This window comes from Enterobacter sp. ENT03 (assembly GCF_019218745.1).
In the GTDB taxonomy this organism is placed as follows: Bacteria; Pseudomonadota; Gammaproteobacteria; order Enterobacterales; family Enterobacteriaceae; genus Enterobacter_D.
In genome coordinates this window covers 223,722-281,392 of the sequence record NZ_JAHUXA010000003.1, presented here as the reverse complement: position 1 = coordinate 281,392, position 57,671 = coordinate 223,722, and the positions used below count along the sequence as shown (strand labels likewise).

44 protein-coding genes and 1 riboswitch (2 of these 45 cut by a window edge) are annotated in these 57,671 nt (G+C 57.8%); of the genes, 20 read left to right on the top strand and 24 right to left on the bottom strand.

Translation table 11 applies throughout. The features are described from left to right. On the bottom strand, positions 1–585 hold the 5' end (the start) of the coding sequence (gene hemA / locus KW828_RS08030; RefSeq protein ID WP_218335889.1) for a glutamyl-tRNA reductase. 672 nt of this gene lie to the left of the window's left edge; the window shows 585 of its 1,257 coding nt (coding positions 1–585); the start codon lies at positions 583–585; the stop codon falls past the left edge of the window. Positions 586–785: 200 nt separating this feature from the next. Between hemA and lolB the strand changes: the two genes are divergently transcribed. From lolB to dauA, 4 genes are all read left to right on the top strand, one after another. After that, on the top strand, positions 786–1,409 hold the full coding sequence (gene lolB, locus KW828_RS08025; RefSeq protein WP_218335888.1) for a lipoprotein insertase outer membrane protein LolB: 624 nt from the start codon (positions 786–788) through the stop codon (positions 1,407–1,409). Continuing rightward, positions 1,406–2,275: a 4-(cytidine 5'-diphospho)-2-C-methyl-D-erythritol kinase gene (ispE, locus tag KW828_RS08020; protein ID WP_218335887.1), complete on the top strand. Its 870-nt coding sequence runs from the start codon at positions 1,406–1,408 to the stop codon at positions 2,273–2,275. Before lolB ends, ispE begins: the two co-directional genes overlap by 4 nt. A gap of 124 nt (positions 2,276–2,399) precedes the next feature. Further along, the gene (prs, locus tag KW828_RS08015; RefSeq protein ID WP_088218684.1) at positions 2,400–3,347 is read left to right on the top strand and encodes a ribose-phosphate diphosphokinase; all 948 of its coding nucleotides are present in this window, start codon (positions 2,400–2,402) and stop codon (positions 3,345–3,347) included. A 125-nt stretch (positions 3,348–3,472) separates the two neighbouring features. Then, positions 3,473–5,152 carry a C4-dicarboxylic acid transporter DauA gene (gene dauA / locus KW828_RS08010; protein ID WP_371316096.1) on the top strand — a complete coding sequence of 560 codons (1,680 nt, stop codon included), beginning with the start codon at positions 3,473–3,475 and terminating at the stop codon, positions 5,150–5,152. A gap of 84 nt (positions 5,153–5,236) precedes the next feature. Here the strand turns inward: dauA and ychH are convergent, their stop codons facing one another. Further along, complete coding sequence (gene ychH, locus KW828_RS08005) at positions 5,237–5,515, bottom strand: stress-induced protein YchH (protein ID WP_218335885.1); 279 nt, start codon at positions 5,513–5,515, stop codon at positions 5,237–5,239. A gap of 272 nt (positions 5,516–5,787) precedes the next feature. Here ychH and pth point away from each other — a divergent pair, with 272 nt between their 5' ends. The 3 genes from pth (at position 5,788) to KW828_RS07990 (ending at position 10,136) form a co-directional block, all read left to right on the top strand. Further along, the gene (gene pth, locus KW828_RS08000; protein WP_218335884.1) at positions 5,788–6,372 is read left to right on the top strand and encodes an aminoacyl-tRNA hydrolase; all 585 of its coding nucleotides are present in this window, start codon (positions 5,788–5,790) and stop codon (positions 6,370–6,372) included. A gap of 126 nt (positions 6,373–6,498) precedes the next feature. Beyond that, positions 6,499–7,590, top strand: coding sequence for a redox-regulated ATPase YchF (ychF, locus tag KW828_RS07995; protein ID WP_218335883.1), 1,092 nt, complete (start codon positions 6,499–6,501; stop codon positions 7,588–7,590). Between the two features lie 152 nt (positions 7,591–7,742). Continuing rightward, positions 7,743–10,136, top strand: a complete 2,394-nt coding sequence (locus KW828_RS07990) for a phosphoketolase (protein ID WP_218335882.1) — start codon at positions 7,743–7,745, stop codon at positions 10,134–10,136. Between the two features lie 48 nt (positions 10,137–10,184). Here the strand turns inward: KW828_RS07990 and KW828_RS07985 are convergent, their stop codons facing one another. From KW828_RS07985 to KW828_RS07965, 5 genes are all read right to left on the bottom strand, one after another. Continuing rightward, positions 10,185–10,931 carry a phage antirepressor KilAC domain-containing protein gene (locus KW828_RS07985; protein ID WP_218335881.1) on the bottom strand — a complete coding sequence of 249 codons (747 nt, stop codon included), beginning with the start codon at positions 10,929–10,931 and terminating at the stop codon, positions 10,185–10,187. A gap of 184 nt (positions 10,932–11,115) precedes the next feature. Beyond that, positions 11,116–12,654, bottom strand: coding sequence for a methyl-accepting chemotaxis protein (locus tag KW828_RS07980; protein WP_218335880.1), 1,539 nt, complete (start codon positions 12,652–12,654; stop codon positions 11,116–11,118). Positions 12,655–12,808: 154 nt separating this feature from the next. Then, on the bottom strand, positions 12,809–13,165 hold the full coding sequence (locus KW828_RS07975) for a DUF1971 domain-containing protein (protein WP_218335879.1): 357 nt from the start codon (positions 13,163–13,165) through the stop codon (positions 12,809–12,811). Between the two features lie 26 nt (positions 13,166–13,191). Continuing rightward, positions 13,192–13,530: a DUF1869 domain-containing protein gene (locus KW828_RS07970; RefSeq protein WP_218335878.1), complete on the bottom strand. Its 339-nt coding sequence runs from the start codon at positions 13,528–13,530 to the stop codon at positions 13,192–13,194. A gap of 10 nt (positions 13,531–13,540) precedes the next feature. After that, a complete protein-coding gene (locus KW828_RS07965; protein WP_218335877.1) occupies positions 13,541–13,873 on the bottom strand; it encodes a DUF1971 domain-containing protein in 333 nt (110 codons plus the stop codon). A gap of 919 nt (positions 13,874–14,792) precedes the next feature. On the opposite strand from KW828_RS07965, the gene KW828_RS07960 reads away from it, so the two are divergent. The 3 genes from KW828_RS07960 to gap all read left to right on the top strand — a co-directional run bounded on the left by KW828_RS07960 (position 14,793) and on the right by gap (position 17,141). Continuing rightward, complete coding sequence (locus KW828_RS07960) at positions 14,793–14,945, top strand: Hok/Gef family protein (RefSeq protein WP_218335876.1); 153 nt, start codon at positions 14,793–14,795, stop codon at positions 14,943–14,945. A 126-nt stretch (positions 14,946–15,071) separates the two neighbouring features. Further along, a complete protein-coding gene (locus KW828_RS07955) occupies positions 15,072–16,052 on the top strand; it encodes a GlxA family transcriptional regulator (RefSeq protein WP_218335875.1) in 981 nt (326 codons plus the stop codon). A gap of 78 nt (positions 16,053–16,130) precedes the next feature. After that, positions 16,131–17,141, top strand: coding sequence for a type I glyceraldehyde-3-phosphate dehydrogenase (gene gap, locus KW828_RS07950; protein ID WP_218335874.1), 1,011 nt, complete (start codon positions 16,131–16,133; stop codon positions 17,139–17,141). Between the two features lie 137 nt (positions 17,142–17,278). On the opposite strand, the gene KW828_RS07945 is transcribed toward gap, so the two are convergent. Continuing rightward, positions 17,279–18,799, bottom strand: coding sequence for an aldehyde dehydrogenase family protein (locus KW828_RS07945; RefSeq protein WP_218335873.1), 1,521 nt, complete (start codon positions 18,797–18,799; stop codon positions 17,279–17,281). Between the two features lie 271 nt (positions 18,800–19,070). Between KW828_RS07945 and KW828_RS07940 the strand changes: the two genes are divergently transcribed. Further along, positions 19,071–20,783 carry a sigma-54-dependent Fis family transcriptional regulator gene (locus KW828_RS07940; RefSeq protein WP_218335872.1) on the top strand — a complete coding sequence of 571 codons (1,713 nt, stop codon included), beginning with the start codon at positions 19,071–19,073 and terminating at the stop codon, positions 20,781–20,783. Between the two features lie 124 nt (positions 20,784–20,907). Here the strand turns inward: KW828_RS07940 and pgaD are convergent, their stop codons facing one another. From pgaD to KW828_RS07880, 12 genes are all read right to left on the bottom strand, one after another. Continuing rightward, entirely contained in the window at positions 20,908–21,357 is a 450-nt protein-coding gene (gene pgaD, locus KW828_RS07935; protein WP_218335871.1) for a poly-beta-1,6-N-acetyl-D-glucosamine biosynthesis protein PgaD, read from the bottom strand. Further along, the gene (pgaC, locus tag KW828_RS07930) at positions 21,354–22,688 is read right to left on the bottom strand and encodes a poly-beta-1,6-N-acetyl-D-glucosamine synthase (protein ID WP_218335870.1); all 1,335 of its coding nucleotides are present in this window, start codon (positions 22,686–22,688) and stop codon (positions 21,354–21,356) included. Before pgaC ends, pgaD begins: the two co-directional genes overlap by 4 nt. After that, on the bottom strand, positions 22,685–24,700 hold the full coding sequence (pgaB, locus tag KW828_RS07925; RefSeq protein ID WP_218335869.1) for a poly-beta-1,6-N-acetyl-D-glucosamine N-deacetylase PgaB: 2,016 nt from the start codon (positions 24,698–24,700) through the stop codon (positions 22,685–22,687). Before pgaB ends, pgaC begins: the two co-directional genes overlap by 4 nt. A gap of 9 nt (positions 24,701–24,709) precedes the next feature. Next, positions 24,710–27,172: a poly-beta-1,6 N-acetyl-D-glucosamine export porin PgaA gene (pgaA, locus tag KW828_RS07920; RefSeq protein WP_218335868.1), complete on the bottom strand. Its 2,463-nt coding sequence runs from the start codon at positions 27,170–27,172 to the stop codon at positions 24,710–24,712. A 288-nt stretch (positions 27,173–27,460) separates the two neighbouring features. Next, positions 27,461–28,879: a hypothetical protein gene (locus KW828_RS07915; RefSeq protein ID WP_218335867.1), complete on the bottom strand. Its 1,419-nt coding sequence runs from the start codon at positions 28,877–28,879 to the stop codon at positions 27,461–27,463. 793 nt (positions 28,880–29,672) lie between these two features. Then, positions 29,673–31,613, bottom strand: a complete 1,941-nt coding sequence (locus tag KW828_RS07910) for a methyl-accepting chemotaxis protein (RefSeq protein ID WP_218335866.1) — start codon at positions 31,611–31,613, stop codon at positions 29,673–29,675. Between the two features lie 154 nt (positions 31,614–31,767). Continuing rightward, entirely contained in the window at positions 31,768–35,367 is a 3,600-nt protein-coding gene (gene uca, locus KW828_RS07905; protein ID WP_218335865.1) for an urea carboxylase, read from the bottom strand. 283 nt (positions 35,368–35,650) lie between these two features. Next, positions 35,651–36,286 (bottom strand): urea amidolyase associated protein UAAP2, encoded by a 636-nt coding sequence (locus KW828_RS07900; protein ID WP_218335864.1) that lies wholly within the window; start codon positions 36,284–36,286, stop codon positions 35,651–35,653. Positions 36,287–36,297: 11 nt separating this feature from the next. Next, positions 36,298–37,026, bottom strand: a complete 729-nt coding sequence (locus KW828_RS07895) for an urea amidolyase associated protein UAAP1 (RefSeq protein ID WP_218335863.1) — start codon at positions 37,024–37,026, stop codon at positions 36,298–36,300. Next, positions 37,026–37,808 (bottom strand): ABC transporter ATP-binding protein, encoded by a 783-nt coding sequence (locus KW828_RS07890; RefSeq protein ID WP_218335862.1) that lies wholly within the window; start codon positions 37,806–37,808, stop codon positions 37,026–37,028. The genes KW828_RS07895 and KW828_RS07890 overlap by 1 nt, the downstream gene beginning before the upstream one ends. After that, complete coding sequence (locus KW828_RS07885; protein ID WP_218335861.1) at positions 37,805–38,620, bottom strand: ABC transporter permease; 816 nt, start codon at positions 38,618–38,620, stop codon at positions 37,805–37,807. Before KW828_RS07885 ends, KW828_RS07890 begins: the two co-directional genes overlap by 4 nt. Continuing rightward, positions 38,620–39,678 (bottom strand): putative urea ABC transporter substrate-binding protein, encoded by a 1,059-nt coding sequence (locus tag KW828_RS07880; RefSeq protein ID WP_218335860.1) that lies wholly within the window; start codon positions 39,676–39,678, stop codon positions 38,620–38,622. The genes KW828_RS07885 and KW828_RS07880 overlap by 1 nt, the downstream gene beginning before the upstream one ends. 55 nt (positions 39,679–39,733) lie before the next feature. Beyond that, positions 39,734–39,831: riboswitch (guanidine-I (ykkC/yxkD leader) on the bottom strand. Between the two features lie 550 nt (positions 39,832–40,381). Between KW828_RS07880 and KW828_RS07875 the strand changes: the two genes are divergently transcribed. The 5 genes from KW828_RS07875 to KW828_RS07855 all read left to right on the top strand — a co-directional run bounded on the left by KW828_RS07875 (position 40,382) and on the right by KW828_RS07855 (position 48,381). Further along, positions 40,382–40,876, top strand: coding sequence for an SH3 domain-containing protein (locus KW828_RS07875; RefSeq protein WP_218335859.1), 495 nt, complete (start codon positions 40,382–40,384; stop codon positions 40,874–40,876). A gap of 120 nt (positions 40,877–40,996) precedes the next feature. Continuing rightward, on the top strand, positions 40,997–41,953 hold the full coding sequence (locus KW828_RS07870; RefSeq protein ID WP_218335858.1) for a hypothetical protein: 957 nt from the start codon (positions 40,997–40,999) through the stop codon (positions 41,951–41,953). Between the two features lie 31 nt (positions 41,954–41,984). Then, the gene (locus KW828_RS07865) at positions 41,985–43,346 is read left to right on the top strand and encodes a serine/threonine-protein kinase (RefSeq protein ID WP_218335857.1); all 1,362 of its coding nucleotides are present in this window, start codon (positions 41,985–41,987) and stop codon (positions 43,344–43,346) included. Between the two features lie 895 nt (positions 43,347–44,241). Continuing rightward, on the top strand, positions 44,242–46,011 hold the full coding sequence (locus tag KW828_RS07860) for an alpha,alpha-trehalase (protein ID WP_218335856.1): 1,770 nt from the start codon (positions 44,242–44,244) through the stop codon (positions 46,009–46,011). Positions 46,012–46,260: 249 nt separating this feature from the next. Beyond that, positions 46,261–48,381 carry a TonB-dependent siderophore receptor gene (locus tag KW828_RS07855; RefSeq protein ID WP_218335855.1) on the top strand — a complete coding sequence of 707 codons (2,121 nt, stop codon included), beginning with the start codon at positions 46,261–46,263 and terminating at the stop codon, positions 48,379–48,381. A gap of 681 nt (positions 48,382–49,062) precedes the next feature. Here the strand turns inward: KW828_RS07855 and KW828_RS07850 are convergent. After that, a complete protein-coding gene (locus KW828_RS07850; RefSeq protein WP_088218718.1) occupies positions 49,063–49,317 on the bottom strand; it encodes a GlsB/YeaQ/YmgE family stress response membrane protein in 255 nt (84 codons plus the stop codon). A 210-nt stretch (positions 49,318–49,527) separates the two neighbouring features. Between KW828_RS07850 and KW828_RS07845 the strand changes: the two genes are divergently transcribed. Further along, entirely contained in the window at positions 49,528–50,259 is a 732-nt protein-coding gene (locus KW828_RS07845) for a flagellar brake protein (protein ID WP_218335854.1), read from the top strand. Between the two features lie 3 nt (positions 50,260–50,262). Here the strand turns inward: KW828_RS07845 and emtA are convergent, their stop codons facing one another. After that, a complete protein-coding gene (emtA, locus tag KW828_RS07840; protein ID WP_129362734.1) occupies positions 50,263–50,874 on the bottom strand; it encodes a membrane-bound lytic murein transglycosylase EmtA in 612 nt (203 codons plus the stop codon). Positions 50,875–50,998: 124 nt separating this feature from the next. Between emtA and ldcA the strand changes: the two genes are divergently transcribed. Together ldcA and KW828_RS07830 are read left to right on the top strand one after the other, a co-directional pair. Further along, complete coding sequence (gene ldcA / locus KW828_RS07835) at positions 50,999–51,910, top strand: muramoyltetrapeptide carboxypeptidase (RefSeq protein WP_218335853.1); 912 nt, start codon at positions 50,999–51,001, stop codon at positions 51,908–51,910. A gap of 127 nt (positions 51,911–52,037) precedes the next feature. Next, positions 52,038–53,771: a potassium/proton antiporter gene (locus tag KW828_RS07830; RefSeq protein ID WP_218335852.1), complete on the top strand. Its 1,734-nt coding sequence runs from the start codon at positions 52,038–52,040 to the stop codon at positions 53,769–53,771. A 15-nt stretch (positions 53,772–53,786) separates the two neighbouring features. On the opposite strand, the gene dadX is transcribed toward KW828_RS07830, so the two are convergent. Further along, positions 53,787–54,857: a catabolic alanine racemase DadX gene (gene dadX, locus KW828_RS07825; protein ID WP_218335851.1), complete on the bottom strand. Its 1,071-nt coding sequence runs from the start codon at positions 54,855–54,857 to the stop codon at positions 53,787–53,789. Between the two features lie 11 nt (positions 54,858–54,868). Then, entirely contained in the window at positions 54,869–56,167 is a 1,299-nt protein-coding gene (locus KW828_RS07820) for a D-amino acid dehydrogenase (protein ID WP_218335850.1), read from the bottom strand. Between the two features lie 319 nt (positions 56,168–56,486). Between KW828_RS07820 and KW828_RS07815 the strand changes: the two genes are divergently transcribed. Next, positions 56,487–57,671, top strand: partial view of a SpoVR family protein gene (locus tag KW828_RS07815; RefSeq protein WP_218335849.1) — the 5' portion only. The gene runs 348 nt beyond the window's last position; the window shows 1,185 of its 1,533 coding nt (coding positions 1–1,185); its start codon is at positions 56,487–56,489; the stop codon falls past the right edge of the window.

Genomic DNA, 57,671 nt, shown 5'->3' with positions numbered 1-57,671 from the left:
TTCGATGGTTTCGCCCGCGCCGACCAGCAGCACCGTGACGGTGGATAACGATTCGAAGATTTGACGCGCCAGCGTACAGGCGGCGAAAGCCACAGAGACGGCGCTGGCGCCGATGTCAGTTTCCGTGCGTACGCGTTTTGCAACCGAGAAAGATTTCTGGAACATGCGCTCCAGTTCGGTGGCATTCAGATGGCCACGGCTGGAATCGGCGAAGGCTTTTTTCACCTGTCCCAGGATCTGCGGCTCGCCCAGCACCAGCGAATCAAGACCACTGGCGACGCGCATCAGATGGCTGACGGCATCGTTGTCCTGGTGCCAGTAGAGGCTTTTACGCAGCTCTTCTTCATTCAGATGATGGTAATCGCACAGCCAGCGGATCAACGCTTCCTGCAAATCATCACGCTCTTCTACACTGAGGTAAAGCTCGGTGCGGTTACACGTCGACAGCACCACCCCGCCCTGCACCATTGGCTGTGCCAGCAGGCTTTCCAGCGCCTCGTCGAGCGTATCCGGCGAAAACGAAACACGTTCTCGCAACGCAACAGGCGCAGTTTTGTGGTTGATGCCGAGCGCTAAAAGAGTCATGTCAGCGGGAGTAGTACCAGTGTTGATAAGGTTAGTCTGTGCGCATCATACAGGATGCGTGAGGTCAATAAAAGAGAGCGCCCCCTTTTGGAGTAATCGATAATATAATGATTTAAGACAAGTTGAACGTAGACGCTGTGCCGCCGCGGCGCTAGCATTAACGATATAACTGCAACGTATTACAAGGATTTTTCCTCATTATGATGTCAGCGACTACCCGTCTGTTCCGCCTTCTGCCGCTCGCCAGCCTTGTGCTGACCGCCTGTACGCTCACCGCGCCAAAAGGACCGGGTAAAAGCCCTGACTCCCCGCAGTGGCGGCAGCACCAGCAGGATGTGCGTAATCTGAACCAGTATCAGACCCGCGGTGCCTTTGCCTATATTTCGCCGCAGCAAAAAGTGTATGCCCGCTATTTCTGGCAGCAAACTGGTCAGGATAACTATCGCCTGCTGCTGACTAACCCGCTGGGCAGCACTGAGCTTGAGCTGACTGCCCGTCCGGGCAATGTGCAGATCGTCGACAATAAAGGCCAGCGCTATACCGCCACCGATGCTGAAGAAACCATCAGCAAGCTGACCGGTATGCCTATCCCACTCAACAGCCTGCGCCAGTGGATCCTCGGCTTGCCGGGGGACGCCACCGACTACAAACTCGACAGCCAGTATCGCCTTAGCGAGCTGAACTATTCCGAGGGCGGTAAAACCTGGAAAGTGGTATATGGCGATTACGATGAGAAGACCAAACCGAGTATGCCCGCCAGCATGGAGCTGACCCAGGACGACCAGCGCATCAAGCTGAAAATGGATAACTGGATTGTGAAATGATGACCCAGTGGCCCTCTCCGGCAAAGCTTAATCTGTTTTTATACATCACCGGCCAGCGCAGCGACGGCTATCACGAGCTTCAGACGCTGTTTCAGTTTCTGGATTATGGTGACACTATCGGCATTGCGCCGCGTCACGACGGCGCTATCCGCCTGCTGACGCCGGTGGCTGGCGTGGCTGATGACGAAAACCTGATTATGCGCGCCGCCCGTTTATTGATGAATGCGGCCCGCCAGCGTGACTGCCTGCCTGCCGGCAGCGGCGCTGACATTGGCATTGAAAAACGGCTGCCGATGGGTGGCGGGCTGGGCGGCGGTTCATCCAATGCCGCCACCGTGCTGGTAGCCCTGAACCATCTTTGGGGCTGCGGCTTATCCATCGATGAACTGGCGGCGCTGGGCCTGCAACTGGGGGCGGATGTACCGGTGTTTGTGCGGGGTCATGCGGCCTTCGCGGAAGGCGTTGGCGAGCAGCTTACGCCCGTCGATCCGCCGGAAAAATGGTATCTGGTGATGCATCCGGGCGTCAGCATCCCTACGCCGGTCATTTTCAAAGATCCTGATTTGCCAAGAGACACGCCGAAAAGGTCAATTAATACGTTGCTAAATTGTGAATTCAGCAACGATTGCGAGGTTATCGCAAGAAAACGTTTTCGCGAGGTTGATGCCGCGCTTTCCTGGCTGTTAGAATACGCGCCGTCGCGCCTGACTGGCACAGGAGCTTGTGTCTTTGCTGAATTTGACACCGAGTCCTCTGCACGTCAGGTGCTGGAGCAAGCCCCGGACTGGCTACATGGTTTTGTCGCGAAAGGTGTAAACCTTTCTCCGCTCCACCAGGCTATGTTTGGGCAACCTGAGCTCTGGTGACAACGTCACCCTGTTCCAGACGTTGCATCGCGCTCTTTAATACACCGCTGGATAGCGTTTTGCCTGGCCCGCACAGTTTTCGGCGACGCTATCCACCACTGGACGCATGCCTGAGGTTCTTCTCGTGCCTGATATGAAGCTTTTTGCTGGTAACGCCACCCCGGAACTAGCACAACGTATTGCCAACCGCCTGTACACTTCCCTCGGCGACGCCGCTGTAGGTCGCTTTAGCGACGGCGAAGTCAGCGTACAAATTAATGAAAATGTACGCGGTGGTGATATTTTCATCATCCAGTCCACTTGTGCTCCCACCAATGACAACCTGATGGAGTTGGTTGTTATGGTTGATGCGCTGCGTCGTGCTTCTGCAGGTCGTATCACCGCTGTTATCCCTTACTTTGGTTATGCCCGTCAGGATCGCCGTGTGCGTTCTGCGCGTGTGCCTATTACCGCAAAAGTTGTCGCCGATTTCCTGTCAAGCGTTGGCGTTGACCGTGTACTGACCGTTGACCTGCATGCTGAACAGATCCAGGGCTTCTTTGACGTGCCGGTTGATAACGTGTTTGGTAGCCCCATCCTGCTCGAAGACATGTTGCAGCTGAATTTGGATAACCCGATCGTGGTTTCTCCGGACATCGGCGGCGTGGTACGTGCTCGCGCGATTGCCAAGCTGCTCAACGATACCGACATGGCCATCATCGACAAACGTCGTCCGCGCGCGAACGTCTCCCAGGTCATGCACATTATTGGTGACGTGGCGGGTCGTGACTGTGTACTGGTTGACGACATGATCGACACCGGTGGTACGCTGTGTAAAGCGGCTGAGGCCCTGAAAGAACGTGGCGCGAAACGTGTATTTGCTTACGCGACTCACCCGATCTTCTCCGGCAATGCGGCAAATAACCTGCGTCATTCCGTCATCGACGAAGTGGTGGTTTGTGACACCATTCCGCTGACTGACGAAATTAAATCTCTGCCGAACGTCCGTACCCTGACCCTGTCAGGTATGCTGGCCGAAGCGATTCGTCGTATCAGCAACGAAGAATCCATTTCTGCTATGTTCGAGCACTAATCGGACACAGCATAAAAACCCGCCGCGGCGGGTTTTTTTGTCTGTGAATTCCATTTGTATGATTTATGCATTCCATATCTGGTATATAACAAACAGATGGTTTGCTCAGCGATGAAATGAAAAAAGTGAAAAAATTGACGTCTTTTGATGCTCTTCCTTTTCGCGCCCTTATCGACGCCTGCTGGAAAGAAAAATACTCTCTGTCGCGCTTTACCCGCGACCTGATTGCCGGGATCACCGTCGGCATCATTGCGATCCCGCTGGCGATGGCGCTGGCGATTGGCAGCGGTGTAGCTCCGCAATATGGCCTGTACACGTCGGCGGTTGCCGGGATTGTCATCGCCCTGACCGGTGGCTCGCGCTTTAGTGTTTCCGGTCCTACCGCCGCCTTTGTGGTGATCCTCTACCCGGTATCACAGCAGTTCGGGCTGGCGGGATTGCTCGTCGCCACCCTGATGTCCGGCGTGTTCCTGATCCTGTTTGGCCTCGCCCGATTTGGCCGCCTCATTGAATACATTCCGCTGTCGGTCACGCTCGGGTTTACCTCCGGGATCGGCATCACCATCGGCACCATGCAGATCAAAGATTTTCTCGGTTTGCATCTCACCCAGGTGCCCGAACATTATCTGCAAAAAGTGGGCGCGCTGGCGGGCGCTCTGCCGACCTTTAACCCCGGTGATGCCGCCATTGGTGTGGTCACTCTCGGTACATTGATTTTATGGCCACGGCTCGGTATACGCTTGCCAGGCCATTTACCGGCACTGCTGGCCGGTTGCGCGGTGATGATGGTGGTCAATCTCGCCGGTGGTCACGTAGCAACCATCGGTTCGCAGTTCCATTATGTGCTGGCGGATGGCACCCAGGGTAACGGCATTCCGCAACTGCTGCCGCAACTGGTGCTGCCGTGGGATATGCCGGGTTCAGACTTCACCCTGAGCTGGGCTTCTCTTCAGGCACTGTTACCGGCGGCGTTCTCCATGGCGATGCTCGGTGCCATCGAATCGCTGTTGTGCGCGGTGGTGCTCGACGGCATGACGGGTACGCGGCATAAAGCCAACGGCGAACTGATTGGTCAGGGGCTGGGTAACCTGGTTGCGCCGTTCTTCGGCGGCATTACCGCTACCGCCGCTATTGCCCGCTCAGCGGCCAACGTGCGTGCGGGGGCAACGTCGCCCGTTTCGGCGGTGGTCCACGCCTTGCTGGTGATCCTCGCCCTGCTGATCTTAGCCCCGCTGCTCTCCTGGCTGCCGCTGTCGGCCATGGCCGCCCTGCTGCTGATGGTGGCATGGAACATGAGCGAAGCGCATAAAGTGGTGAACCTGCTGCGTACCGGCCCGAAAGACGACATCATCGTCATGCTGCTGTGCATGTCGCTGACCGTCCTGTTCGATATGGTGATCGCCATCAGCGTCGGCATCGTTCTGGCCTCACTGCTGTTTATGCGCCGTATCGCACGCATGACGCGCCTTGCGCCGGTCAATGTTGAGGTGCCGGACGATGTGCTGGTACTGCGGGTGATCGGCCCGTTATTCTTCGCGGCGGCAGACAGTTTATTTACCGATCTCGCGGCGCGCTGCGCAGGCAAACGCATTGTCGTGCTGAAATGTGACGCGGTACCGGTGCTGGACGCGGGCGGGCTGGATGCGTTTAAGCGCTTTGTGGAACGTCTGCCAGAAGGCTGTGAGTTACGGGTGAGTAATCTGGAGTTTCAGCCGCTGCGCACCATGGCCCGTGCGGGTATTAAGCCAATAGCAGGACGGTTGTCTTTTTATCCGGATAAAAACGCAGCGCTGGCTGACGTTTAATGGGAATGCCCGGCGGCGTAAGCAGGCCGGGCCAGGGAATGACTCGTGCAGGCCGGGTGAACGATGCATCACCCGGCAAGGAGATTAGCTGTGGCGATGATTCTGATCGCGGCGGCAACGTTTATCGTAGTGACGCACCCACCAGTACTTATCGCACACCTGTTCATGCCCGCCGACGCGCGCCCCCGCCAGCCACAGGACGGCGCCAACGAAAATACTTAAAATGGCTCCATGGGCGAAGTACTGTGGCAGGTTAAGCTGTGGAAGCTGGTTCAGAATGGAATACCCCACACCGACCACCATCACCACCAGCCCCAGGACCATTAATACGTTACCGAGCAACGACGCGTTTTTGCGTTTCATCTGTCACCTCCGGATGCCAGACTGCAAGGGAAAAGCCCTTGCTCCTTGTGTGTAAAGTATAGGCAACACCCCACGGATCGGTTGCGGCGGCGATCACAGTTATTAACATCGGTTAAACACAACTTTACATATAAGCCCCTGAACTGGATGATTTTCTAATAGTTCGCAAGTTGAATTATTAGGATTTTCTCATGTTCTCAGCAGAACTTTGTCAACCGACGCCACACAACGTAAACTACGCGCCAGAATGTGATCCCTTCAGGAACGAAGACGTGACGATTAAACTCATTGTCGGCCTGGCTAATCCAGGCGCTGAGTACGCAGCCACCCGACATAATGCGGGTGCATGGTATGTTGATTTACTGGCCGAACGTTTCCGCGCGCCTCTGCGTGAAGAGCCGAAATTCTTCGGTTTTACCTCACGTATTAACGTCGCAGGTGCGGATGTGCGTCTGCTGGTGCCCACCACCTTTATGAACCTGAGTGGCAAAGCGGTGGCGGCAATGGCGACGTTTTACCGTATCAATCCCGATGAAATTCTGGTGGCGCATGATGAGCTGGATCTGCCGCCGGGCGTGGCGAAATTCAAACTTGGCGGCGGTCATGGTGGACATAACGGCCTGAAAGACATCATCAGTAAACAGGGTAATAACCCGAATTTTCACCGCTTACGTGTGGGAATTGGCCATCCGGGCGATAAAAACAAAGTTGTCGGCTTTGTACTCGGGAAACCACCCGTTTCAGAACAGAAGCTTATCGACGATGCCGTAGACGAAGCGGCGCGCTGCACGGAAATCTGGCTGTCGGACGGCTTAACAAAAGCAACCAACCGACTTCACGCCTTTAAAGCGCAGTAGCTGCCGCGAACGGCTTTTTTGCCCCGCGCGCGAGCGGTTACGTGTATAATAGGCAGAGTTACTAACTTTTCTACAATCTGTCATCTCTAACAGGTTGAATATCAAGACATTAAGGTGATTTAAACCATGGGATTCAAATGCGGTATCGTCGGCTTGCCGAACGTCGGTAAATCTACCCTGTTCAATGCGCTCACCAAAGCGGGCATCGAAGCGGCGAACTTCCCGTTCTGTACCATTGAGCCGAATACCGGCGTTGTGCCGATGCCCGATCCGCGTCTGGATCAGCTGGCTGAAATCGTTAAGCCGCAGCGTATTCTGCCGACCACCATGGAGTTCGTGGACATCGCAGGTCTGGTAAAAGGCGCGTCCAAAGGTGAAGGCCTGGGTAACCAGTTCCTGACCAACATCCGTGAAACCGAAGCCATTGGTCACGTGGTGCGCTGCTTTGAAAACGACAACATTATCCACGTGAATAATAAAGTCGATCCGGCTGACGACATCGACGTTATCAACACCGAGCTGGCGCTATCCGATCTGGACACCTGCGAGCGCGCCCTGCACCGCGTGCAGAAAAAAGCCAAAGGCGGCGATAAAGACGCGAAAGCTGAACAGGCCGCGCTGGAAAAATGTCTGCCTCATCTGGCCGAAGCGGGCATGCTGCGTTCCCTGAATCTGACGGATGAAGACAAAGCGGCGATCCGCTACCTGAGCTTCCTGACGCTGAAACCAACCATGTATATCGCCAACGTTAACGAAGACGGTTATGAAAATAACCCGTACCTCGATAAAGTGCGCGAGATCGCCGCCAAAGAGGGTTCTGTGGTGGTGGCCGTCTGTGCCGCGGTTGAAGCTGACATCGCTGAGCTGGACGATGCGGACCGCGCAGAATTTATGGCGGAAATGGGTCTGGAAGAGCCGGGGCTGAACCGTGTGATCCGTGCCGGTTATGAACTGCTGAACCTGCAAACCTATTTCACCGCGGGCGTCAAAGAAGTGCGCGCATGGACCATTCCGGTTGGCGCGACGGCACCGCAGGCTGCCGGTAAAATCCATACCGACTTTGAGAAAGGCTTCATCCGCGCGCAGACTATCGCGTTTGAAGACTTCATCGCTTACAAAGGCGAACAGGGTGCAAAAGAAGCCGGTAAGATGCGTGCTGAAGGCAAAGACTACATCGTGAAAGATGGCGACGTGATGAACTTCCTGTTCAACGTCTGATCTGCGTCCTGCCCCGACATTTAATCCACGCCCCGGCGTGGATTTTTCTTTTCAGACGATCCTCGGCTGTACCCGCCTCCCCCTCTGCCTGATCTATGCCAGGCTTGAAGTCTCTGCCGTTATAACGGCGCCGCTCACCATTCGGGTAACGCATGACACAGACACCGTCTCTTTCTGATCACGACATTGCACTCATCGACCGTTACTGGCGAGCCGCCAACTATCTCTCGGTCGGGCAAATTTATCTGATGGATAACCCCCTGCTGCGCGAGCCGCTTCGCCCGGAACACATTAAACCGCGTTTGCTGGGACACTGGGGGACCACGCCGGGCCTGAATTTTATTTATGCCCACCTCAACCGGGCGATCCGCCTGCGCGATCTCAACATGATCTATATTTGTGGTCCCGGTCATGGCGGCCCAGGCATGGTGGCGAACACCTGGCTGGAAGGCAGCTACAGCGACATCTATCCGGACATCAGCCAGAACGCCGAGGGGATGCAAAAGCTGTTTAAGCAATTCTCCTTCCCCGGCGGTATTCCGAGCCACGCCGCCCCGGAAACGCCGGGATCGATTAACGAGGGTGGCGAACTCGGCTATTCCCTTTCGCATGCCTTCGGCGCGGTGTTTGACAATCCTTCTTTGATTGCCGCATGTGTGATCGGCGACGGCGAGGCGGAAACCGGCCCGCTCGCCTCCAGCTGGTTCGGCAATAAATTCATTAACGCGGCACGCGATGGCGCGGTGCTGCCGATCCTGCATCTCAATGGCTATAAAATTGCTAATCCGACGATCCTCGGGCGCGCCAGCGATGAGGATTTGCAGGATCTGTTCCGCGGTTACGGCTATGAACCGCTGCTGGTGAGCGGACATGAGCCAGAGAAAATGCACCGTCAGATGGCGGAAACTCTCGATAACGCGCTCAACAAAATCCGCGACTATCAGTCGCAGGCGCGCAGCGGCTCGCCCTCTTCGACGCTTCCCCGCTGGCCGATGATCATCCTGCGCAGTCCGAAAGGCTGGACGGGTCCACAGACGGTGGATGACAAAAAAGTTGAAGATTTCTGGCGCGCGCATCAGGTGCCGGTTTCCGCCTGTCGGGAGAATGACGAGCATCGTCAAATACTCGAAAGCTGGATGCGCAGCTACCAGCCGGACGATCTCTTTGACCCGAACGGTCAGCTGAAAGAGGAGCTGCGCGCCCTCGCCCCTGAGGGTGAGAAACGCATGGGCGCATCACCCTGGGCGAACGGTGGCCTGTTGCGCCGCGAACTGAACACTCCGCCACTGCGCGAATACGCGGTTGCCATCACCTCTCCCGGCGAGACGCAAACCGGCACCACTGCCGCACTGGGCGCGTATCTGGCGGGCATATTTCAGCAAAACCCGGATAATTTCCGCCTGTTCGGGCCGGATGAAACCGAATCGAACCGGCTGGGAAAAGTGTTTGACGTCACCAGCCGCACCTGGCTGTTACCGAAAAAATCCTATGACGAACAGCTGGCTGCCGATGGCCGGGTGATGGAAATCCTTAGCGAGCATCAGTGCCAGGGCTGGCTGGAGGGGTATTTGCTCACCGGTCGTCATGGGCTGTTCAACTGCTATGAAGCCTTTATTCATATTATCGATTCCATGTTCAACCAGCATGCGAAGTGGCTGAAAGTGACGCGCAAGCTTCCATGGCGTAAGCCTGTTTCCTCGCTTAACTATCTGCTGTCGTCGCACGTCTGGCGTCAGGATCATAACGGCTACAGCCATCAGGATCCGGGTTTTATCGATCATGTGGCGAACAAAAAAGCCGATATTGTCCGCATCTATCTGCCGCCAGACGCGAACACCCTGCTGTGCGTTGCCGATCACTGCCTGAAAACCTGGGATCGCATCAATGTGATTGTCGCCGGTAAACAGCCCTCGCCCCAGTGGTTAACGCTGGATGAGGCAGAGAAACACTGCGCGGCTGGCATGGGGATCTGGCACTGGGCCGGGACCGTGCGGGAAGGGGAAAAACCGGATGTGGTGATCGCCTGTGCGGGGGATGTGCCGACCATGGAAGCGCTGGCGGCGGTCGATCTGCTGCGTGGCTACCTGCCGGCGTTACGCATTCAGGTGGTCAACGTGGTGGATCTGATGGCGCTACAGACGCAGGATCAGCACCCCCACGGTATTGACGATGAGACTTTCGAAGCACTCTTCCCTGCTGATACGCCGGTGATATTCGCTTTCCACGGCTATCCGGGTCTGATCCATCGTCTGACCTATAAACGGAATAATCATCAGCATTTTCATGTACACGGGTTTATCGAAGAAGGCACCACTACCACGCCGTTTGACATGACCGTGTTAAACGAGCTGGACCGTTTCCATCTGGCGCAGGACGCTATTTTGAATATCCCTTCGCTGGCGGGAAAAGCGGATGCGATCCTCGATGCGCTGGCGGAAAAGATCGCCGACCATCACCGTTATGTGCGGGAATACGGAGAGGATCTGCCAGAAGTACAGGGATGGAAATGGCCGTCACAACAGGATCACGCCACTATTCCTGAATAACACAAAAACGGCTGCGCCAGATAACTGAGGCAGCCGTTTTTTGCGTGATTAAAACCAGCCCGGTCCCTGCGCCAGCTCTTTACGCTCAGGCGGCCGGGTTTCAATCGGACGGGCGGCGAGATGCTTCGCCCACAGATCCGCGACCCACTTCACCCCTTTTTGCGTAAAGCGCGCCTGAGACCAGGTGTGACGGTTCTCGCCAGTGCCTCTATGCACGGTAAAATAACCTGCCTGAATATGATGCAGCGCGGGAGTCATGGTGCCGTTATTGCGGATCATGATATTGCGCTCCAGCAGGAACTTACGGAATTCCACTTCTTTCGCCTTCAGCATTTTGCACAGCTGACGGAAGCCCAGCGATTCGCTGACCTGAATAAATTCGTCAAAGAAAGCGGCCTTTGGGGCGAAAAGCTCAAGTTGCTCTTCCGCGCGCTGACAGCGCTCATACTGCTCAGCCCAGGCGCGCGCCGCCGCAGCCGGGTTGGTGAAATCCGGCAGGCTAATGTCTTTTTCGCGCTCCTGCCAGCGGTCAAGCATCTCTGCGGTATAGGCTGGAGAAATACGTGCCACCGTCAGTAGCGAGTCCCGTTTATTCAACAAAAACTCTTCCCGCACCTCACCGTCGGATTCGTACTGACTGCCCGTCACGGGCGATGAGAGGCGTTGCGCCGTTTCGAGGCTTTTGACCATGCGCTTCACCTCAGTGTGGGCAACGCCCATCAGCGTAGCCAGTTCACGGCTGCTCATGGTCACGGCCCGATTCTGCGCAGGGAGAGTATTTACAGAAATCATCATAGGGTTCACCACTCACTTCATTGACACAAAAATCACCAAACTGAAGAAATAATAAACAATAGCTGTGTATTTATCCAGTATTATTTTATGCAGAGAATAAGTGATACAACGCGACGGATCCCCGCCGCGCAGTGGTTCAGACAAAAAAAATCCACGCCGTAGCGTGGACAGGTCGTTTGCTGGATTAGCGGAGTTTAAATACCGCCACCGTTTCTTCCAGAACTTTAGACTGTTCCTGCAGCGACTGGGCTGCCGCCGAGGCTTCTTCCACCAGCGCGGCGTTTTGCTGCGTGACGGTATCCATCTGCGCCACCGCCTGATTAATCTGCTCAATGCCACGGCTCTGCTCGCCGGTGGACAGCGCAATTTCCGACATCAGCTCGGAAACCTGTCTGACCGACGTAATGATGCGTTGCATACTTGCGCCCGCGCTGGTCACGCGTTCGCTGCCCATCTGCACCTGTTTACCGGACTGCTCGATAAGCTCTTTAATTTCTTTCGCTGCCACGGACGAGCGCTGTGCCAGGTTACGCACTTCGCTTGCCACAACCGCAAAACCACGCCCCTGTTCGCCTGCACGGGCCGCTTCCACCGCCGCGTTAAGCGCCAGAATATTCGTCTGGAAAGCAATGTCTTCGATGATGCCAATGATAGTGTCGATTTTGCCGGAGCTGGACTCGATTTCCTTCATCGACACCACCGCCTCTTCCACAATGGCATTCCCTTCCTGCGCAGCACTGCGCATAGTGCTGGCCAGCGTGTTGGCCTGGAGGGTGTTTTCTGAGGTGTGCTTCACGGTAGAGGTGAGCTGTTCCATGCTGGCCGCGGTTTGCCCCAGCGAGGCCGCCTGCTCTTCGGTACGCGCTGAAAGATCGGTATTGCCGGCGGCAATCTCTTCAGCCGCATGCGCCACGCTCTGACTGGAGTTACGCACCTGAGCAATGATCTCCACCAGCGAAAGACGCATCTGATCCAGCGAGGAGAGCATGTCGCCAATTTCATCCCGCGCATGGGACACCACCGGGATATGCAGCTCCCCCGCCGCCATTTTCTGGCAGTGCAGACGCGCCTGATCGAGCGGCGACAACACGCGGCGGCGCAGCAAGACATAAATAGTCGCAATGATCAGCGTAAACAGCAGCGCAAACAGACCAATGGTCAGCATACTGTTCATAAAACGGTTTTGCGCTTCGTTGTTCAGGCGCTGGGCATATTTCTCGCGGAAGGCGAGCAGATTATCCAGCGTGATTTCAAACTGGCGGTCGAGCTGCGGGATGGAGGTGCTGACAAGCTCATTAAAGCGCGCAGTATCGTTGCGGCTGGCGGCATCCATTAACGGGCGCAGCCCCTCATCGACATACGTCTGCCAGGCCTGGCGGTACGGCGCGGCCAGCGCTTCTTCGCCCGCCACATGCGGGGCCGACTGATAGTTATTAAAGGCAGCGGTCGCTTTTTCTATCGTCTCGCCGGCACTGGTCAACGACGCCTGGGCTTTCTGGGTATCACCCAGCGAAGCGTTAATCATCGCCTCCATCAGACGTACCCGCAGCGTGCGACTGTGGTTAATCGGATCGATAACCGAGAGCACGACGCGAATTTCTTTGTTTACATTATCAAGCGACTGGTTACTTCGGGTGAGAGACCACAGGCTGGACGCTGCGCTTGCGAGAAAAATACAGAGTAAAAAAGTGAAAACGAGAACTGAAAAACGCCTTACTGACATGATATACCCTTGCATGATAGTGCTGTGAAAACGAACGCCTCGGAATGAAGAGCGTCTTAAGCAGTTATCGGCAAATGGTATGGTTAACTTAATTTAAATAAGGATATTTACAGACCAGTCAGCGCTAACCGATCTGTAACGGGCCGCAGGGGATCTATCCGCGATGCGTATTCACGACCTGACCGATACCCTTACCTTCCAGCGTTTCTTGCGGATCGGCAAAGAAATCAATGTTGAAGTACGTATCCTCGGTCAGTAACTCGACGTGATGCCAGTATTGCGGCGGGCTGATGCCAAAATGTCCGGCCTCAATAACCACTTCGATTTCCGGCGTGGTGTCATGTTCGCTGGCGAAGCCGATGTATTTCACGGCGCCCTGCATAACGGACAACCGGCCATATACGCCTTTCTTCGTGTTGTGATGCGTCAACAGCGCCTGGGGAACCGTGTCTTTAGTCCAGAATGGTGTTGAGCGAGTGTGACGAAAGTGAATGGGGATTTGTAAAGCCATAACGTGAACCTCCGGTTTGAGTCGTGCTACCAGCCACAAACATTGGTTTCTTCATCTGACTCGTAGCCACGAACGATATTAATCAGGTCTTTCACGGCATCAGCGGCAATCAGGGGATCCCTGAGTTCGGCAATACTGTTAAAATCTTTATCCACGGATACACCGTTATTATTATTGGTGACGCTCAGAACAATATCATTCTCGTTTTGTTGACTCTCTGGCAATCCTGCCACTAAATCAGCTACCGCCTGAACGGCAATATCCGGGACATAAAGCGCCATGGGTTTCAGGTAAATTTTTTCCTGTACATCTTGCGTGCGGCGATTTGTTACTGCCAGAGAATAGCCTTTGTTTTCGGTGGTCATGGTATTTCCTTTAACCTGCAATCAAAATTTCTGGGTCTACATAAAAATCCACGCAGAATACCGTGTCATCGGTAAGCGCTTCGATATTGTGCCATTTTTCTGGCGGGAACACGCCGAACTCACCGGCATTAATGGTCAGCGTTTCAAGAATTTCCGGACTTGTTTCATCGGCATAGCCGTAATAGCGAATAACGCCTCGCATCACACTCAAACGAGGATAGACGCCCTGCCGCGTGCCGGCATCAAGATGGCGACGCCAGATCGAGGCGGGGGCCGTTTCTTTCGTCCAGAATGGCGTGCTGCGGGTGTGAATATAATTAGGGGGGATAATAATATGCTGCATGTTTCAACCTCATTGTTCTCGTTAAGTCTGACTTAACGGGAGGGGAAAACTTATGTGGCATATCATATACCTGTTTAATAATTTTTGGACTACTTTTTTTGGCAGGCTTTTACTGGTTAATTATTATAAGCATTCTATTAATATGAAATAGTGAAATATACCACTTAATAACTAGTGTAAATGACAAAATTAATATTTTTAAAAATAAATACTCTCTTATGATTACTATTACAGGGTGGAAGGCAAACGAGTAAAAAGCCGCCCGTAAGCGGCTTTATTTTTCGCGATTATGGCCCATTGAATCTTTCTGGCGCATATCGTGACTGGTCTAAACCGGGTTCCACAGGATCATCGTCATCATCGTCGAGTGGTAACCCTTCAGGATCGTCTAATGGTCTTGAGGGGACCGGATCATCATAATCTGGGCGTTCGGACATAAACCTCCCTGCGAGCTTAGTGGGTGAATACTATTATCAGGACTTCAGGTAATTAATTACCGTCCCGCTTTACCTGCAACGCATTGCAATTCACAAATCACTCCTCAGGGCTTGTAGCGCATTGCCACTTTATAATTATAGTGCCTGACACCCGCACCACCAGCGAGCCGGGACGGTTTTTATTACCAGGCAACATGCAGGGAGACATTATTTTTTATATTCCAATAAAATACGGTGTGGGGATTTTATATACCGGACGGGAATAACCTTGATGAATTCCTAAAAGCGAACCGGGTCGATAAGAGGTAACAAATTACACGCGATGAGCAGGTAAAATCCCGGCGGGTGCTTGAGGCTTTTTGGCTTCGGGCAGGTGCTGAAGTCCAGAAAGACGAAAGCCCCAGGAGATGTTAATCAACCTGAGGCCAACGTATGAACTTCGCAATTCAGATGTTAGTCTCTTCTTCGCACGGAGGCAAGACATGCTGACAAAGTACGCCCTGGTGGCAATCATCGTGCTGTGTTTGACGGCACTGGGATTCACGCTGATGGTACGCGATTCACTTTGTGAACTGAGTATCCGCGAGCGTGGTATGGAGTTTAAGGCCGTTCTCGCTTACGAAACGAAGAAGTAGCCTGAACGCGGGGAGCGATCCCCGCGTATCTGGTTGCCGGATTCAGTTCTCAACGCACCCGTTCTTTTCTCGCCAGATTCACTCGCACATATTGACTTATTTTGTTATCAGCGTACTTTTCAGGACATGAAAACCTTTCTGATTATTGTCCCGGATGGCGGCATGCTATTTGAAGCCGCCGGTATCGCCGATATTCTGATGCAGGCCAACCGTCTGCAGGCAGAGCAGCATGCGCCGCCGCGCTATCACATCACCATTGCCACCACGCAGCCGCATCAGGTCATCCATGGTCTGTCCGGGCTGAACCTGCTGGCGGATTATCGCCTGCCCCAGCTCGATCCACGCGAACCGCGCGACACCATCATGATCACCGGGCGCGGCATCAATGAAGATGAAGGCGTGGCGGTGGTCGACTGGCTGCGTCTCGCCGCGCCACATGCCCGTCGGGTGGTATCCATTTGCGGCGGTGCCATGCTGCTGGCTCAGGCGGGCCTGCTCAATGGCCGCCGTGCCACCACGCACTGGAGGCTGCTTGATACACTGCAAACCGACTTTCCCGGGGTGAAGGTGGAGAGCGGGCCGCTGTACGTTCAGGACGGGCCGATCTGGACCTCCGGTGGCGTCAGTTCCGGCTTCGATCTCACCCTCGCGCTGGTGGAGGACGATTACGGATTCACCCTCGCCCGTGAAGTGGCTCAGGATCTGGTGATGTATTTACGCCGTCCCGGTGGACAGATGCAGTTCAGCCGCTTTCAACTGCAAAACAGTGACATCCCCGGTCCGATAGGCGAGCTGCAACGCTGGATCCTGGTCAATCTGGCCGCCGATTTATCGGTAGAAAAACTGGCGGATCGGGTGGCGATGAGCCCGCGTAATTTCACCCGCGTCTTTACGCGCGAAACCGGCGTCTCCCCGGCACGCTTTGTGGCAGAAGCCAGGCTCGCCGCCGCACGGCACCAGCTGGAACAGACCCGCGAAACATTGGATCGCGTGGCCAGCGCCACCGGCTTCGGCTCCAGCATCAATCTGCGCCGCATCTTTGAGAAGCAACTTAAGCTCACCCCCGGCGAGTATCGCCAGCGTTTCCACAGTCGCAATCTGGCGTAAAGTGATCCATTTTTGTCATTTACGCCATTCCTGGCCCAGCCTACTCTGGATGCAGAAACCGCATAACAGGAGGCTATCATGGTTAAGATTGGTATTAATGGCTTTGGCAGGATCGGACGCAATATGTTGCGTGCCGCACTGGGCAGCGACGACATTCAGATCGTGGCGATTAACGACCTCACCGACAGCAAAACCCTTGCCCATCTGCTGAAATATGACACCCTGCTAGGCACGCTTGCCGCGCCGGTGGAAGCCAGCGAAGGCGAACTCCACGTTGACGGGCAGACCATCCGCGTCTTCTCGGAGCGCGATCCGGCGAATATCCCGTGGAGCAGCGTGGGAGTGGAGATCGTCATCGAAGCCACCGGCTTCTTTACCGAGCGTGAAAAAGCCGAAGTACACATCACCCGCGGCGGCGCAAAACGTGTGATCATCTCTGCACCGGCCAAAAACGACGACCTGACCGTGGTGCTGGGCGTTAACCACGACAATTACGATCCGGCAAAACACTTCGTGGTCAGTAACGGCAGCTGCACCACCAACGGCCTCGCGCCTGCCGCGCAGGTTCTGCATCAGCATTTTGGTATTGAGCACGGGCTGATGAACACCACGCATGCCTATACCAACAGCCAGGCGCTGCACGACCAGCCGGAAAAAGATCTGCGCGGTGCGCGCGCGGCGGCGCAGTCGATTGTGCCGTACTCCAGCGGCGCGGCAAAAGCGCTCGGCAAGGTGATCCCGGAACTGGATGGGCGTCTGACCGGCTATTCGTTGCGAGTCCCGGTACCGGTCGTCTCAATTGTCGATCTCACAGTAACCCTGAAACGTGACGTCACCGTCGATGAGGTGAACGCGGCTTTCCGCGAGGCCGCCGCGTCCGGCCCGCTCCAGGGCATTCTGGGCTACAGCGACGAACCGCTGGTGTCGAGTGATTACCGTGGCGATCCCCGTTCATCCATTATCGACGGGTTATCCACGCTGGTGATTGGCGGCAATCTGGTGAAAATTCTCGCCTGGTATGACAACGAATGGGGCTTCTCGAACCGGCTGGTGGATCTGGCACGGTTGATGGCGAAACGCGGTTTGTGACTGGTTGCCCGGCGGCGCTGCGCTTGCACGGGCCTACGGGAGCATTCGCTTTGATGTAGGCCGGGTAAGCCGCAGCCGCCACCCGGCTGATAAACATTGTAGGCCCGGCAAGCGTAGCGCCGCCGGGCATTTCAATCTTAATAAAGACCCAACGGCTTACCGCTGTAACTCACCAGCAGGTTTTTGGTCTGCTGGTACTGGTTAAGCGCCATCTTGTGCGTCTCACGTCCGACGCCGGAATTTTTATACCCACCAAACGCGGCATGCGCCGGATAGAGATGGTAGCAGTTGGTCCACACGCGACCGGCTTTAATCGCCCGCCCCATACGCCATGCGCGATTAATATCCAGCGTCCATAGTCCCGCGCCCAGACCATACTCCGTATCGTTGGCGATGCGCAGCGCTTCCTCTTCGTCTTTAAACGTCGTGATGCCCAGCACCGGTCCAAAAATCTCCTCCTGGAAACAACGCATCCCGTTATGGCCTTTGATCAGCGTCGGCTGGATATAGAAGCCATTTTGCAGCGTATCGCCATGATCGATATGCGCCCCGCCGGTGATGATCTCGCCGCCCTCTTCCCGCGCAATATCAATGTATGACAGGATCTTGTCGTACTGCTCGCGGGACGCCTGCGCACCAATCATCGTGTCGGTATCAAAGGGGTCGCCCTTGCGGATCGTTTCCATGCGGGCGATGACCTTCTCCACAAACTGCGGATAGATCGACTCCTGCACCAGCACACGTGACGGACAGGTACACACCTCGCCCTGATTAAAGAAGCCGAGCACCGCGCCCTCAATCGCTTTATCGATAAAATCAGCATCACCATTCATCACATCCTCAAAGAAGATGTTCGGGGATTTGCCGCCCAGCTCAACGGTACTCGGAATAATGTTTTCTGCCGCACAGGACAATATGTGCCGCCCGATGGAGGTGGAGCCGGTAAAGGCGATTTTCTCGATACGTTTGCTGCGTGCCAGCGGTTCACCCGCTTCGGTGCCGAAACCGTGCACCACGTTGAGCACGCCTTTCGGCAGCAGATCGCCAATCAGCTCCATCAGCACGCTGATGCCGAGCGGCGTTTGTTCCGCCGGTTTGAGCACCACGCAGTTGCCTGCCGCCAGCGCCGGACCCAGTTTCCAGGCCGCCATCAGCAACGGGAAGTTCCACGGAATAATCTGCCCGACCACGCCGAGCGGCTCATAAATATGATAGGCCACGGTGGTGCTGTCGATCTCCGCCGCCGTGCCCTCCTGGGCGCGGATACAACCGGCAAAATAACGGAAGTGATCCACCGCCAGCGGCAGATCGGCTCCCAGCGTTTCACGGATCGGTTTACCGTTATCCCAGGTTTCCGTCAGCGCCAGCAGTTCCAGATTTTGTTCAATGCGATCGGCGATCGCCAGCAGCACGTTTGCACGCTCCTGCGCACTGGTTTTTCCCCACTCCTCTGCGGCGGCATGGGCGGCATCCAGCGCCTTTTCAATATCTGCCGCGCCCGAACGCGGGAACTGTGCGATCACCTCACCGGTCACTGGCGTGGTGTTGTCAAACCAGCGCCCTTCAACGGGATCGACAAATTCGCCGCCAATATAGTTGCCATAACGTGTTTTAAACGAGACTTTCGCGCCGTCGAGGCCAGGATGAGCATAACGCATAAGATGTTCCTCTATTTTTTTATAGGTACAGGTGAGGCGTCTCGCCGGGGGCGGACAGGGTTTTATAAGCAGTTCTTATGCCAGTTCGGCGCCCGACAGCATGAGTTTATTATTCACATAACTATCAATAATTTATTTAAATGCGATCCCGTTCTTGTCTCGTCCAGTGCCACCGTTCGCCACAACCTGTTGCGGAAGTGTGTTGCACGTCGCTACACGCGATACACCTTTATGCTACACATTTGTAACATTCATCATCCCGGAGATCGCGATGCCGCAACCCGTACCCTGCCAGCTGGAAGCCTCCTGGCAACGCAGCCTGAATTACGGCCTGCAACGTGATGACGACAGCCAGCCGTGGGTCGCCTCAGGGCAGCTCAACGAAGCGCGGGCAGAAAACGCCTGGATTAACCGGCTGGCGGAGCCGCTGCTGGCACGGCTGCACCCGGAACTTGCCAGTCATCCCTCGATTATGGTGCTGTCCGATGCCAGCGGGCTGGTGCTGGAAACCCACGGCAACAGCGATTTTCTGCATAAAGCCCAGCGCTATGCGCTCTCCCCCGGCAATTTATGGGGCGAACATGCCCGCGGCACCAATGCCATCGGCACGGCGCTGGCCCTGCAACAGCACTGCGAAGTCTCCGGCGGCGAGCACTACCTGAGCCGCAACGCCGGGCTGTTTTGCTCCGCCTCACCGGTGTTTCGCCCCGACGGGCTGATGGCCGGGGTACTGGATCTCTCGACCCCTGCCCATGCGCCTCGCCCCGATGCGGCAGTCATCGTCCAGCGGGCGGTTTGCCAGATCGAGCACACCTGGACCACCAGCGCCGCCGGTACGCAACGCTGGCTGCTGAGTTTGCACCAGGATCCCGCCCTGCTTGGCACCGCCGGAGAGCTGCTGTTCATCGTCGAGGATAACGTGCTGCTCGGCGCGAACCGCCGGGCGATGGAGGAGTTTGCCCTGCTGCCCGCACATTTCGGTCACACTGCCATCAGCACGCTGCTGCCGCAGATCGCACTCTCTGGCGGCACCACCCGCACCCTCGCCTGTAACCAGCGGCACTACGCCCTGCGCCAGACGCCGCCTGCCCGTCGTTATCCCGGACGCGGCATTGCCCCGCCGCAGGCCGAGGTCGATCCGCTGAAGGCCAAAGCGCTGCGCATTCTTAACGCCGGGATCGCCCTGTGCGTGACCGGGGAAACCGGCTGCGGCAAGGAACATCTGAGCCGTGAATTGCACGCTGGCAGCCGCTGGCGCACCGGTCCGTTCGTGGCGATCAACTGTGCCGCGCTGCCGGAAAACCTGATTGAATCCGAGCTGTTCGGCTACGCGCCCGGTGCCTTTACCGGTGCCAGTGCCCGCGGATACAGCGGCAAGCTATGCGAAGCCAACGGCGGTGTGCTGTTTCTCGATGAGATCGGTGATATGCCGCTGACGCTGCAAACGCGGCTGCTGCGAGTCTTGCAGGAGAAAAAAGTCACCCCGCTCGGAGCCAGTACCAGCCGGGAGGTGGATTTTGCGCTGATCTGCGCCACGCATCAGGATCTGGAAGCGCGCGTGGCCGCTGGCGCGTTCCGGGAAGATCTGCTTTATCGCATTCAGGAATTCCATCTGCGCATGCCGCCGCTGCGGGAATGGCAAAACCGGGAGGCGTTTATACATAAACTGTGGAATGAACTGGGCGCACCACAGCGACGGTTAACGCTGAGCGAGGCGGTGGTCAATGAGCTGGCGGCCCGCCCGTGGCCGGGCAACGTGCGCCAGTTGTTAAGCCAGCTGCGGGTGCTGATGGCGCTGGCAGACGATGGCGCGCAGATCACCCTGGCGGATCTGCCCGGTCAGCGCGCCGCCGCGCCCGAACCCACCCTCACGGACGAGCGGGCCATCGCCGAGGCGCAGGGCAACATGAGTCTCGCCGCCCGCAAATTAGGCATCTCCCGCAGTACGTTGTACCGCCGCCTTGAAAAGCGCCCGACGGTCTGACATGAGCACCGCGCCCGGCGGCGCACGCTTGCCGGGCCTACGGTTTAAGCTGATTTCCAGGCCCGCAAATTTCCAGGCCGGGTAAGGCGTAGCCGCCACCCGGCATCACGCATCACGCGCCGCGCTACCGCCGCACCTCATACTCCGGCTCGTCTGCCAGCAGCTTCGCCATGTACACCCGGTCAATCGCCCCGCTGTCGTAATGCGCCAGCGTCAGAACCCGCGCTTTACTCATCTCCAGCGCCAGCTCCGGCGTAATAGAAAAACTGGCGGCCACTTCATGCTTCTCCAGCCCCGGACGGCGACGACGGCGCTCCACCCGGAAACGGTGCTGATTATATTTCGCCCAGCCGATCAGCACCGCGCCGATGAACAGCGCCACCGCCATGTACAACATCACCGTCGCGTACGTGCTGTAAAAGGGCCGCACGCCGCTATAGGGCGACTCGGCCAGCGCCACCATCAGCCCGCCATAGATCAGATACGAAAAGCCCAGCCAGGCCACCAGCGTCAGCACGGCATCCATCAGCCGTGGAAAGATCCGTTGCTCAGTAAAAATCAGAGGTTGATTCATGGTTCGATTCTCCCGATACCGCGATCGGGGCTGACCCAGCGCGCCCTGCTGCGCTTACGCGCGAGCATGACCTTCGGGAAAGCCACCAGGGTTGTAAACAAACTCAACATCCAGTAGACCACCGGGAACCAGATGATCCAGAACAGCGACGCCGCAATGCCCTTTTCGTAACGCCGTTCGATCAGCAGACTAACCAAAAACTGCAGCAGACAGACCACGCCGAGCATCAGCCCGGTAAAGGCTGGCGGAAACAGATGTTGAACATGCAAGGAATCCGGCATAGGCAGCACCATGCCGATGAGGAACAGCAAAATACTGATCGCATAGGCGAAGGCCCATATCGTCGATAAGCAAAACTCCAGAAACAGCGGCCACATGCGGCGATACTCCCAGGCCCACAGGCGACGCATGTTAACGATAAACACCTCTGCGCCGCCCTGCGCCCAGCGCAGCCGCTGCTTCCACAGGCCCTTTAGCGTCTCCGGCATCAGGATCCAGCACAGCGCGCGCGGCTCAAAAAATACCGACCAGTGGCGCAGTTGCAGCTTCCAGCTGATGTCGATGTCCTCGGTGATCATGTCCGGGCTCCAGTAGCCCACTTCCGCCAGCGCCCGGCGGCGAAAAGCGGCGATGACGCCGGACACGGTAAACACCTGGCCATAGATGCGCTGCGTGCGTTTGATAAGCCCAATGATCGACGTGAACTCCCCCACCTGCACGCGGCCAATCAGCGTCGAGCGGGTGCGGATACGCGGGTTGCCGGTCACCGCCCCGACGCGCGGGTAGAGCAGCAGCGGCGTCACCAGATAAGCAGCAGCGTCACGATCCAGCAGCGCATCGCCATCAATGCAGACCAGAAAATCGCTGTTGGCCGCTGCCGCGCCGGCCTGCAATGCCACCGCCTTGCCCTGGTTTTCCGCCAGATGGATCACCCGCAGGCGCGGATACTCCTCCGCCAGCCCATCCAGCACCGCTTTGGTGTTATCTTTCGAGCCGTCGTTAATGGCGATCACCTCGATGTTCTGATAGCGCTGCGCCAGTGCCGCCTCGATGGTTTCCCGCGCATTCAGCCCCTCGTTATAACAAGGGATGAGAATGGAGATCAGCGGGTTACCCGGCAGCTCAGGTGCGGGCGTGCCCTTACCCCACGGCCAGTGCCGCTCACGGTAGAACCAGAAGTACAGCCCACCGCTGATCCACAGCGCGGACATAAACAGCGGCCAGAAAAACACGAAATTGAGGATCACTTCACCCGTGAAAATGGCAGCCACGCCCAGCGGGAAGCTGAACATCAGGCAAAGGATCAGAAACGCGACGATGCGATCGGTCATTTTTGCGGGTACCAGTAAGAGGAAAAGGTGGGGCGTATTGCCGACATTTCAGGCTGATCGTTCAGGAAATCGTCGGGATAATAGCCATAATTTTTTGCACCGCTCAGCTTCAGCTGGCGCATCCAGTCGGCCAGCTGCTCGCCGCTGATGTCGGCGTGCTCACCGGTTTTCCGCCAGTCTCGCGCCTGCAGCTCAAAGACGGTTTTATCCAGCGCGCCGGGAATACGGGCCACGCGGTTTACCAGGCTGTCCAGCCAGGCATCGGCCTGTTCTGGCGGCACGTTTTCCATCAGCGGCATCGCCATCGGTGCCGTCCAGTCGTAGGTGCCAAGGAAATCATGCAGGTTTTGTGCAAACCAGGTTTCGCTGGCCGGATCGAGCACGGGCATGGCGTAGATATTACGCGCCGTCTCCACCTGCGGGCCGCGCACCGCCCGCACGGTTTCCGTCAGCTGTTTCGTAAAGTCGATCAGCGCCCGGCTCTTGAAGCGTGACCAGCGTTCCAGCATCTGCGGATCGCGGCGGATCTCCGCGATGCTTGCAGGGAATCCGGCGGCTTTATAAGCGCGCATCGCGTCCGGAGAGGCATCTTCAAAGTCGGTCAGCATGGCGTCATCGTGGAACAGAATGCCGTCGAAGGAGGCGTGACGCGCCAGATCCTCGTAGATGTCGTTGATCCGCTGGCGCGCCACCTGGCTCCAGGGTGACAAGCGCACATAATGCTGGCGATCTACCGCCGCTCGCCCGCTGTCCGGCGACCAGGCGGTAACACGCGGCACAGATGCATCCAGATCGAAGGCCAGCACCGGCATCCACGCATAGACGTTCACCCCGCCACGGGTCTGCAACTGCCAGGAAATAAAGTTAAACAGATCGGCGCGCATCGGCAGCCAGCGGTTTGGGAAGTAAAGCTCACGGATATTGCCGTCGCCCTGCGGATCGGCGTACGCCTGTAAAAAGACGTGGGAAATGCGCATGTCGTAAACGCGCTGGATCAACTTGTCGATGTTTTTACGCTGCTGCTCCGGATCCTTGTCATACACGTAATCCAGATCGATATGCATCACGCGCATTGTCTGCTCCTCGCGCACCTGGGCGACCTGGCTTGCAAAGGTGCGTAGCGACGGGTTATCCGAAATCAGAATGCGCGGCACATCGTCGAGCCTCGCGGCGTTGGCAAGGCCAGGGTTTAAGGTAAAGGCCATCTGATACCCGTGCTGATGCGCCAGTTTTAGCGTCGTGCCGTTGGCCGCGCCGTAAGGCCAGACCCAGGCGCGCGGTGATTTACTGGTCACCTCAGTGATTTTTTTGGTTACGCGATCCAGATCGGCATTAATACGCGCTTCATATTGCGCATCGGTTTCGTACTGGCCGGTGTTTTTGTCGTATGAGCGGTTCGCCACCGCCGGCTCTTTGCTGCCCTGCGGATTCGCCGGTACGCCGTAGTGCGACGCCCAGGTATGCGCGCCGATCTCCACCAGCGGCGATTTACTGACCTCACGCACCATCTCCCAGGTGGCGAATTTATCGCGCGCGGTTTTCAGACCGCCGAAATCCACCGGCTGGTTGGCCGGGGCATCGACCCAGCTGCCGACCGGCGCCCAGAGTGCCGGAAACTGATACCGTTCCAGCAGCGGCCAGACGCGGGTATAAAAACTGCTGTAACCATCGTCGAAGGTTAACAGCACGGCTTTTTCCGGCAGGGTGATCTTCCCGGCGTGCGCATCCACAATCTGCTGCACGCTGATAGGGTGATAGCCATTGTCGCGCAGCCAGGCCAGCTGATCGTTCAGCGCGCTGGTACGCACTGACAAATAGCGCTGGTCCGCGGCGTCATCTTCGACATCGTGATACCCCAGTACGAGGAAACTGTTTTTCGGCCAGGGGTGATCCGCATTCAGCGGTACCCGGTTGGCGGGCGGAACATAGCGGGGCGTCTCGGCGCTCCCGCACGCAGTGATCAGGAGTAAACCCGCAAAAATGATCCCGGCGTGCAGCCATCGTCTAAACATGAAACGTCCTCAAAACCTGACATTCAAATCAAAAGCGAGGGCAATGTTGCGCTCCCGCTTACCATCGTAGGGACGCTTATCCCAGGTGAGCATCACCCCGGCATCCACCACGTTATTCCATTGCACCCGCTGCCCGTAACCGAACTGGGTGATAGCGCCGCTGGACTGGCCTTTCTGCCAGTAGCGCCCCGCGCCAGCCTGAAACTGCTGTTTCCATACCGTGTCGTAATGGCGATAGATCACATGCTCCGCGCTGAGGCCCGGTGCCAGCGAGAAGTCACGTTTCGGGTTGTAATAGGGCACGTCCTCTTTGGTGTTATGGCTACCGCTCAGCCCCGGCGTGAAATCGAGGGTGAAGCGCGGCGTGGTCCACAGCCGCTCTTTTCCGCTCAGGCTGTATTCGAGGCGATCGTTGCCATCAGAGAAATGCGCGGCGGACACCGACACGGCATATTCCCGGCGTTCATTTTTGTACCAGCGCAGCCAGAGATCGCCGCCGTCGGCGCTGACGCCATTGCGCAGGGCGCGCAGCGGTGTGTTGCGCGACAGCCGTTCCGCAGAGCCGCCGATGCGCCAGTTGTCATTAAAATCGTGCCAGCCGGAAAAGCGACCGCCGATCTTTTGTCCGTCGCCATAGTTGCGCCCGGAGATCTCAAGTTCCGCCCAGTTGTTACGTGAGGTCCATTCGACGCCTGCGGCTATATCCCGGCTGATCCCCTTTCCTTCTTCAAACTCGCCGGTAGCAAAGTTGAAGCCGGTGAACACGCGCCAGTTGTCGTTGATCGGCGGGCTGTAAAGCGCAGAGTTGAGGGTAAAATCGTGCTGGCCGCTGATCGGGCTGTCGGAATCGATGCCCTGCCCGCCGCTGATGCGCAGCTCGGCTTTCTCATGCACCTCAAGCAGGCGTTGCAGACGCAGGCTGGCGGCATCGTCCGGGCTGCGGGCCATCACATCGGCGGTCATCTCTTTCGCCTGCTGCCACTCCTGCAACTCCTGCGCGGTGTACGCCTGTTGACGCTCCAGCGCCAGGTTGCTCGGCTCAATCACTTCCGCCAGCTTCAGTTCGCGCTCAGACTCGCGGGGCAGCCCGCGCGCCAGCAGTACAGAGGCGTAGGCAATACGCAGCGCCTGATTACCCGAACCGGTACGCGCCAGCCGTTCGGCATGGCTTTCGGCAGCGGGCAAATCGTTCGTCGCGACCTCATATTCCGTCAGCAGCATCTGGCCCAGCAGCCAGTTATCGTTGGGCTGCGGCGTCGGCGAGCCATAGACTCGCTTCAGGTAAGGGCTCTCTTTGATCAGCGTATCGACCTGCGCTTTGGCCTCGTCAAAATGGTTGTTATCAAGACGGGCGTAGAACAGCTCCTGCTGATCGTCGTCGGTCAGCGGCGTTACCGGCAGCGGGCCGCGCGGGAAATAGAGTTCCTCCAGCATGGCTTCGGCTTTATCGGGCTGTTCTTCAGTAAGCCAGGCGGAGGCCACCCAGCGCTTTGCATAGTCGGGAACCGGCTGACCGTCGGCGGTAAGCGACTCATATTCGCGGATGGCTTCGGCGGTGCGTTTGCGGATCACCAGCGCGCCCAGACGGTCGATGCGGGCGCGGCGCAGATCGGCCGCTGCCTGCGGATCGTTCTGCCAGGCGGCGATAAGCCGGTCATAGCGGGCCAGCGCTTTATCCGCCACCAGAAAACGTTCGTCTTCATTTCGCGTTGGCGTAAAGGAGGTGCGTACCGTCTGCGCCGCGGCGTCCAGCTCCAGTCTGCGTGCCAGCGCGTCGGGGGTTTTACTGGCTTCCGATAGCTCGAGCGCCGGTCCGGCGATGCGGTTTGCCGACATCGCGGCCAGCAGCGTTGGCTGCACGCTTCGGTTCTGCGGATCCTGCGCCTGGGCGCGGCTCGCCGCCAGCAGCGCGTCCCAGTTTTTGCCCTGAGCGTGATAGACGTAAGCCAGCACCGCATCGCTTTCCGGCCCCGGCGCGCGTTGCGCCCACTCGGTCGCCTGAGTGATGGCCTCCTGGTTACGACGGGCATCCGCCAGCGTCATGATCCACCCCGCGCGGGCGTCCTTGTCATCGGGCATCTCCTGGAGCACGTTGTCCCAGACGGCCAGCGAGGCATCCCATTTTTTCTGATTACGCAGCGCCCGCGCCACCGCCAGCTCTCCCCGTGCCGGGATTGCCATACTGTCGCGATAGCGTTCCCAGATAGCGAGGGTTTGCGCGTCGTTATCTGACCAGGCTGACACCTGAAGCCAGTCTGCGACCTGACCCGGCGTCAGGCGTGTTTCTGTTTCCTGCTGTTTGAGATAATTCAGTAGTGGCGCACTGTCTCCGCTGCGAGCCTGAATAATCAGCGCATCGTAAACCGGGGATTCAGCCCAGGCGAAAACCGGAAACAGCATACTCGCTGTAAATAAACAGGTTCCGGGGCTTAAGCGTTTTACGCAATTTTCATGTCGTCGAATACTGAACATAACTGTCCTTATATCCTTATACCAGAGATGAGCTTTTCATTAATTTATTGCGGCAATATGACCAGTTTTAATTCAATACACCAGACTTAAAATTTCGCGCAAAAATAAATTAATATCATACTTTAGTTGTATGTAAATTTATTCCAGCTTCATCTAAAGCGCGTAAAGTAATTATCATGGCGTTATTCGAAAGTTAGCGCTTATATATAATTATTGCACTACGACAGAGGTTTTTTTTACATAAAAAAAGCCACGCAAGAGCGTGGCCTGGTAGAGAAAACAGAACGGTTATCTGCTGCTACGGTGGTCAACCTTCAGGCTGTCAACAATCAGCGCGCGGGTGCTGGTCTGTTGATCGTCATACGGCGTGCGGGATTCTTCAATCAGACGCCCGGCATTGTACTTCTTCACCGTCTCGACATTATGCTTTTCAGTCGCATTGGTGACGGACTTAACGTCACCTTTGTCATTGAACGCCAGCGTGGTTTCAGCGGCGCTACGTTCATCAATCTGATGATAGCTATAGTTTTGCGATGAGGCTTCAAGCGTTAATGCCAGCGGCACGGTTCTGTCCAGCGGCTGATGATAACTGGCCTGCAAATGCGACGTCGTTTTCTGCGTCAGATTATAGGCCGTTCCGCGTTCTGTGCGCTGCGAAGAGGAATAAGCAAAGCTATCGCGTTCATCTTTACGGAATGGATTCGGTGATTTATCGGCCTGTTTAAAATTCGCAGAATAATCTGCCAGTCCGCTTAAATTCTCCTGCACAATATTATCGTTAGTCCGCGTAATAATATTCAGACGATTATCCACTTCATTTGAACCATATCGACTGTTCAGCGCCATAAAGCTATTTCTGAACATATCAATGAGGTTTTTATCCCCCTGCCCGCGCGCACGGGCGCTGTCGAGCTGGCTGGCCCAACTGGCAAGCGCCTGCTGTTGCTGACCGTAGCTGCCCACCGTTTCCGGGTGCGACAGATCGGTGCTCAGGTCGAACGCCACGGCATCGGTTTTATAACTCAGGGCGCGGGCGCTGCTGTCGGCGTGCAATTTCAGCGCCTGGATGGAATCGGCATCCTTTCGCACATCCGTTTGCAGATCGACGGCTTTCAACAGCGTGCTGTCAAGATCCATCAGCCCCTGGATGTTCAGCGAGGGCGGCTCAGCAGACACCCCATCCAGCGCACTCTGGAACGCATCGGCCAGACCCGCGATGGCCGCCGTTTCCTCTTCGCTTAATTCGCCGCCTTCCGTTTTCAGTTCCACCACCAGACCGTTCTGGTTGCGCGTCATGCCAAGGCTGACGTTAATGCCGGACGCGGTAGTGATAGTGAGCGCAACCGCACGATCCGGTTGACGCGCCTGCGCCTCGCCGGTTTCAGCGACGGCTGACAATGTGATGCCCTGGGGATGGTCTGTCAGCCCTTCAAGCAGCGCTTTGCCAAGCCCCTGGAAAGCATCCGCCTGCGCGCCGCGCACGTTGGTGCTCATCAGAATACTGAGCTGGCTGTGATCCAGCCCGGCGGTGTTGACGGTTTTCGCCGGGTTAAGGCTGTAAACCGCCGGCAGCGCGTTGCCGTTGTTCAGTGAGACAATAGCGGATGGCTGCACCGCGGCGGATTTGTTGTGCGTGACCTGGAGAGGCTGCACGCGCGGCGCCAGCAGGCTGTTGATGGTGGTGGAGAGTGGTGACCGGACTTGCATGATATTCCCTCATTTCATGACGTTATTCGGTTATCGGCGGGGGGAGGTGAAACATTAAGCTTATGTGTGGGGAGTGTGAGGTATGTTCTGTTCGGTTCACGGGAATGTACGGGGTGGTGGAATTTCCGTTTGGTGGAAGGTTCCGTTCACTTTGGGTTTCGTGTCAGGCGTGACGCCGCTGACGGTGAACGTGCTAAGGGAGCCGCCGCGGCCCCCTTAGCAATCCCCGCGGCCCCGCAAAGAAACCGGTGCTGCGCACTGCGCTCACCTCCCGCCCGTCTGCCCGCGGTCGGCTCGATTCGGCCTCCTGCCTCATGTCGCCTCTGGCCGCCATCCCTGGCGGCCAGCCCTTGTCATCCGGCCTCCGGCTCGCCGGTTTCAGCGGGGACTCAACCCCTCGCGTTATTATCTTTACTCTTTATAAGGCGACGGAGTGGCTTTGCGTTTGTCTGAACTTACAGGGAGCTGTGAGGGGTGTTTTTTAGAAATCTGGAAGTGTGTGGGAGTCAGGCTGAAAATCGCTGAGGCGTTCACTTACGGCCGGGGCAGCCCGCATGGATGCGGGCTGAGGGCGCGAGTTGCAGGGACGCTGCATCGCGCCCGACCCGAAGCCGGAAGGGATAAGCCGAAGGCACCGCGCAGCGGCGATTTTCTTGCCGGAAGCCCGGGGGTGCAGGGGGCGGCGGCGACTGGCCGCCCCCTGCGCGCTCTGTGCCTCAGAACCTGACGCCGTTCTCAGACGTCAAAAAGAGCGCAACCTACCCGCTACCAAACGTCCACAGCAAATAAAACCCTACGCCTCAAGCCGGAACTGCGCCACCGTCTGCGCCAGTTGCCCCGCCTGATCCTCCAGCGAACTCGCTGCCGCAGACATCTGCTGCACCAGCGCGGCGTTCTGCTGCGTCACACCGTCCATCTCATTGACCGCAATCGTCACCTGACTGATACCGCGTGATTGCTCCTCGGAGGCGTTGACGATCTCGCCGATAATGCTCTGCACCGAACTCACCGCGTGGGTCATCTCCTGCATGGTTTTACCGGCGTCCTGCACCAGCTGCACCCCGCTTTCCACGCGCTGGGTCGACTCTTCGATCAGCGTAGCGATCTCTTTCACCGCGCTGGCGCTGCGCTGTGCCAGGTTCCGCACCTCGGTCGCCACCACGGCAAAGCCACGGCCCTGCTCGCCTGCTCGCGCCGCTTCGACGGCGGCGTTGAGCGCCAGAATATTGGTCTGGAAAGCAATACTGTTGATCATGGTGGTAATATCGCTGATCTTGCGGGAACTCTCGTCAATCTGCGCCATGTTCTGCACCACCTGCCCGACCAGTTTCTCCCCGCGACTGGCAATGCGGGTGGCATTGGCCGTCAGCTCAGTGGCCTGATGGGCGTTGCTGGTATTGTGTTTTACCGTCGCGGTGATCTGCTCCATGCTGGCCGCCGTCTGCTCCAGCGCTGCGGCCTGCTGTTCCGTACGGGAGGCCAGATTGAGGTTGCCGCTGGCGATCTCTTCTGCCCCCTGGCGCACGGACTGGCTGGCGTCTTTGATCTGTCCGACAATCGCCCGCAGCTGTGTCTGCATGGTATCCAGCGCGTAAAACAGGCTGCTGCGATCGTTGCCGCGCACACTAATGGCGTTACTCAGACGACCATCGGCCACCGCCAGCGCAATGCTCGCCGCCTGACGCGGTTCACCGCCCAGCGGTTTCAGCACTTTGCGGCTGAACACCAGCCCCAGTAATGCACTCACCAGCACGATGCTTAACACCATCAGCGCGATGGCCCACATCAACTGGCGGTTAGCCGCCGCCATCACCAGACTCACCGGTGCGACAACGCCGAGCAGCCAGTGCTCATCGCTGTTACCCACGGTAATGGGCTGCCAGGTGACCAGCGCGTCTTCGCCAAGGATCGGATCGTGACGTTCAGTCATTGTGGTGCTGAGACTTTCCACCGGCTCAAACCAGGCTTTACTGGTCAAAGATTTGTCCGGATAGGCGACGATTTTGCCCTTGCTGGAGAGCAGCACCGCATAGCCTGCGCCATGCCAGGGTTTGATCTGCGAGATTTTGTCCTGCAATGATGCGAGCGAAATATCGGACGTGACGATCGCCCACAGCTTGCCATCTTCCACGATGGGCGCAGCCACCGAGGTCAGCAGCGTATCAACGCCGTTATAGGCGTAGGTATAGGGTTCGGTGACGGTATCTTTGCGGGATTTTTGCGGCAGCAGGTAGTAGTCCCCCTGCCCCGGCGTCAGATAGCTGGTCAGCGGGTGCATGCTGTATTTACCGGCGGCATCTTTATCAACAAACCAGGCGTAACGCCCGCCCGGAGCCTGATCCGGCAGCGCGGCAAACTCGGCGTCGCGGCCATCGAGGGCGTTCTCTTCGAAAATCACGGAAATGGAGAGATAGTCGGGGTTGGCGCGCAGCGTGTATTCCGCCATTTTATCAGCGATGCCGCGATCGGCTTTACCGGAGGCCGGCAACGCAATCAGGTTATGTCCGAGGTTACGCGCCACATCACGCGCGTAGCTCAGCTCATGCTGGACCTTCAACGCATTGGTTTGTGCGATTTGCTGCAAATACTCATCGGCGAGCTGTTTTTGCTGGCGGCTGGATTGCCAGCTCAGTACGCCAATAGTCACCGCAAAGCCCAGCGTGATGGTCAGTGCGCCGGTCAGCAGCATTTGTGCGCGTGTACTTAATGTTTTCTTATTGTGTTGTGTGGCCATTACGGCTCTCCCCGGAGTTGCATTAATCTGTGTGGCACAACCTGTGCAGCAACATCCCTTATAAGATCTATCGGCGCGGGGAGGGATAACTTGATCGCTAAATGAAATTATTCCATTTACATGCAAATAACATCCTTGTTACGACGCTAAGTCCTTATTTTTCCATGATCACCACCACACACTGACCGGCGCGTATCGGGGAGCCTGGCTGCACGCGGACCTGTGCCACCACGCCGTCAACGCTTGCCACCAGCGGGATCTCCATCTTCATCGACTCCAGCACCACCAGCACATCGCCTTCACGGACCTGCGCGCCAGGTGCGACGTTAACCTGCCACAGATTACCGGCAATCGGGCTGTCGATGCCACGCTGACCGGCTTGCAACGGGGCTTCATCGCCGTCGTCTGCCGCCGCCTCGTGGCTGTCAAAATGCGCCTGACCGGAGGCTTCCCAGCGCTGGCGTTCGGCATCAAAAGCCGCCTGCTGATGGTGACGGGCGGCGGCGATACTGTCGGCTTCCGCTGCCAAAAATTGCTGATACTCCCCCAGTCGCAGCGTGGTGGATTCGATGCGCAGTGGATGGCGCCCAAGAGGGAAATCCCGGCGAATGTCGAGCAGCTCGTCGGCGGTTACCGGGTAAAAACGGATCTGATCGAAAAAGCGCAGCAGCCAGGGTTTGCCGCCAAAGTCCGGCACCTCATGATAGCGATCCCACATTTGCAGCGTGCGCCCGACGAACTGATAGCCCCCCGGCCCTTCCATGCCGTAGACGCACATATAAGCCCCGCCAATGCCCACCGAGTTTTCCGCCGTCCAGGTGCGCGCCGGATTGTATTTGGTGGTCACCAGCCGGTGCCGCGGATCGAGCGGCGTCGCCACCGGCGCACCGAGATAAACATCCCCCAGTCCCATCACCAGATAGCTGGCGTCGAAGACGGTTTTATACACTGCATCGATATTTTCCAGATCGTTAATGCGGCGGATAAACTCCAGGTTGCTCGGACACCAGGGCGCATCCCGCCGCACGGTGGTCATGTATTTATCGATAGCTTTCTGGCACGCCGGATCGTCCCAGGAGAGCGGCAGCCAGACGATGCGCGACGGCACCTGTAAATCCTCCTGCTGACAGACGCCCCGCCAGGCCTCTGCCACGATGTTCAGCAGTGTCGCCAGCGGCATCGCGTCCGGTTGGTAGTGGATTTGCAGCGAACGAATGCCGGGCGTCAGGTCGATAACGCCAGGCAGCGCCAGCGCGTCCAGTGCCTGCATCAGCCCGTGACCGCGAAAACGCAGCACCAGATCCAGCTCGGCGTCGCCAATTTCCAGCAACAGATGCGTGTCACCGGACAGACGCGCCACCAGCCGTTTGTCGCCATGACCGGTTTCCATTACCACCGGTGAGGCGAGCGGTTCCGGGTGCCAGTTGATATTGACCGGGGCAAGCGAGGCCAGCTCCTGCGCGCGGGCGTGGGCCAGCAGCCGTGCGGTATCGATGCTGACCGGCACAAAGCGCACCTTATCTCCGGCATTGAGCTGGCCGAGCTGATAGAGATCCGCTTCAATAATCGTTACAGGGCAGACAAAACCGCCGAGGCTCGGCCCGTCCGGGCCTAAAATGACCGGCATATCGCCGGTGAAATCCACCGCGCCGATAGCGTAAGGGTTGTCGTGAATATTTGACGGGTGCAGCCCCGCCTCGCCGCCGCTTTCCCGCACCCATTCCGGTTTCGGGCCGATTAAACGCACGCCGGTACGGCTGGAGTTGAAATGCACTCCCCAGTCGGTAGCGAAAAAGGTGTCTATATAGCCGGCAGTGAAATATTCTGGCGCGCCGTGCGGGCCGTAGATCACCCGCAGTTCACGCACGGCTGGCAGCCGGGTATGCAGCGCCTCCGGCAGCGTCGCGCCGGTACGGGTGTCGGTGAGCGGCGTCAGGTGCAGCACATCGCCGGTACGCAGGGCGCGCCCGGCATGGCCGCCGAACTGCCCGAGGGTAAAGGTACTTTTACTGCCGAGGTAATCCGGCACCGCGAACCCGCCGCGCAGACAGAGATAGCTGCGCACCCCCTGCGCCGTCAGATCCCCCAGCCGCAGCGTGGATCCCGCCGCAATGGCAAACACGCGGTTCATCGCCTGCGATTCGCCGTCCAGCGTCACGCTCAGCGCAGCGCCGGTGATCACGGCCACCGCATCGGTGTTGAATTTCAGCGTCGGACCGCTCAGCGTGATCTCCAGCGCCGCCTCACCGGGCGCGTTACCCAGTAAACGGTTGCCGAGCCGCAGCGCGCGATCGTCCATCGGGCCGGACGGCGGCACGCCCACCGCCCAGTAACCGAGACGGCCAGGGAAATCCTGTACCGTGGTCTGGGTACCCGGGCTTAGCACCTCGACGGTATCGGCCTGATAGTGCAGATTTTCCAGGCAGCGCGTCCACGGCTGGCCGCTGGCAAAGGGCGCATCCGCCAGGATTTGCCGCAAATAGTGGCGGTTAGTTTCCACGCCGTAGATCCGGGTGTGTGCCAGCGCCGCATCCAGCGCGGCAATGGCCTCGTGGCGGCCAGGCTGATGGGTGATGATTTTGGCGAGCATCGGATCGAAAAACGGCGGTACTTCACAGCCCGCTTCCACCCAGGTATCGATGCGCAGCGCCTGGCGATCCTGCGGCGGGAACACCACTTCCGTCAGCAGACCGGGGGATGGCTGAAACTGGCGGCCCGGATCTTCGGCATAGACGCGCGCCTGCACCGCATGACCGCGCGGGGAGAGCCGGGCGGCAATCTCAGGCAGCGGCGGCAGATCGCCTGCCGCCAGTTCGATCATCATGCGCACCAGATCCACACCCCACACCTGTTCGGTGACGCCGTGCTCTACCTGCAAACGGGTATTCACTTCTAGGAAATAGAACTGTCCGGCGTCGCTGTCATAGACAAACTCCACCGTCCCGGCGCTGCGATACTGCACCGCCTGCCCGAGGCGAATGGCGGCGGCGCACAGGGCCTCCGCCATGCCCGCAGGCAGGCCCGGCGCGGGAGTTTCCTCCAGCACTTTCTGGTTACGCCGCTGCACGGAGCAGTCGCGCACGCCGAGGGCGATCACCTCGCCTTGCCCGTCGCCAAAGATCTGCACTTCGAGGTGACGCGCGCGCGGGATGTATTTTTCAATAAACACCCCCGCGTCGCTGAAGTTGTTTTTGCCAAGACGCTGTACCACGTCGAAGGCTTCCGCCAGCGCCTGCGGGGTGTCGCAGACGCGCATGCCGATCCCGCCGCCGCCGGCAGTGCTTTTCAGCATCACCGGGTAACCGACCTGTGCAGCCGCCACCAGCGCCGCGTCGCAGTCGGCCAGCAGATCGGTGCCTTCGAGCAGCGGCACGCCATGCTGTCTGGCCAGCGCGCGGGCGGTGTGTTTCAGGCCAAAAACGCGCAGCTGCTCTGCCGTCGGGCCGATAAAGGCGATGCCCGCCGCTTCACAGGCGTCGGCAAAGGCGGCGTTTTCCGAGAGAAAACCGTAGCCGGGATGGATCGCCTGTGCGCCGGTTTCACGCGCGGCGGCCAGAATTTTATCCACCTGCAAATAGGTTTGCGCCGCCGGACCGCTGCCGAGGCTTATCGCCTCGTCGGCTTCGCGGATATGCAGGCTGCTGGCGTCCGATTCAGACCAGACGGCGACGCCCTGAACGTTGATGTCGCGCAGGGTGCGCAGAATGCGGCAGGCAATCGCGCCGCGGTTGGCTATTAAGAGTTTCGTGAACATGATCCAGCCCCGAACCGTGGCGGGTCGTCCCGCCGAAAAAGGTGTCGCCGCCTGGTCGTCCAGGGGGAAAAGTCATTTCTTATAGGTTGTGCGTCATGGCGAGGTTATTGACGCCCGGCGGCGCAGGCTTGCCGGGCCTACAAAACCTGCAACCATCAGCGATCCGCAGGCCGATTCGTAGGCCGGGTCAGCGCAGCGCCACCCGGCAATGAGCATGCGTTCAGCCGATTAGCCCGCACTTCAAACAGCCGATACAGCGCGCGGCGCAGTTTCTGGAAGCGCGTCAGTTCCATACCAGCACCTCCGCAGGCGTCGGGTTCCAGCCGTTGCAGGGATTATTCAGCTGCGGGCAGTTGGAAATCAGCACGATGACATTGCATTCGGCGCGCAGCTCGACGTATTTACCTGGCGCGGAAATGCCGTCGGCAAAGGTCAGCCCGCCCTCCGGCGTCACCGGCACGTTCATAAAGAAATTGATATTCGCGCCGATGTCGTGCTTGTGCAGCCGACCATCGTGCAGACAGGCGCAGAGAAAGTTGTCGCGACAGCTGTGCATATAGCGCACCTCCGGTGAGTAGCGCACGGTGTTGCTCTCCTGCGCGCAGGCACCCCCGAGGGTATCGTGACGCCCGCAGGTATCGGCCACGATGGTCAACAGCGGATTGCCCAGCCCGGACCACAGCACGCTGCCGGTGGTCAGATAGGCGTTCTCCTGACGGCGCAACGTGCGCTGGGGATCGTAGCGTTCGCGCGGGTTATCGGCGTTATAGAACAGCGTATCGATCGCCTGATTCCCTTCCAGATCGACCAGACGCAGCGTCTGCCCGCGTTTGACGTCAAACAGATAATGCTCCCCGGCCGGGATCACATGGCGAAACACCGCCTGTTGTGGATTTTTTTGGCTTTCAACCAGCGTCATGATGCGTCTCCTTACAGGGCGAAAAGGTGAGTGTTGTCCAGCGCGCGGCCATTTTCCGGGCGCGTTAACAGCGCCTGTTCAGCGGCATGCGCGTCGTCTGCCGTGAACCAGCTGAGCGCCACCGGGCGCGGCGCATACGCCGGGTTGGGATCTAAAGGATGTTGTAACGAAGTGAGCACAATCAGCGTATCCATCGCCGCATACAGCTCGACTGCACTGCCCGGCGCGGAGAAGTCCCGCTGAAAGCGGAAGCTGCCGTCAGCCTCGACGCTCACTTTGCTGAAGAAGTTGACCACCATCAGCAGATCTTCCAGGTTCAGATCCCATTTGCCCATCTCCACCAGCAGGTTATCCATGCCGTTGCGGTAAAAGCCGTTGCGCTGTTCCTGATAGCGCCCCGCGCCGTATTTCTCCAGGGTTTCTGCCGCATTCAGCACGCCACCGAAGGGATCGTGCCAGCCGCAGGTATCCGCCAGAATGCCGGTCAGCACGCGGCCCATATCCGAATAAAAGCAGTGCCCGGCGGTCAGTCGCGCGGTGTGCTGACCTTTCAGCGTGTCCGGCAGATTTAAGCGTTCACTTTTTTCATGGGCGTTGAGCATCATCATGCTGACGTTGCCTCCGCCCTGTAGATCGGTCATGCGCAGGATCTGACCACGCTTGAGAATAAAAGAGAGATGACCGCCGCCTGGGACGGTTTCTTCGCGCAGCGCGGGGGCGGAATGATAAAGTTGCGTCATCAGATGTACTCCTTAATGGATACGACGTTTGGCGGTGCTGCGGCCATCACTTCTGCCATGCGTGCCTCGTTGAGGGGGATGTCATAGGTGATGCGTGCGCCATAAGCATTGGGTTCATGGGGATCGAGGCGCACTTTGTCGAACACCAGCAGGCGGGTGCCGAGGTTGAAGCCCTCGGACAGGTCATGGGTGACCATAAACACCGTCATGCGGGTTTCGCTCCACAGTTGTAAAAGCAGGCCGTGCATGTCTTTGCGGATCCCCGGATCGAGCGCGCCGAACGGCTCGTCGAGCAGCAGCACGCGCGGCTGCATAATGAAGGCCTGGGCGATCGCCAGCCGCTGTTGCATGCCGCCGGAGAGCTGCGCCGGGTATTTGTGCAGCGCCTGCCCCAGCCCGACTTTGTGCAGCATTTGCGCTGCCTGTTCACGGGCAGCTTTTTTGCGACCGCCAAACAGCCTTCCGATCAGCGGCGCGTGAGGAAGTTCCAGGCCAATAGCCACGTTATCCAGCACATTGAGATGCGGAAACACCGAATAGCGCTGAAATACCACGCCCCGGCTGCGATCCGGTTCGGCGGCAAGCGGTTTACCGTCAAGGGTAATACTGCCGCGACTGGGCGCTTCCTGGCCGAGCAGCAGACGCAGGAAAGTAGATTTGCCACAGCCTGACGCCCCGACCATGGAGCAGAACTCCCCTTCCTGGATTTGCAGGTTTACCCGCTCCAGCACCACATGATCGCCGTACTCCTGCCAGATGTTGTTGATGTTGATAAAACTCATGCTTTGTCCCCTTCCGCCCACGGGAAACAGACGCGGTGCAGTTTGCGCAGCGCCAGATCCATCAGCCATGCCAGCAGCGTGATCCACACCACGTAAGGAATGATCACGTCCATCGCCATATAGCGGCGCACGAGGAAGATGCGGTAACCCAGCCCGGCGGTAGAGGAGATCGCTTCGGCGGAAATCAGAAACAGCCACGCCGAGCCAAGCAGCAGCCGCAGTGAGGTCAACAGGCGTGAGAGCAGTTGCGGCAGCACCACACGCAGCACCAGCGTCCAGCTGTTAGCGCCAAGCGTTTGTGCTTTGATGATGATCTCCTGGGGAATTTCACGGGCGCGGTGCTCCAGATCCCGCGCCAGCATCGGTGTGATACCAATAACAATCAGCATGATTTTCGACAGTTCATCCAGCCCGAAGACGATGAACAGCACCGGTAAGATCGCCAGCGGCGGGATCATCGACAGGACGGTCATCAGCGGCGACAGCGACGCCCGCCATAGCGGGAAAACGCCAGCGGTGATACCGATGCACAGGCCAAGCAGCGAGGCGATGAAAAGCCCGGTCAGCAGACGCGCCAGACTGACCAGCGTGTCCATCCAGAACAGGTATTCACCGCTGCGGCGGTCTGGCGTGAACGCCATCCGGTCAAGGGCGCTCAGCATCTGATCCAGCCCCGGCAGCAGCTTGTCATGCGGGTTAGCGTCAAGCCGTACCGCTGAGCTGATGAAATACACCGCCAGCAGCAGAATAAACGGCAGCAGCACCAGCATGATGCGCATTCCCTGGGGCGGATGACGGTTAATCTGGCGCATCAGAGCGTCCCGGCCGCGGCCATTTTCACGAAGCTGTCATCAAAGCGCAGCTTGATATTGCTGGCATCGCCCTGCGTGACGTTGCCGGGGAAGGCCATCCCGATGAAATCTTCACTCTGCGCCCCATCGCCCAGCAGACCTTTGTCGAAGGAGAACTGCGCCACGCGCTGCATGGTTTTTGCCAGTTCGGCTGAGGTAGTAAAGGCAAGGTTATCCGCCGGGGTGTAGAACAGATGCGTGGTTTTGAGCTGCGCCTGGTAGCCCGCCAGATCGGTGCCGGACGCCGCTGCCATGGCGTTGAGCGCGTTGCTGTCCTGGGCTTTCATCAGGCCCATCATTTCATACCATGCACCGGTCAGGGCTTTGCCCAGCGCCGGGTTGTCTTTTAAGGTGGCGGTGTTCACCACCATCATATCGATCAGTTCGCCCGGTACCGCCGCAGAGCTGAAGACTTCAGTCGCCTGGGGGGTGCTTTTGATCACCGACAGCTGCGGGTTCCAGGCCACCGCCGCTTTCACGTCCGGCGTGCTGAACGCGGAGACAATATCCGCATCGGAGGTATTCACCACCGTCACATCGCGTTCCGCAAGCCCGGCTTTTTCCAGGCCGCGCACCAGCAGGTAGTGGGAAACGGACAGCTCCGGCAGATAGATCTTCATGCCTTTCAGATCCGCGAGGGTCTTGCCTTCCCCTTTCACCACCACGCCGTCGTTGCCTTCGGAGTAGCTGCCGAGGATCAGCGCCGTGGTATCGACGCCGCCCGCGGCCGGAATGGTCAGGGCGTCCATGTTGGTCATGGTGCAGCCATCAAACTGGCCCGCGGTGTACTGGTTAATGGATTCGATGTAGTCGTTAAGCTGCACGACGTTGATTTTGATGCCGTATTTACTGGCCCATTTGTCGATGATTTTATCGCCGGCGATGGTGCCCCACGGCATCCAGCCGGCATAGATGGTCCAGCAGACGTTGAATTCTTTTTTGACGGCGGCAAGCGCGGGCAGGCTCGTTAACATCACGAGTGACAGTACGAGGGAGCGGAGCAGTGGCAATGTCTTCATGGTTCGACCTCTGGTTGGACAAAACAGGAGCAGCGCGACACCTTCTGGTGCTGCTGTCTCCCGGGTTTTTGTCCCGCCGTGTAACCTCGCTGAGGTCGCCAGCTCTCGGACCAGCATTCACCGAGGTGAACCGGAACCCTAGCCCGCTATTTTTTACAGAATGATGTCTGATGCGCTGCCTTCTGCTTCATACCAAGCAAGGGCTGTGCCAGTTTTGCGGTTACGCTTCGTGGGCGGTTTGCGGGGAGGATGTCGTGGCAACGGGCAAAAATAGCGACCCAAAATGGGGCAATGCCGCAAAGCGGTGCAACAGGATTATTCATCCTTTCTAATGAATGATATTTTTATGCGGCGATTTACCCTAAGAAAAATCCTCTTTTTTAGGTGATTGTGACGTGCGAAATAACGCAATATAGCCTTTACTCAATGAGATTAATTGCGTGGACATTACCCCCAGCGCGGCTGGGGATAAGAATCAACTTAATCTCATACATATGCACGATGGCGCTTTATTCAGCATTGTGTACGACGGCGTTTCAAACGCCATTGAATTGTTAAGCAGTCAATGTAAAATCACAACGATTATGCTAATCCATGTTAATTGCTTTACCGTTTTGCGCAGGCAGGTTTGCCGGTGCACCGGTTATCTCAGCGGCATGGCATATTTCACGTCGGGTTCAACTTTATAGCAGGGAAAGTTACGATGAATTTGCGAAGCTTGTTACTCCTTTTAGTGGTCAGCACCGTTGTAGGGTGTAAAGCGCCGCCGCCGAAGATCACCGACGATACCATCGTGACCAGTCAGGTAAATGGTGTAACGCTGACTCACCGTCATATTGTGGTCCCGCCTAAAGAATTTAATCCGGTTAACGATGAATATCGGGCGATGTACCCAGGCTCAATCTTAAGCAAACCTGATTTCAGCGGTAAGGTATTGGGCGAATTGAAAACCGGTGAAACCTATGTGGTATTAGGTTTTGTCGAGCAGTCGTGGCTGGCGATCAGCACCACCGACAATCCGCAACTGCTGGGCTATGTGCCCGAGCGGGCGCTGGTGGTTAGCGAACGTTACGAGCAGGCGCTGAAAAGTGACCGTCCACGTCCGAAACGGGCGGCAAAAAAATCTACCTGCGTGGCGGTGGATAACAGCAGCAAAGCCTGTCAGAAAGGCGACAGCGGTACCTGGATCATCGACTAATTCTGTTACGGGGAGCGATGCAATGTCGCTCCCTCTTTTCATAAGATAATTCTGAACTAAAATACATATCCAGGGTGATGAAGTCGCGACTTCATTTTTCACAGGCTAACAAGGATTTTTATGAAACTCTGGCTCTCCGGTCTGGCATTGCTACTGGCAACCACTACCGCGTCAGCTGGGAATTATCGCATCGTGCAATCCCCTTCTCAGAAGCTGGATGTCTGGATAGACGATATAAAGGATAACTCCCCGCAAAGCTGGTGCGCCGCTGAACTCCCGCTGCGTATTACCACGATGGGCGACAAGAACCCGTTCATTCTCAGTAACTTTATGCCACGCCTTGGCAAACTGCTGTTAAGCCAGTGCAGCACGCTGACGCAGATCAGCTGGCAACTGGTCGATCCCCAGGATCACGTGCTGGCGACCGGCACGGCCAGTAAAGAGAGCGCCTGGGCGCTGGACATCGCGCCGCAAACGCTGGAGCCGCAAGGCGCACCGGCGCAGGCCACCCTTTCCGCCCCGGCTGACCGCACGCCGTGGCTGGAATTTACCCTCCAGGACGGCTGTCACCTGCGCACCTTCTGGCGCGGCGATGCCAATGCCTCGGCACTGTTTATTCCTGCCAAAGCGCAGGATCAATGTGAGAAAGGCGGCTGGCTGAATGGCCGCAGCGAAATGGTACAAAGCGGCGTCAACGGCGATAAGCGCATGATGATGACCTTCGTGCACGGTTTCCCGGTCAGTGGATTAAGCAGTACGGTGAATGCCGATACGCTGCTTATCACCAGCGTCAATAATGAGCGCATGGTGGTCAGTAACGAGCAGGCCCCGCAAAGCTGGATGATCCTGCCCTACAGCCAGGACATTAACGGCTGGAAAAGCAACGGCACGGTCGCGGTCGAAGTCTCCCGTGAGCTGGCGCTGGACGAAGCGCGCTTACAGACGCGCCTGAATGCGGTGCGCAAGGTCTGGTCGGAATGGCTGGAGCCGGGTACGCCGCTGACGCTGCTATTAATTGATAATTTGCATCCGCAACTTCGCGATCCGGCCGCCGGCTCGTGGCGCACGCAAAAATGATCATGTCCGTCTGCAACAGAGAAGCCGCACAATGACAACCAGCGATTACACTCCCGCGATAGCCGACGCCCTGCCGCCGGGTTATCGTTTTGACGAATTTGAAATACAGGACGTTTTGCAGACCACGCCGTGCGAAATCATCTATCGCGCGTGGGATCATCAGCTGGAACGCGTCGTTATCATTCGCGAATATATGCCGCGCGCCATGGTTGTGCGCAGCGACGACATGAGCCTCGCGTTGCGCAGCCAACAGGATCAGCCGGCGTACAACACCGGCCTCACCGCCTTTATTCAGGATGCCCGTCGGCTGGCGAAGTTTAACTATCCGGAGCTGGTGCAGGTGCTGCGCTTCTGGACGGAAAACGACACCGCCTACACGGTGACGCGTTACTACAGCGGCATCACGCTGGCCGAACTGCATCAGCAACAGCCGGACGTGCTGGACGAAGAGTGGGTGCGGCGCATCCTGCCGATGCTGTGCGGCGCGCTGGCGGCGCTGCATGCGGAAGGCGTCATCCACCGGGATTTATCGCCGAAAAGCATTCAGATCCAGGACAACGGCATTCCGCTGCTGCTGACCTTTGGCGTCTCGCGTCCACAGGGTGACGAGGTGCGCGATCTTAATACCACCATGCTGCACGCCGGCTATGCGCCGCTGGAGCAGTACAGCAGCGATCTGGAAAACCAGATTGGGCCGTGGACCGACATTTACGCGCTGGGCGCCGTACTCTATACGCTGATCGCAGGCGTTGCGCCGCCCGCCAGCGTGACGCGCAGCATTCAGGACAATTGCATTCGGCTGACGGAAAACCCGCCAGCGGGCTGGTCACCGGCGCTGTTACGGGCGGTGGATCAGGCGCTGGCGCTGAAACCGGAAGCCCGTCCACAGTCAATCGAAGAGTTTGCGGCACTGGCGGAAATCACCACCCGTCGCAGCACGGAGCTCGCCAGGCTGCAAAAGACCGGCACCATGCTGGTACCGGTGGAAGACGAAAAAGCCGCGGCCAGTCCGCTATGGGCGCGCGCCAAAACCCCGTTGCAAATCGCGGCGGGCGTGCTGGTCGGGGTGATCGTCGGGGCATTATTGTTCCGCGGAGCGTCGCCGGATGTTCAGGATGCGACCCCAACGGCCACCGCCACGCCAACCGCCACACCGGTGACACCCACGCCTGCGGGCGGGCTGATTGCCAGGGTGTATATTCGCATGAGCGATGCGGATCAACTGCTGGTGAACGGCAAGTCGCAGAAAGCGGTCGCCGCCTCAAGCGGGTTTGCGTTTATTCAGCTCCCGGCGGGTAAGTATGATATTACGCTGCAAAGCGGGAGTCAGTCGCATACGCAGTCGCTGGTGATCGCCACGCCGGGTACGTGGCTGATTAATCCGCAGGGGTAGAATTAGCGCTAATGCTTTGTTTTTGTTGTGGATGCAATGGTTAAGTGCTGGTGTTGAGTGCTGGGGTAAGTTGCGCTCTTACTGGCTTCTGAGAACAACTCAGAGTTCAGGCGCACAGAGCGCGCAAGGGGCGGCCAGTCGCCGCCGCCCCCTGCACCCCCGGGCTTCCGGCAAGAAAATCGCCGCTGCGCGGTGCCTTCGGCTTATCCCTTCCGGCTTCGGGTCGGGCGCGATGCAGCGTCCCTGCAACTCGCGCCCTCAGCCCGCATCCATGCGGGCTGCCCCGGCCGTAAGTGAACGCCTCAGCGATTTTCAGCCTGACTCCCAAACTTCCAGATTCTTTTATAAACCCAACTCCCAGGTTCCTGTAAGTTCATAAAAAACTAAAGCCACTCAGTCGCAATATAAAAAACGCGGTAATGACGCGAGGGGTTGAGTCCCCGCTGAAACCGGCGAGCCGGAGGCCGGATGACGAGGGCTGGACGCCATGGATGGCGGCCAGAGGCGACATGAGGCAGGAGGCCGAATCGAGCCGACCGCGGGCAGACGGGCGGGAGGGGAGCGCAGTGCGCAGCACCGGTTTCTTTGCGGGGCCGCGGGGATTGCTAAGGGGGCCGCGGTGGCCCCCTTAGCACGTTCACCGTCAGCGGCGTCACGCCTGACACGAAACCCAAAGTGAACGGAACAATTCCACCGAACGGAACACTTCCCCCCGAACGGAACACTTCCCCCGAACGGAAAACTTCCACCAAACGGAACCTCCCCCCCTAAATAAAATTTGCCTCCCAAAGCGCAAAAAGCCAAATCCACCACGCACCCCGCCCGATATTCGTCTACTGTTTTCTCAAGGTTGATTGCAGCGGTTTCGCTGTTCACCCCCTAAGGAGAATAATTAATGACCAAACCTTTCATGCGCCGTCCCCACTCGCTGTTTTTTGCCATGCAACTCGCACTTAGTGGCGCACTGCTGACCCTTTCCGCCCCGCTGCTGGCGGATGAACTTCAGAACAAAGGCCAGCCGCAATCGCCGGATGTGCTGCTTGGCCCGCTGTTTAGCGATGTACAAACCGCCAAACTCTTCCCGGATCAAAAAACCTTTGCCGATGCGGTGCCTAAAAGCGATCCGCTGATGGTGCTGGCGGATTACCGCATGCAGCGCAACCTGTCCGGCTTCGATCTGCGTCACTTCGTGGACGTTAACTTTGAGGTGCCCGGCGAGGGCAAAAAGTATGTGCCGCCTGCCGGACAGAGCCTGCGCGAGCACATCGACGGCCTGTGGACAGTGCTGACGCGCACCACCGACACCACGGGCAAGTGGGATTCCCTGCTGCCGCTGCCAAAACCTTACGTCGTGCCAGGGGGACGCTTCCGCGAGGTCTATTACTGGGACAGCTACTTCACCATGCTGGGGCTGGCGGAGAGCAATCACTGGGATAAGGTGCAGGATATGGTGGATAATTTCGCCTATGAGCTGGACACCTGGGGCCACATTCCTAACGGTAACCGCAGCTACTACCTGAGCCGCTCACAGCCGCCGTTCTTCGCCTTTATGGTTGAGCTGTTAGCCACCCATGAAGGGGATGACGCGCTTAAGCAGTATCTGCCGCAGATGGAAAAAGAGTATCAGTACTGGATGGAAGGCGCAGACGCCCTGCAACCGGGCGATGCCAGCAAACGCGTCGTCAAATTGCAGGACGGTTCGCTGCTCAACCGCTACTGGGATGACCGCGACACCCCGCGTCCGGAATCCTGGCTTGCCGATGTCACCACCGCCAAAAATAACCCGAACCGCCCGGCAACCGAGATATATCGCGATCTGCGCGCGGCGGCGGCGTCCGGCTGGGACTTTAGTTCGCGCTGGATGGACGATCCCCAACAGCTCGGCACTATCCGTACCACCAGCATTGTGCCGGTGGATCTGAACGCGCTGATGTACAAGCTGGAGAAAATGATCGCCCGCGCCAGCCAGGCCTCCGGGGATAGCGCAAAAGCCACGAAGTTTGAAGCGCTGGCCAATGCGCGTCAAAAAGCGATGGAAGCCAACCTGTGGAATGACAAAGAGGGCTGGTACGCCGATTACGATCTGAAAACCAATAAGGTGCGTAATCAGCTGACCGCCGCCGCACTGTTCCCGCTGTACGTTAACGCGGCGGCAAAAGATCGTGCGGATAAAGTGGCGGCGGCCACCGAAGCGCGACTGATCAAGCCAGGCGGCCTGACCACCACGACGGTCAACAGCGGCCAGCAGTGGGATGCGCCGAACGGGTGGGCACCGCTGCAGTGGGTCGCCACTGCCGGTCTGAAAAATTATGACCACGAGAAGCTGGCGATGGATGTGACCTGGCGTTTCCTGAAAAACGTGCAGCATACCTATGACAGCAAGCAGAAGTTGGTGGAGAAATATGACGTCAGCAGCACCGGCACCGGCGGTGGCGGCGGTGAATACCCGTTGCAGGACGGCTTTGGCTGGAGCAACGGCGTGACGCTGATGATGCTGGATCTGGTCTGCCCGAAAGCGCAACCGTGTGACAACGTGCCAGACGCGCCGCCTGCCGCGCAAACGGCTCCGGCACAGACAAGCGCTCCTGCTCCTGCTCCTGCTCCTGCTCCTGTTCCTGCTCCTGCTCCTGCTCCTGCTCCTGCGGCAGAAAAAGTCGCGCAGTAAGTGGGTTGCCTGCTACCAAATTTGGTAGCAGGTTTTAGTCTGCGAAATCAACACATTGCCCGGCGGCGCAGGCTTGCCGGGCCTGGCGCAATCTCCTCGCTCTCCCCTCGATTAATCCCACACTGATTTTCCGTTGTATTTTCTAACGTAAACGATAATAATTCGCATTCCTTTTACATTTGTTGACACAAATTTCCCGTTTGTGGCGGCGGCCGATGCCCCGCGCGCAACGGTACTCAGGATCCCGGAATGACCACGACATTATCCCTGAAACGTTCGTCCTTGCTGTGCGCCCTTGCGCTGGCACTTCCTCATGCGGTACTCGCCGAAGATACCGTGGTGGTAACAGCCACTGCCCCGCAGTCAGCCACGGCGCCGACCGAAGGCTATACCGTGCAAACTACGCGCGGTGCGACGAAAACCGACCAGCCGCTGATCACCACCGGTCAGTCCGTGTCTGTCGTTACCCGTCAGCAGATGGAAGATCAGGGCGTGGCGACTGTGTCCCAGGCGCTGGCCTACACGCCAGGCGTCTATGCCGGTTTCGGCGGCGGTGCCACTCGCTTTGACGCCATTTCACTGCGCGGTTTCCATGGCGGCGACGTGGATAACCTGTTCCTCGACGGGATGCGTCTGATGAGTGATGGCGGCAGCCACAGCGTATTACAGATCGATCCGTGGTTTATCGAGCGGGTGGACGTGGTGAAAGGCCCGGCCTCGGCGCTGTATGGCCAGAGTGTGCCTGGCGGTCTGGTGAATCTCACCTCGAAACGCCCGCAGTTTAAACAGGAAGGACATTTCCGGGTTAGCGGCGGAACGCACAATACCAAAGGCGGCGCCTTCGATTACACCGATGCGATCAACGAGCAGCTGGCGTTCCGCATCATCGGCATGACCCGCAGCAGCGATACCCAGTACGACAACACTCGCGAAGAGCGTTACGCGATTTCCCCGTCGCTGCTGTGGCAGCCGGATTCCGATACCAGCCTGCTGTTACGCGCCTATCTGCAAAAAGATCCGACTGGCGGCTATCACGGCTCCCTGCCCCTCGACGGCACCCGTTTTGCGCATAATGGCCGCAAGCTCGCCACCAGTACCAACGAAGGCGAGAGCGATGACGGTTACCGCCGCCGGGAGCAGATTTACAGCCTGGAGTTCGATCACCAGTTCGACGATGTCTGGTCGGTACACTCCAGCGGCAGCTACACCCATGCGAACGTGTCGCTGGATCAGGTGTATCAGCTGGGCTGGATCGATGACACCAACACGCTGGCGCGCGGCTACAGCGGCAACCGTGGCTCGCTGGATGCGTGGTCTACCGATAACCGCGTGCAGGCTGATTTTAATACCGGCGATGTGACGCACACGCTGACCCTCGGCGGTGAATACCATCGCTATCGTAACGACCTGTGGACCGGTGCCGGCAGCGCATCGCCGCTGGATCCGTATACCGGTTACACCGCACAGAACGGTCACGTCGTGACGTATAACGATGACAATAACCGTCGCTACTACCAGACCGGCGTCTATTTGCAGGATGAAATGGTGTGGGATCGCTGGCATATGGATCTCTCTGGTCGCTATGATCGCATCGTCTCTGAACAGGTTAGCGACTCAAATTCCACCTCGAACCGTCGTCAGGATGACCATATCAGCGGCCGAGCCTCGCTGCTTTATGCTTTCGACAATGGCCTGTCGCCGTACATGAGCTACAGCCAGGCGATCACCCCGGCCTCCCTGCCGGGTCCAGACGGTACGCTGCTGAAACCGACAACCGCCGAGCAGTATGAAGCGGGTCTGAAATTCCAGCCGCCGGGCACGTCGGATATGTACAGCATTGCGATGTACGACCTGACGCAGAAAGATGTCGCCACACGCGACATCAATATCGCCACCGCGACCTATTTGCCCGCCGGGAAAGTGCATTCCCAGGGTGTGGAACTTGAAGCGCGTAATCAGTTAACGCCGCGCCTGAGCACCATTGCGGGTTATACCTGGAATCGCCTGAAGTATAAGGATTCGCTGGACGGCAATACCGGCAACACGCCGCAGCTGACGCCGGATCAGATGGCGTCATTCTGGGCGAACTATAAGTTTGATTACGGCCTGAGCGTCGGTGCGGGCGTGCGTTATATCGGCAAGCAGTGGGCCGATGATGCTAACTCGTCGCGTCTGCCGTCAGCGACGGTGTTTGATGCGTCGGTGCGTGCGGATCTGGGCGAGTGGTCAGCGCCGCTGAAAGGGGCGTTTGTGCAGGTGAATGCGAATAACCTGGGGGATCGCGAGTACGTGGCGGGTTGTTACGGGACGAATAACTGTTACTACGCGGCGGAGCGGAGTGTGGTGGCAACCGTGGGGTATGATTTTTAAGTTGTTTGTTTAGGTTCCGTTCGGTGGAAGGTTCCGTTCACTTTTAGATCGGCATCAGGCGTGACGCCGCTGACGGTGAACGTGACAAGGGGGACACCGCGTCCCCCTTGTCAATCCCCGCGGCCCCGCAAAGAAACCGGTGCTGCGCACTGCGCTCACCTCCCGCCCGTCTGCCCGCGGTCGGCTCGATTCGGCCTCCTGCCTCATGTCGCCTCTGGCCGCCATCCATGGCGTCCAGCCCTTGTCATCCGGCCTCCGGCTCGCCGGTTTCAGCGGGGACTCAACCCCTCGCGTGAATATCTCTGTTTTTTATAAAGCGACTGAGTGGCTTTATGTTTTTCTGAACTTACAGGGAGCTGTGAGGGGTGTTTTTTTAGAAATCTGGAAGTGTGTGGGGTCGGCTGAAAATCGCTGAGGCGTTCACTTACGGCCGGGGCAGCCCGCATGGATGCGGGCTGAGGGCGCGAGTTGCAGGGACGCTGCATCGCGCCCGACCCGAAGCCGGAAGGGATAAGCCGAAGGCCACCGCGTAGCGGCGATTTTCTTGCCGGAAGCCCGGGGGTGCAGGGGGCGGCGGCGACTGGCCGACCCCTGCGCGCTCTGTGCGCCTGAACTCTGTGTTGTTCTCAGAAGTCAGTAAGAGCGCAACAGACCACTATACAAAACATACAAGAATTGAACTTATCCCCGACGCAGCAGGCGGAACAACGCCAGCACCACAATCGCACCGACAACCGCTACCAGGAAGCTGTGCAGATTAAAGCCCGTCACATCCCCACCGATACCGAACATCGTTGCCAGCCAGCCGCCGACCACGGCACCTACCACACCCAGAATACAGGTCAGAATAAAACCACCGCCATCACGCCCAGGCATGATAAATTTAGCGATAACACCGGCAATAAGACCAAAAATGATCCACGCAATAATGCCCATTTTGCAATGTCCTCTTTTTGTTGTGACTCGATACCGCAAGAATGATTTCCTGCCCACGACGCTAAGTATAGGCAAACACAGCAAAAGGGTTAGTTGTCACAGACTTAATTCAGTTTAATCGCAAAAAATATTTCTTCGTTTGTATTAAGTTTCCCGTCGCCATGCCGATATATCCCCGACAGGCGATACGCTACCAAGGAGCCATCCGGCGTGAGTAATTACAGTGAGCAGTTTCTGAAGCAGACCCCGCTGGCCGTGCTGGGGGTATTGCGCGATCTGCAAAAAGGCCAGGTGCCGTTGCGCATCTCATGGTCCAGTGGTCAGTTTATCAGCAAGATCCTCGACGTCTCGCCGGAAGGTCTGGTGATGGATTTCGGTAGCCAGGAATACGATAACAAAGCCGTTCAGCGCGCCGAGAATATCGCCGTTACCGCAGAAACCCGTGGCGCAAAAGTCGAATTTACACTGCCCAAACTTTTTAGCGGCGAATATCAGGCGCTGCCTGCGTTTATTACGCCGCTGCCCGCCGAACTGTGGTTTATCCAGCGTCGGGAGTATTTCCGCATCTCCGCCCCGCTCTATCCGGCCTATTACTGCAAAGCCAGAATGCCGGATAAATCCCTACTGCGTTTTCGTCTGTTCGATTTATCGCTCGGCGGCATGGGGGCGTTGCTGGAAGGCAGTGCGCCGGAGGCGCTGAAAGAAGGGCTGCGCTTTACGCAAATTGAGCTGGATATGGCGGGCTGGGGGCAGTTCTATTTTGATGCCCAGTTGCTGTCGATCAGCGAGCGCACGGTGGTGGATGGTAAAAACGAAACGGTGTCCACCCCGCGCCTGAGCTTCCGCTTTCTGAACGTCAACCCGGCGGTTGAGCGCGAGCTCCAGCGCATCATCTTCTCGCTGGAGCGCGAAGCGCATCAACGCGCCAACAACGTCCGCTAAGGGTTACATGGCATCCATCGCCTGCTGCACTTTCCAGATGTAGCGGGGGGCCTGAGGTGCCGGGTGATTGTCGGCGACATGGTCGACAAACTCATCCGGGCTCAGCGAGTTGATCTCTTTGATGGCTTTTTTGCGATCCGATGAGAAGGTGCGCAGCAGCGCGCCCGCGCCGTTCACATAGGACACCACCAGCGCATACTGCATCACTTCCGGATCTTCAATCCCTGCCAGCACGCCATGTTCCAGAATGCTCAGATAGGCCGTCCCCATCGAAATATTACGCTCCGGGTTTTTCAGCTCGCTGGTGGAGGGTTGCCCTTTCCAGCCCATATGCCGGTACACTTCCCGTCCGGCGGTAGAAGCTTTCAGCTGCATCAGGCCGACCGCATTGGATTTGCTGACCAGGGTCGGATTACCGCCGGATTCCACCGCGATGATCGCAGTAATAAGTCGCGGGCTGACGCCCCACGCTGCCCCTGCTTTCTCGCTAATCGGCATCCACTGCATGGCGCGTTTAACCGGCACTTCCGGGTTCCATGGTGGATTTTTATAGTCCTGTTTTGAACTGCATCCCGCCAGTAACACAATCAAAAAAGCAAACCATCTTAATTTCACGCCAACGATCCTTTTACCGGTATGTAATTTACAGTCGCCCGCCAGCCAGCAGATGCCGCTTGAAGTATGGCGGGCGTAAGCGGCATGATAAACGTTTCACTTTATATGTCAGCAAGGATTTGCCATGTCTGTGTTTCATTTAATTGCGCCTTCGGGTTACTGCATTAATCAGGCGGCGGCCGCCCGTGGTGTTGCGCGGCTGGAGGCTGCCGGTCATGAGGTGCATAACCGCGAGGTGATCGCCCGCCGCTGGCAGCGCTTCGCCGGCAGCGATGACGAACGGCTGGCGGATCTCAACGGACTCACCACGCTGGCCGGTAAAAACGTGATTGTCATGCCGGTGCGCGGCGGTTACGGCGCCAGCCGTTTGCTGACCTCGGTGGACTGGGCGGGACTGGCGCGGCGTCAGCAGCAGGATCCGCTGCTGATCTGCGGGCACAGCGATTTCACCGCCTTTCAGCTGGGGTTGCTTAAGCACGGCGTGGGGAGCTTCAGCGGGCCGATGCTGGCGGGCAACGTCGGTGCCGAAACGGCGGATGCTTTTACCGAACGGCACTTCTGGCTGGCCTTGCGCAATGCGACGTTCACGGTGGAGTGGCACGGTGACGGGCAGCCTTGCCACACGCAGGGCACGCTGTGGGGCGGGAATCTGGCGATGCTGGTATCGCTTATCGGCACGCCGTGGATGCCGGACATCGACAATGGCATTCTGGTGCTCGAAGACATCAACGAACACCCGTTCCGCGTCGAACGCATGCTGTTGCAGCTTCACCACGCCGGGATTTTGTCCCGCCAGCGGGCGGTGATCCTCGGCAGTTTCAGCGGCAGCGCGCCCAACGATTACGATGCGGGCTACAGCCTGGCGGCGATGATCGACTTTATGCGCTCGCAGCTCGCCATCCCGTTAATCGCCGGTCTGGCCTTCGGCCATGAGCCGCAAACGGTTACTCTGCCGCTCGGCGCACAGGCGACCCTTGACCACGATGGCGTGCACACCCGGCTTACCCTGACAGGGCATTCTGTGCTGCATGAGTAAAAAATGTATTCATCGCCCTTATCAAATCTGATGTCCTGCCGTTAATATAAAGAAGCGTATTGAGATGCACGGTCGCCGATCGTGCATGTTGTCTGGCAGTAACGGCGTTTTGAGGAGTAATTCGACATTGGAAGCAGAGGCGATAATCGGTCTTTTTATTCTGGGTTCTGTACTGGTAACCTGTAGCATCTTATTAAGTTCTTTCTCCTCTCGTCTCGGTATTCCCATCCTGGTGATTTTCCTGGCCATCGGCATGCTCGCCGGGGTGGATGGTGTTGGCGGTATCCCCTTTGATAACTACCCCTTTGCCTACATGGTGAGTAACCTGGCGCTGGCGGTGATCCTGCTGGATGGCGGGATGCGCACCCAGGCAAGCTCCTTCCGGGTGGCGCTGGGGCCTGCCCTGTCGCTGGCGACGGTTGGCGTGTTGATCACCTCAGGTCTGACCGGGATGATGGCCGCCTGGTTGTTTCATCTGGACATCATGGAAGGCCTGCTGGTCGGCGCGATTGTCGGATCCACGGATGCCGCAGCAGTGTTCTCCCTGCTTGGCGGTAAAGGGCTTAATGAGCGTGTTGGCTCGACGCTGGAGATTGAATCCGGCAGCAACGATCCGATGGCGGTGTTTTTAACCATCACCTTAATTGAGATGATCCAGCAGCATGAAAGCGGCCTGAGCTGGATGTTTGCGGTGCATATTATTCAGCAGTTTGGACTGGGCATTGTGCTGGGTCTGGCCGGGGGGTATCTGTTACAGCAGATGATCAACCGCATCGCCCTCCCCGCCGGGCTGTATCCGTTGCTGGCGCTCAGCGGCGGCATCATGGTTTTCGCGATTACCACTGCGCTGGAAGGCAGCGGTATTCTTGCGGTCTATCTGTGTGGCTTTGTGCTGGGCAACCGCCCGCTGCGCAACCGCTACAGCATTCAGCAAAACTTTGATGGTCTGGCGTGGCTGGCGCAAATTGCCATGTTCCTTGTGCTCGGCCTGCTGGTGACACCGTCCGATCTGCTGGCCATTGCTATTCCGGCGCTGATCCTCTCGGCCTGGATGATCTTCTTCGCCCGCCCGCTGTCGGTATTTGCCGGGTTGTTGCCGTTCCGTGGCTTTAACCTGCGCGAAAGGATCTTTATCAGCTGGGTCGGCCTGCGCGGCGCAGTACCGATTATTCTGGCGGTCTTCCCGATGATGGCCGGGCTGGAAAATGCGCGACTGTTCTTTAATATCGCCTTCTTCGTGGTGCTGATTTCGCTGCTGTTCCAGGGCTCTTCCCTCGGCTGGGCGGCGAAAAAAGCCAAAGTGGTGGTGCCGCCAGTGGGCTGGCCGGAGTCCCGCGTCGGACTGGACATTCACCCGGAAAACCCGTGGGAGCAGTTTATCTATCAGCTTAGCGACGATAAATGGTGCGTCGGCGCGGCGCTGCGGGATTTGCATATGCCTGCCGAAACGCGCATTGCGGCGCTGTTCCGCGATAACGCCCTCTTACATCCTACCGGCAGCACCCGGTTGCGCGAGGGGGATGTGCTGTGCGTGATTGGCCGTGAAAAAGACCTGCCCGCACTTGGCAAGCTGTTCAGCCATTCACCGCCGGTGGCGCTGGATCAGCGCTTCTTCGGCGACTTTATCCTCGAAGCCAACGCGAAATTTGCGGATGTGGCGCTGATTTACGGCATTGATGTCGGCGCGGATTACCGCGACAAGCAGCAGACGCTGGGGGAAATTATTCAGAAACTGCTGGGGGCCGCGCCGGTGGTCGGGGATCAGGTAGAGTTCGCCGGGATGATCTGGACGGTAGCGGAGAAAGAAGATAACGCGGTGCGCAAGGTCGGGGTTCGTCCAATGGAAGACGAGGCGGCCTGACCGCCCCGTTTAATGTTACACTGTCACAACAGGTACGCGCGGGGCTAAGGCGCACATCAGTTCATAGCCCACCGTGCCTGCGGCGCTCGCCACATCATCGATTTTGATCTCCTGCCCCCATAGCTCTACCGGCGTGCCGATCCCGGCCTGCGGGCATGGGGTCAGATCTACCGTCAGCATATCCATAGAAACTGCGCCGATGGTGCGGGTACGCACGCCGTCCACCAGCACCGGCGTACCGTCCGGGGCCACACGCGGATACCCGTCGGCGTAACCGCAGGCGACAATGCCGATGCGTTGCTCCCCTCGCGCCCGGTAGCGCAGTCCATAGCCCACGCTGTCACCTGCTTTTAACGTCTGAACGCCAATGATCTGGCTGCTGAGCGTCATGACCGGTTTCAGGCCGCTGGTCGCCACATCCTGCCACTGGCCGGACGGCGAGGCGCCATAAAGAATAATGCCCGGCCTGACCCAGTCGAAATGCGCCGCCGGATGCCAGAGCGTGGCCGCCGAATTAGACAATGAACGCGCACAGTCCAGCCCCTCGGCGGCCTGTTCGATTTTCACCATCGCCTCGTCGATACCGTCGGGACGCTCGGCGACAGCAAAGTGTGACATCAGCGTCATGCTGCCAACATTGCTCATCGCCCGCAGTTGTTGCCACACCGAGTGCACCCGCTCCGGCTGGAAACCGAGACGGTTCATGCCGCTGTTCACCTTGAGGTAAACATCGAGCGGCGCCTGTAATCGGGCGTTTTGCAGCGCTTTCAGTTGCCAGTTGCTGTGTACGCTGGTGGTCAGGCGATACTGATCGAACAGCGCCAGTTCATCGGCATGAAAAAAACCTTCCAGCATCAGGATCGGCCCTTTCCACCCCCGCTCGCGTAACAGGATCGCCTCTTCCAGATTGAGCATCGCAAAGCCATCGCTGCTGCTGAGCGCATTCCATACCCGCTCGATACCGTGTCCGTAGGCGTTGGCTTTCACCACCGACCAGACGCGGGACACAGGCGCGGCCCGCCGGACAATCTGCAGGTTATGACGCAGCGCCTGCGTGTCGATGGTGGCCTGTACAGGACGAGACATGACTGCTCCTTTTAGTTTTGTACACCGTGCAGTTGCTGCGGTCGGGCCGGGGTGAAACCGGGCTGGTAGCGTGCCACGCTCAGATCCTCAAACGGGATCGCCGGTGTACGACCCGACAGCAAATCGCTCAGCAACTGGCCGGATCCGCAGGCCATGGTCCAGCCCAGCGTGCCGTGACCGGTGTTGAGCCACAGATTTTTGAACGGCGTGCGCCCTACCAGCGGCGTGCCATCCGGCGTCATTGGCCGCAGCCCGGTCCAGAAGGTCGCCTGTTCCACATGGCCGCCACGCGGGAAGAGATCGCGTACCACCATCTCCAGAGTTTCACGACGCGGCTGCAACAGTTCGGTATTAAAACCGACGATTTCTGCCATCCCGCCGACGCGAATGCGCTGGTCAAAACGGGTGATGGCGATTTTGTAGCTCTCATCCAGTATGGTCGAAACCGGCGCGCCGTCATCTTCCGCAACCGGAATGGTCAGCGAATACCCCTTAAGGGGGTAGACCGGAATATCGACAATGTTCTTTAGCATTCGGGTGGAGTAAGAGCCAAATGCCATTACATAGGCATCGGCTTTGATGACCTCGTCGCCGCACTTCACGCCGTAGATTTTTTCACCTTCATGCAGCAGTTGCTCAACGGGCGTGTTGTAGCGGAATACCACGCCCGCCGCCTCTGCCATCGCCGCCAGCCGCTGGGTAAACAGCTGGCAGTCGCCGGTTTCATCGTTGGGCAGGCGCAGGCCGCCGGTCAGCTTATGGGACACTTCGGCCAGCGCCGGTTCCACCTCCGCCAGACGGGACGCTTCCAGTAACTGATAGGGTACGCCCGCCTCCTTGAGCACCGCGATGTCGCGGGTGGCGTTGTCATACTGCTGCGCGGTGCGGAACAGTTGCAGCGTGCCGCCCTGCCGTCCTTCGTACTGGATGCCGGTGGTGTCACGCAGGGTTTTCAGGCAGTCGCGGCTGTACTCGGCAAGACGCACCATGCGGCCTTTGTTTTCCATATAGTGACGGGTATCGCAGTTGCGCAGCATCTGCCACATCCATTTCAACTGTGACGAAGAGCCATCCAGACTGATAGCCAGCGGCGCGTGGCGTTCAAACATCCACTTGATCGCCTTTAGCGGCACGCCAGGCGCGGCCCAGGGCGCCGCATAACCGGGTGAGATCTGTCCGGCATTGGCGGCGCTGGTTTGCAGCGCCGGACCCGGTTCCCGCTCGATCACCGTGACTTCATGCCCGGCCTGATTCAGATACCAGGCGCTGGTGACACCCACCACGCCACTTCCCAGTACGACAATGCGCATAACCACTCCCTATGAGAAAGAACAATGTTCTGATTACAAATTGATAACCCAGATGAAAATGTTATTCAACATATGGCTTTTTTATGGTGACTCACCTCACATCTTAGCCCGCGCCGCCTGTGACGGCGGTTTTAGGATCTCCTGCTGAGCCACCTTTTTAGTCAGTATTTTATTCTGCGAACAGGGGCTTTTACCCCATTCCGGCAAGGCGAAATGGTGAAGAAAAAAATTTACCGGGCAGACCCTTTGTGACACCTTGATCTATGCTTGAAATGAGGCTCTCCATACAGAGAGATCCGCCAACAATGAGGGCGCGCTAATGGCTATGATTGATTCCATGAATAAGGATACGACACGTCTCTGCGATGGACCTGACTGGACGTTTGAGCTGCTCGATACCTATCTTGCCGAAATTGACCGCGTGGCAAAACTCTACCGCCTGGATACTTATCCGCATCAGATCGAGGTGATCACCTCGGAGCAGATGATGGACGCCTACTCCAGCGTCGGGATGCCGATCAACTATCCCCACTGGTCTTTTGGTAAAAAGTTTATCGAGACAGAACGACTCTACAAGCACGGCCAGCAGGGGCTGGCGTATGAAATCGTCATTAATTCAAGCCCCTGTATTGCTTATCTGATGGAAGAAAACACCATTACCATGCAGGCGCTGGTGATGGCGCATGCCTGCTACGGGCATAACTCCTTCTTTAAAAATAATTACCTGTTCCGCAGCTGGACCGATGCCAGCTCGATTGTCGATTACCTGATCTTCGCACGGAAATACATTACCGACTGCGAGGAACGCTATGGGGTGGATGAGGTAGAGAAGCTGCTCGACTCCTGCCATGCCCTGATGAACTACGGCGTTGACCGCTATAAACGTCCGCAGAAAATTTCGTTGCAGGAAGAGAAAGCGCGGCAAAAAAGCCGTGAGGAGTATCTGCAAAGCCAGGTGAATACCTTGTGGCGCACCCTGCCTAAACGAGAAGAGGTCGAAGCGGTGGCGCAAGCGCGTCGTTATCCTTCTGAACCGCAGGAAAACCTGCTCTACTTTATGGAAAAAAATGCGCCACTGCTGGAATCCTGGCAGCGGGAGATTTTGCGCATTGTGCGTAAGGTGAGCCAGTATTTTTATCCGCAAAAACAGACGCAGGTGATGAACGAAGGCTGGGCGACCTTCTGGCATTACACCATTCTCAATCACCTGTATGACGAAGGAAAAGTGACTGAGCGCTTTATGCTGGAGTTTCTGCACAGTCATACCAACGTGGTGTTCCAGCCGCCCTATAACAGCCCGTGGTATAGCGGCATTAACCCGTATGCGCTGGGCTTTGCCATGTTCCAGGACATTAAGCGTATTTGCCAGTCGCCCACTGAAGAAGATCGCTACTGGTTCCCGGACATCGCTGGCTCCGACTGGCTGGAAACGCTGCACTTTGCGATGCGTGATTTTAAAGACGAGAGCTTTATCAGCCAGTTTCTGTCGCCTAAGGTAATGCGC

What these genes read in the sequence shown, in the direction of transcription:
- KW828_RS07880 (WP_218335860.1), bottom strand. Translation starts at nt 39,678, where the DNA reads ATGAAGACATTGCCACTGCTCCGCTCCCTCGTACTGTCACTCGTGATG.
- ldcA (WP_218335853.1), top strand. Translation starts at nt 50,999, where the DNA reads ATGTCTGTGTTTCATTTAATTGCGCCTTCGGGTTACTGCATTAATCAG.
- uca (WP_218335865.1), bottom strand. Translation starts at nt 35,367, where the DNA reads ATGTTCACGAAACTCTTAATAGCCAACCGCGGCGCGATTGCCTGCCGC.
- KW828_RS07860 (WP_218335856.1), top strand. Translation starts at nt 44,242, where the DNA reads ATGACCAAACCTTTCATGCGCCGTCCCCACTCGCTGTTTTTTGCCATG.
- pgaA (WP_218335868.1), bottom strand. Translation starts at nt 27,172, where the DNA reads ATGTTCAGTATTCGACGACATGAAAATTGCGTAAAACGCTTAAGCCCC.
- KW828_RS07945 (WP_218335873.1), bottom strand. Translation starts at nt 18,799, where the DNA reads ATGCGTTATGCTCATCCTGGCCTCGACGGCGCGAAAGTCTCGTTTAAA.
- ychF (WP_218335883.1), top strand. Translation starts at nt 6,499, where the DNA reads ATGGGATTCAAATGCGGTATCGTCGGCTTGCCGAACGTCGGTAAATCT.
- dadX (WP_218335851.1), bottom strand. Translation starts at nt 54,857, where the DNA reads ATGTCTCGTCCTGTACAGGCCACCATCGACACGCAGGCGCTGCGTCAT.
- KW828_RS07900 (WP_218335864.1), bottom strand. Translation starts at nt 36,286, where the DNA reads ATGACGCTGGTTGAAAGCCAAAAAAATCCACAACAGGCGGTGTTTCGC.
- KW828_RS07965 (WP_218335877.1), bottom strand. Translation starts at nt 13,873, where the DNA reads ATGCAGCATATTATTATCCCCCCTAATTATATTCACACCCGCAGCACG.
- KW828_RS07960 (WP_218335876.1), top strand. Translation starts at nt 14,793, where the DNA reads ATGCTGACAAAGTACGCCCTGGTGGCAATCATCGTGCTGTGTTTGACG.
- KW828_RS07910 (WP_218335866.1), bottom strand. Translation starts at nt 31,613, where the DNA reads ATGGCCACACAACACAATAAGAAAACATTAAGTACACGCGCACAAATG.
- KW828_RS07850 (WP_088218718.1), bottom strand. Translation starts at nt 49,317, where the DNA reads ATGGGCATTATTGCGTGGATCATTTTTGGTCTTATTGCCGGTGTTATC.
- KW828_RS07940 (WP_218335872.1), top strand. Translation starts at nt 19,071, where the DNA reads ATGCCGCAACCCGTACCCTGCCAGCTGGAAGCCTCCTGGCAACGCAGC.
- KW828_RS07875 (WP_218335859.1), top strand. Translation starts at nt 40,382, where the DNA reads ATGAATTTGCGAAGCTTGTTACTCCTTTTAGTGGTCAGCACCGTTGTA.
- pgaB (WP_218335869.1), bottom strand. Translation starts at nt 24,700, where the DNA reads ATGTTTAGACGATGGCTGCACGCCGGGATCATTTTTGCGGGTTTACTC.
- KW828_RS07975 (WP_218335879.1), bottom strand. Translation starts at nt 13,165, where the DNA reads ATGGCTTTACAAATCCCCATTCACTTTCGTCACACTCGCTCAACACCA.
- ispE (WP_218335887.1), top strand. Translation starts at nt 1,406, where the DNA reads ATGATGACCCAGTGGCCCTCTCCGGCAAAGCTTAATCTGTTTTTATAC.
- KW828_RS07865 (WP_218335857.1), top strand. Translation starts at nt 41,985, where the DNA reads ATGACAACCAGCGATTACACTCCCGCGATAGCCGACGCCCTGCCGCCG.
- KW828_RS07955 (WP_218335875.1), top strand. Translation starts at nt 15,072, where the DNA reads ATGAAAACCTTTCTGATTATTGTCCCGGATGGCGGCATGCTATTTGAA.
- pgaD (WP_218335871.1), bottom strand. Translation starts at nt 21,357, where the DNA reads ATGAATCAACCTCTGATTTTTACTGAGCAACGGATCTTTCCACGGCTG.
- KW828_RS07885 (WP_218335861.1), bottom strand. Translation starts at nt 38,620, where the DNA reads ATGCGCCAGATTAACCGTCATCCGCCCCAGGGAATGCGCATCATGCTG.
- KW828_RS07915 (WP_218335867.1), bottom strand. Translation starts at nt 28,879, where the DNA reads ATGCAAGTCCGGTCACCACTCTCCACCACCATCAACAGCCTGCTGGCG.
- KW828_RS07985 (WP_218335881.1), bottom strand. Translation starts at nt 10,931, where the DNA reads ATGATGATTTCTGTAAATACTCTCCCTGCGCAGAATCGGGCCGTGACC.
- KW828_RS07820 (WP_218335850.1), bottom strand. Translation starts at nt 56,167, where the DNA reads ATGCGCATTGTCGTACTGGGAAGTGGCGTGGTGGGTGTCACCAGCGCC.
- KW828_RS07970 (WP_218335878.1), bottom strand. Translation starts at nt 13,530, where the DNA reads ATGACCACCGAAAACAAAGGCTATTCTCTGGCAGTAACAAATCGCCGC.
- ychH (WP_218335885.1), bottom strand. Translation starts at nt 5,515, where the DNA reads ATGAAACGCAAAAACGCGTCGTTGCTCGGTAACGTATTAATGGTCCTG.
- pgaC (WP_218335870.1), bottom strand. Translation starts at nt 22,688, where the DNA reads ATGACCGATCGCATCGTCGCGTTTCTGATCCTTTGCCTGATGTTCAGC.
- gap (WP_218335874.1), top strand. Translation starts at nt 16,131, where the DNA reads ATGGTTAAGATTGGTATTAATGGCTTTGGCAGGATCGGACGCAATATG.
- KW828_RS07890 (WP_218335862.1), bottom strand. Translation starts at nt 37,808, where the DNA reads ATGAGTTTTATCAACATCAACAACATCTGGCAGGAGTACGGCGATCAT.
- KW828_RS07990 (WP_218335882.1), top strand. Translation starts at nt 7,743, where the DNA reads ATGACACAGACACCGTCTCTTTCTGATCACGACATTGCACTCATCGAC.
- KW828_RS07895 (WP_218335863.1), bottom strand. Translation starts at nt 37,026, where the DNA reads ATGACGCAACTTTATCATTCCGCCCCCGCGCTGCGCGAAGAAACCGTC.
- lolB (WP_218335888.1), top strand. Translation starts at nt 786, where the DNA reads ATGATGTCAGCGACTACCCGTCTGTTCCGCCTTCTGCCGCTCGCCAGC.
- KW828_RS07870 (WP_218335858.1), top strand. Translation starts at nt 40,997, where the DNA reads ATGAAACTCTGGCTCTCCGGTCTGGCATTGCTACTGGCAACCACTACC.
- KW828_RS07980 (WP_218335880.1), bottom strand. Translation starts at nt 12,654, where the DNA reads ATGTCAGTAAGGCGTTTTTCAGTTCTCGTTTTCACTTTTTTACTCTGT.
- KW828_RS07855 (WP_218335855.1), top strand. Translation starts at nt 46,261, where the DNA reads ATGACCACGACATTATCCCTGAAACGTTCGTCCTTGCTGTGCGCCCTT.